Annotated in this window: 46 protein-coding genes and 2 tRNA genes (1 of these 48 running past the window's edge); 45 read left to right on the top strand and 3 right to left on the bottom strand. The window is 48.8% G+C overall.

The window, feature by feature from the left end:
• The 23 genes from ACY2VW_RS02420 to metE form a co-directional block, all read left to right on the top strand.
• Positions 1-538 carry the end of a glycosyltransferase family 2 protein gene (locus ACY2VW_RS02420; protein WP_461876876.1) on the top strand. It extends 1,298 nt beyond the left edge of the window, so 538 of the gene's 1,836 nt are visible here — the last part of the coding sequence; its start codon lies beyond the left edge, outside the window; it ends in the stop codon at positions 536-538.
• On the top strand, positions 526-1,500 hold the full coding sequence (locus ACY2VW_RS02415; RefSeq protein WP_461876859.1) for a glycosyltransferase family 2 protein: 975 nt from the start codon (positions 526-528) through the stop codon (positions 1,498-1,500). The genes ACY2VW_RS02420 and ACY2VW_RS02415 overlap by 13 nt, the downstream gene beginning before the upstream one ends.
• 150 nt (positions 1,501-1,650) lie before the next feature.
• On the top strand, positions 1,651-3,060 hold the full coding sequence (locus ACY2VW_RS02410; protein WP_461876857.1) for an undecaprenyl-phosphate glucose phosphotransferase: 1,410 nt from the start codon (positions 1,651-1,653) through the stop codon (positions 3,058-3,060).
• Between the two features lie 18 nt (positions 3,061-3,078).
• A complete protein-coding gene (locus ACY2VW_RS02405; protein WP_461876856.1) occupies positions 3,079-4,275 on the top strand; it encodes an LCP family protein in 1,197 nt (398 codons plus the stop codon).
• Between the two features lie 22 nt (positions 4,276-4,297).
• Complete coding sequence (locus ACY2VW_RS02400) at positions 4,298-5,251, top strand: glycosyltransferase family 2 protein (RefSeq protein WP_461876854.1); 954 nt, start codon at positions 4,298-4,300, stop codon at positions 5,249-5,251.
• Between the two features lie 173 nt (positions 5,252-5,424).
• Positions 5,425-7,251 (top strand): glutamine--fructose-6-phosphate transaminase (isomerizing), encoded by a 1,827-nt coding sequence (glmS, locus tag ACY2VW_RS02395; RefSeq protein ID WP_461876851.1) that lies wholly within the window; start codon positions 5,425-5,427, stop codon positions 7,249-7,251.
• Between the two features lie 146 nt (positions 7,252-7,397).
• On the top strand, positions 7,398-9,089 hold the full coding sequence (locus tag ACY2VW_RS02390) for a S1C family serine protease (RefSeq protein ID WP_461876849.1): 1,692 nt from the start codon (positions 7,398-7,400) through the stop codon (positions 9,087-9,089).
• Between the two features lie 225 nt (positions 9,090-9,314).
• On the top strand, positions 9,315-10,751 hold the full coding sequence (gene clpX / locus ACY2VW_RS02385) for an ATP-dependent Clp protease ATP-binding subunit ClpX (protein ID WP_461876847.1): 1,437 nt from the start codon (positions 9,315-9,317) through the stop codon (positions 10,749-10,751).
• Positions 10,752-10,831: 80 nt separating this feature from the next.
• Entirely contained in the window at positions 10,832-11,392 is a 561-nt protein-coding gene (locus tag ACY2VW_RS02380) for a zinc ribbon domain-containing protein (RefSeq protein WP_055227550.1), read from the top strand.
• Positions 11,389-11,847, top strand: coding sequence for a signal peptidase II (locus ACY2VW_RS02375; protein WP_461876845.1), 459 nt, complete (start codon positions 11,389-11,391; stop codon positions 11,845-11,847). Before ACY2VW_RS02380 ends, ACY2VW_RS02375 begins: the two co-directional genes overlap by 4 nt.
• Positions 11,848-12,009: 162 nt before the next feature.
• Positions 12,010-12,093: transfer RNA gene (locus ACY2VW_RS02370), tRNA-Leu, on the top strand.
• A 302-nt stretch (positions 12,094-12,395) separates the two neighbouring features.
• A tRNA-Leu gene (locus tag ACY2VW_RS02365) sits at positions 12,396-12,479 on the top strand.
• Between the two features lie 241 nt (positions 12,480-12,720).
• Positions 12,721-13,794, top strand: a complete 1,074-nt coding sequence (locus tag ACY2VW_RS02360; RefSeq protein ID WP_055227684.1) for a carbamoyl phosphate synthase small subunit — start codon at positions 12,721-12,723, stop codon at positions 13,792-13,794.
• On the top strand, positions 13,794-17,000 hold the full coding sequence (gene carB / locus ACY2VW_RS02355; protein ID WP_461876843.1) for a carbamoyl-phosphate synthase large subunit: 3,207 nt from the start codon (positions 13,794-13,796) through the stop codon (positions 16,998-17,000). The genes ACY2VW_RS02360 and carB overlap by 1 nt, the downstream gene beginning before the upstream one ends.
• A gap of 202 nt (positions 17,001-17,202) precedes the next feature.
• Positions 17,203-18,114: an undecaprenyl-diphosphate phosphatase gene (locus ACY2VW_RS02350; protein ID WP_461876842.1), complete on the top strand. Its 912-nt coding sequence runs from the start codon at positions 17,203-17,205 to the stop codon at positions 18,112-18,114.
• A 508-nt stretch (positions 18,115-18,622) separates the two neighbouring features.
• Positions 18,623-21,253, top strand: a complete 2,631-nt coding sequence (gene ppdK / locus ACY2VW_RS02345; RefSeq protein WP_461876841.1) for a pyruvate, phosphate dikinase — start codon at positions 18,623-18,625, stop codon at positions 21,251-21,253.
• 132 nt (positions 21,254-21,385) lie between these two features.
• Positions 21,386-21,595: a hypothetical protein gene (locus tag ACY2VW_RS02340; protein WP_055265367.1), complete on the top strand. Its 210-nt coding sequence runs from the start codon at positions 21,386-21,388 to the stop codon at positions 21,593-21,595.
• 348 nt (positions 21,596-21,943) lie between these two features.
• Complete coding sequence (abc-f, locus tag ACY2VW_RS02335) at positions 21,944-23,482, top strand: ribosomal protection-like ABC-F family protein (RefSeq protein ID WP_055265474.1); 1,539 nt, start codon at positions 21,944-21,946, stop codon at positions 23,480-23,482.
• Between the two features lie 251 nt (positions 23,483-23,733).
• A complete protein-coding gene (locus ACY2VW_RS02330; protein ID WP_461876840.1) occupies positions 23,734-25,482 on the top strand; it encodes an ABC transporter ATP-binding protein in 1,749 nt (582 codons plus the stop codon).
• Positions 25,463-27,307, top strand: a complete 1,845-nt coding sequence (locus ACY2VW_RS02325) for an ABC transporter ATP-binding protein (RefSeq protein WP_118741710.1) — start codon at positions 25,463-25,465, stop codon at positions 27,305-27,307. Before ACY2VW_RS02330 ends, ACY2VW_RS02325 begins: the two co-directional genes overlap by 20 nt.
• A 19-nt stretch (positions 27,308-27,326) precedes the next feature.
• Entirely contained in the window at positions 27,327-28,505 is a 1,179-nt protein-coding gene (locus ACY2VW_RS02320) for a phosphopentomutase (protein WP_461876839.1), read from the top strand.
• Between the two features lie 4 nt (positions 28,506-28,509).
• On the top strand, positions 28,510-29,409 hold the full coding sequence (locus ACY2VW_RS02315; protein ID WP_461876838.1) for a LysR family transcriptional regulator: 900 nt from the start codon (positions 28,510-28,512) through the stop codon (positions 29,407-29,409).
• Between the two features lie 146 nt (positions 29,410-29,555).
• Positions 29,556-31,829 (top strand): 5-methyltetrahydropteroyltriglutamate--homocysteine S-methyltransferase, encoded by a 2,274-nt coding sequence (metE, locus tag ACY2VW_RS02310; protein ID WP_461876837.1) that lies wholly within the window; start codon positions 29,556-29,558, stop codon positions 31,827-31,829.
• Between the two features lie 4 nt (positions 31,830-31,833).
• On the opposite strand, the gene ACY2VW_RS02305 is transcribed toward metE, so the two are convergent.
• Entirely contained in the window at positions 31,834-32,451 is a 618-nt protein-coding gene (locus tag ACY2VW_RS02305; RefSeq protein WP_461873279.1) for a hypothetical protein, read from the bottom strand.
• 192 nt (positions 32,452-32,643) lie between these two features.
• Here ACY2VW_RS02305 and ACY2VW_RS02300 point away from each other — a divergent pair, with 192 nt between their 5' ends.
• The 22 genes from ACY2VW_RS02300 to ACY2VW_RS02195 all read left to right on the top strand — a co-directional run bounded on the left by ACY2VW_RS02300 (position 32,644) and on the right by ACY2VW_RS02195 (position 55,680).
• A complete protein-coding gene (locus tag ACY2VW_RS02300; RefSeq protein ID WP_461876836.1) occupies positions 32,644-33,975 on the top strand; it encodes an MATE family efflux transporter in 1,332 nt (443 codons plus the stop codon).
• Between the two features lie 246 nt (positions 33,976-34,221).
• Positions 34,222-35,589 carry an MATE family efflux transporter gene (locus tag ACY2VW_RS02295; RefSeq protein WP_461876835.1) on the top strand — a complete coding sequence of 456 codons (1,368 nt, stop codon included), beginning with the start codon at positions 34,222-34,224 and terminating at the stop codon, positions 35,587-35,589.
• A 101-nt stretch (positions 35,590-35,690) separates the two neighbouring features.
• On the top strand, positions 35,691-37,241 hold the full coding sequence (locus tag ACY2VW_RS02290) for a Mur ligase family protein (protein ID WP_461876834.1): 1,551 nt from the start codon (positions 35,691-35,693) through the stop codon (positions 37,239-37,241).
• Positions 37,242-37,744: 503 nt separating this feature from the next.
• A complete protein-coding gene (locus ACY2VW_RS02285; RefSeq protein ID WP_461873283.1) occupies positions 37,745-38,692 on the top strand; it encodes an L-lactate dehydrogenase in 948 nt (315 codons plus the stop codon).
• A gap of 207 nt (positions 38,693-38,899) precedes the next feature.
• The gene (locus tag ACY2VW_RS02280) at positions 38,900-39,697 is read left to right on the top strand and encodes a CoB--CoM heterodisulfide reductase iron-sulfur subunit B family protein (protein ID WP_022461168.1); all 798 of its coding nucleotides are present in this window, start codon (positions 38,900-38,902) and stop codon (positions 39,695-39,697) included.
• A complete protein-coding gene (locus tag ACY2VW_RS02275) occupies positions 39,694-40,077 on the top strand; it encodes a 4Fe-4S dicluster domain-containing protein (RefSeq protein ID WP_022461169.1) in 384 nt (127 codons plus the stop codon). Before ACY2VW_RS02280 ends, ACY2VW_RS02275 begins: the two co-directional genes overlap by 4 nt.
• Before the next feature lie 33 nt (positions 40,078-40,110).
• Positions 40,111-42,099, top strand: a complete 1,989-nt coding sequence (locus ACY2VW_RS02270; protein WP_022461170.1) for a CoB--CoM heterodisulfide reductase iron-sulfur subunit A family protein — start codon at positions 40,111-40,113, stop codon at positions 42,097-42,099.
• A complete protein-coding gene (locus ACY2VW_RS02265; RefSeq protein WP_118741715.1) occupies positions 42,090-42,542 on the top strand; it encodes a hydrogenase iron-sulfur subunit in 453 nt (150 codons plus the stop codon). The genes ACY2VW_RS02270 and ACY2VW_RS02265 overlap by 10 nt, the downstream gene beginning before the upstream one ends.
• Complete coding sequence (locus ACY2VW_RS02260; RefSeq protein WP_022461172.1) at positions 42,527-43,495, top strand: 4Fe-4S dicluster domain-containing protein; 969 nt, start codon at positions 42,527-42,529, stop codon at positions 43,493-43,495. The genes ACY2VW_RS02265 and ACY2VW_RS02260 overlap by 16 nt, the downstream gene beginning before the upstream one ends.
• A 3-nt stretch (positions 43,496-43,498) precedes the next feature.
• A complete protein-coding gene (locus ACY2VW_RS02255; RefSeq protein WP_461873284.1) occupies positions 43,499-44,524 on the top strand; it encodes a 4Fe-4S dicluster domain-containing protein in 1,026 nt (341 codons plus the stop codon).
• Complete coding sequence (locus ACY2VW_RS02250; RefSeq protein WP_022461174.1) at positions 44,525-45,379, top strand: FAD/NAD(P)-binding protein; 855 nt, start codon at positions 44,525-44,527, stop codon at positions 45,377-45,379.
• Positions 45,380-45,395: 16 nt separating this feature from the next.
• The gene (locus ACY2VW_RS02245; RefSeq protein ID WP_461876833.1) at positions 45,396-46,070 is read left to right on the top strand and encodes a 4Fe-4S dicluster domain-containing protein; all 675 of its coding nucleotides are present in this window, start codon (positions 45,396-45,398) and stop codon (positions 46,068-46,070) included.
• 14 nt (positions 46,071-46,084) lie between these two features.
• A complete protein-coding gene (locus ACY2VW_RS02240; protein WP_461876832.1) occupies positions 46,085-47,695 on the top strand; it encodes an FAD-binding protein in 1,611 nt (536 codons plus the stop codon).
• Between the two features lie 125 nt (positions 47,696-47,820).
• A complete protein-coding gene (locus tag ACY2VW_RS02235; RefSeq protein ID WP_055265393.1) occupies positions 47,821-48,663 on the top strand; it encodes a fumarate hydratase in 843 nt (280 codons plus the stop codon).
• 2 nt (positions 48,664-48,665) lie between these two features.
• Positions 48,666-49,229 (top strand): Fe-S-containing hydro-lyase, encoded by a 564-nt coding sequence (locus ACY2VW_RS02230; protein WP_461873287.1) that lies wholly within the window; start codon positions 48,666-48,668, stop codon positions 49,227-49,229.
• A gap of 167 nt (positions 49,230-49,396) precedes the next feature.
• Positions 49,397-49,717 (top strand): hypothetical protein, encoded by a 321-nt coding sequence (locus tag ACY2VW_RS02225; protein WP_441141533.1) that lies wholly within the window; start codon positions 49,397-49,399, stop codon positions 49,715-49,717.
• Positions 49,718-49,900: 183 nt separating this feature from the next.
• Positions 49,901-50,809: a hypothetical protein gene (locus tag ACY2VW_RS02220; protein WP_461876830.1), complete on the top strand. Its 909-nt coding sequence runs from the start codon at positions 49,901-49,903 to the stop codon at positions 50,807-50,809.
• Positions 50,810-51,040: 231 nt separating this feature from the next.
• Positions 51,041-51,793, top strand: coding sequence for a nickel pincer cofactor biosynthesis protein LarB (gene larB / locus ACY2VW_RS02215; protein WP_461876829.1), 753 nt, complete (start codon positions 51,041-51,043; stop codon positions 51,791-51,793).
• Complete coding sequence (gene larC, locus ACY2VW_RS02210) at positions 51,786-53,153, top strand: nickel pincer cofactor biosynthesis protein LarC (protein ID WP_461876828.1); 1,368 nt, start codon at positions 51,786-51,788, stop codon at positions 53,151-53,153. Before larB ends, larC begins: the two co-directional genes overlap by 8 nt.
• Entirely contained in the window at positions 53,150-54,325 is a 1,176-nt protein-coding gene (gene fliB, locus ACY2VW_RS02205) for a flagellin lysine-N-methylase (RefSeq protein WP_461876827.1), read from the top strand. Before larC ends, fliB begins: the two co-directional genes overlap by 4 nt.
• Positions 54,326-54,409: 84 nt before the next feature.
• The gene (locus tag ACY2VW_RS02200; RefSeq protein WP_461876826.1) at positions 54,410-55,057 is read left to right on the top strand and encodes a YczE/YyaS/YitT family protein; all 648 of its coding nucleotides are present in this window, start codon (positions 54,410-54,412) and stop codon (positions 55,055-55,057) included.
• A gap of 137 nt (positions 55,058-55,194) precedes the next feature.
• A complete protein-coding gene (locus ACY2VW_RS02195) occupies positions 55,195-55,680 on the top strand; it encodes a cytidylate kinase-like family protein (RefSeq protein WP_022461910.1) in 486 nt (161 codons plus the stop codon).
• 74 nt (positions 55,681-55,754) lie between these two features.
• Here the strand turns inward: ACY2VW_RS02195 and ACY2VW_RS02190 are convergent, their stop codons facing one another.
• Both ACY2VW_RS02190 and iscB read right to left on the bottom strand, forming a co-directional pair.
• Entirely contained in the window at positions 55,755-56,546 is a 792-nt protein-coding gene (locus ACY2VW_RS02190) for a DUF975 family protein (RefSeq protein WP_461876825.1), read from the bottom strand.
• Between the two features lie 57 nt (positions 56,547-56,603).
• Positions 56,604-57,671, bottom strand: a 1,068-nt coding sequence (gene iscB / locus ACY2VW_RS02185) for an RNA-guided endonuclease IscB (RefSeq protein ID WP_461876824.1), incomplete at its 5' end; no start/stop codon positions are given.

Here is a 57,671-nt window from a genome sequence, read left to right as displayed (position 1 = left end):
CAATCTGCAGAGACCGCAGATCGGGGCGGTCGGCGCGAAACTGTATTATCCGGACAACACAGTGCAGCATGCCGGCATTATCATTGGGATCGGCGGTATTGCAGGCCATGCCTTTCTGGGGCTGGCGCGCGGCAGAAGCGGCTATCTGCATAAGGCATCGCTTCAGATGAATGTGAGCGCGGTGACGGCAGCGTGCATGATGATGAAAAAAGAAGTCTTTGAGGAGCTTGGTGGCTTTGAAGAAGAGCTGTCCGTTGCTTTTAATGATGTCGATCTGTGCCTGCGCATCGGAAAAGCAGGTTATAAAATCGTATACAATCCGCATGTGGAGCTGTACCATTACGAGTCGAAATCCAGGGGAGCAGAGGATGACGAGGAGAAGGTGCGCCGCTTCCAGTCGGAGATTGAATTTATGCGCAGCCGCTGGATTGGGCTGTTAAAGGCAGGAGATCCCTGCTACAATCCAAATTTAACGCTGGCATCGTGGAACTATGGACTGCGTGCCGACGGCAGGGGAGTAAAACCATGGACAAAGTAGCAGTTGTAATACCAAATTATAATGGATACCGGTATCTGGAGACGTGCTTTGCAGCGCTTGCAAAGCAGACCTTTACGGAATTTACCACATATTTCGTGGACAATGGCTCGCAGGATGAGAGCTGTGCGTTTCTCCGGGAACACTACCCGGAGACGAAAATCATCCAGCTCGATGATAACTATGGCTTCAGCCGTGCGGTCAACGAAGGCATCCGCCGGTCGAAGGAGCCGTATGTGATCCTTTTAAACAACGACACCGAAGTGTTCCCGGACTTTGTCGAGCGCCTTTATGAGGGAATCTGTAAAAGAAAGAATGCGTTTGCATGCAGCGCAAAGCTGATTTCCTATCAGGAGCGTGATAAAATCGATGACGCGGGAAATTACTATAATATGCTGGGATGGGCGTTCGCAAGAGGAAAAGGAAAACCGGTCAGTGAATTTGAAACGTCCGACCGGATTTTTGCAGCCTGCGCCGGAGCGGCGATCTACCGCCGGGAATTTCTGGAAAAGACCGGGCTTTTTGACGAAGAACATTTTGCTTACCTGGAGGATACCGACATCGGCTACCGTGCGCGGCTTTTAGGCTACGAGAACTGGTACGAGCCGTCGGCAAAAGTTTATCACGTCGGAAGCGGAACGAGCGGTTCCCGGTATAATCTCTTTAAGATCCGCTATTCATCCCGGAATAATATTTACCTGATCTATAAAAACATGCCGGTTCTGCAGATCCTGTTTAATCTGCCGGCCTTTATCCTTGGATTTTCGGCAAAACTGGTCTTCTTTGCATCGAAGGGATACGGAAAAGAATATCTGGCGGGAATCAAGAATGGCTTTTCCATCTGCAGAAAGCCGGAAAACAAGGCAAAAAAGATCCGCTTTCAGTGGAAACGCCTTTGGACATATCTGGTTATCGAATGGGAGCTTTTTATCAATGTATTCCGGAGATTTCTGGAGCGGGCATAAGGATCTTTTCAAAAGATTACGAAAAAGTTAATAATTTTACGGAAATAAGAAGAATGTTAGAAAAATATGATTGCTCTTTTTTGGAACTTATTGTATAGTTAAGGGTAGGGAATTTTTGAAACCCGAAAAAAACAGATAAGGTGAACGAATTTGATTAACGATAATCAGAAATATTTTGACCGGATGCACGTTCTGATCGATGCCCTGGTGCTTGCACTTTCCTACGTACTGTCCTGGTACTGCTATGTGCGGCTCGGCGTTATGAACAATCATCCTGAGAGGGGAATTCTGCCGCCGGCGACGTATATGATGGCATTGCTCTATATCGTACCCGGCTATCTGCTGCTCTACTATGCATTCAATCTCTATGCATCCAAGCGTTTTCAGGGAAGACGCCTGGAATTTGCCAATATTTTAAAAGCGAATACGGTCGGATTTCTGGTCTGGCTGGCAAGTCTTTACATGGTGCGCCAGGTCCATTTTTCCCGTGGTATGCTCTGCATCTTCTTTGTGCTGAACGTAATGCTGGAAACCATCGTAAGAAATCTGATCCATTATATCTTAAGCAATATGTGGAAGCATGGCCGCAATCAGAAACAGATTCTGATGGTCGGCTACAGCCGTGCGACAGAGGAATACATCGACCGGATCATTGCAAACCCGGAGTGGGGCTATCTCGTCCGCGGAATCCTCGATGACCATGTCAAAGCGGGAACGATGTACCGCGGCGTCAAGGTTCTTGGAAGAATCAACAATCTTTCGGTCATTCTGCCGGAAAACAAACTGGATGAAATTGCCATTACCCTTGGGCTGAACGAATACTTCCGCCTGGAAGAGATCGTTGCCATGTGTGAAAAATCCGGTGTACATACCCAGTTTGTACCGGATTACCACAACATCATTCCGACAAAGCCGTATACCGAAGACCTGCAGGGACTTCCGGTTGTTAATATCCGCTATGTTCCGCTTTCCAATACGTTCAACGCGATGCTGAAACGGATTGTGGATATTTTCGGCGCGCTCGTGGCGATTGTTCTGTTCTCGCCGGTGATGCTGTTTTCGTGCCTTATGATCAAACTGACCTCGCCGGGTCCGCTGATCTACCGGCAGACACGTGTCGGGCTGCACAACAAACCGTTTGAAATGTACAAGTTCCGTTCGATGGAAGTTCAGACGGAGGAGAAAGAAAAGAAGGCATGGACCGTGAAGAATGACCCGCGTGTGACGGGATTTGGAAAATTCATGCGCCATACCAGCATTGATGAGCTTCCACAGCTCTTTAACATCTTAAAAGGAGATATGAGCCTGGTCGGACCGCGGCCGGAGCGACCTTTCTTTGTAGAAAAATTCCGGGAGGAAATCCCGCGTTATATGGTAAAACATCAGGTGCGTCCCGGTCTTACAGGATGGGCGCAGGTGAATGGATACCGTGGGGACACTTCCATCCGCAAGCGTATTGACTGTGATCTGTATTATATTGAAAACTGGACACTGGGACTTGATTTTAAAATTCTGTTCCTGACCTTTTTCAAAGGATTTGTGAATAAAAACGCTTACTAAAAGATAAGGGGAAAAGAGATGTCGAAGAAAAATTATAAAAAGAGCAGAAGATATAAAAAGATGCGCCGGAGAAAAATTATTTTCGGAATTGAAATTGCAGTACTGCTGATCCTTTCCGGAATTCTGTTTGTCTATGCATGGATCAACCGTTCGATGGACAAGATGAATCAGGATACGCTGGACAGTTCTCAGATTCAGATCAACAGTGAAGTCAAAGCGAACACCGAACTTTCACAGATGTCCGGCACACAGGTGATCGCGCTGGTCGGCGTGGATGCCAGAGGTGTGGAGGGCTCTGATCTGGCAGACAGTATGAACAGTGATACGATTATCCTGTGCTGTATTGACCACGACAATCAGGAAATCCGTATGGTGTCGATTATGCGTGATACCTGGATGAACATGGCAAAATATACGGATGAATATTACGAGTTCGACAAGGCAAATTCCGCTTATAACCGCGGCGGCCCGGAGAGTATGCTTTCCATGCTGAATACGAACCTCGACCTTGCACTGACGGATTACGTTACGGTAAACTTTAAGGCACTTGCCGATGCAATTGATGTTTTGGGCGGACTTGATATTGAAATGTCAAATGCAGAATGTGTTCATGCAAACAATTACAACAGAGAAGTATCCGAGGCACAGGGTGTGGAATATGAGGCGATCCCGTACGATGAGGATCTTGGAGATGATTATACGGAAGTCCGCCATGTCAGCGGCGCACTTGCCACCTCATATGCACGAATCCGTTACGGCGGCGGTGATGATGCAAAACGTACGAGCCGTCAGCGTATCGTTATTAATCTAATGGTACAGAAGATCAAACAGAATCCGACGAAGATTCCGGAAATTCTGGATAAAGTTATGGGAAATGTCAGCACCAGTCTTACCAAAAGCGAAATTCTGGAGCTTGGCATGCATGCGGTAACGTATAAAATGGGAACATCGTACGCGTATCCGTTCCAGCTGTGTTATGGAGAAAATGTAGAAAGTGCACTTGGCGTTGATGTTGTAATTCCGGTTACGCTGGAGCACAATGTAAAGGAGCTGCATGCCTATCTGTATCCGTCTCTTGGCTATGATCCGTCGGCGGCTGTAACAGAATACAGCGATTACATTGCAAGAAAGAGCGGCTACGATGACAGCATGATTGAGTATGTACTGAATCAGGGACCGGGCGCTGCAACAGATTCTGTGGTAGCAGGAGATTAAAATACAGGGAGAATACGACAAGATGAGTCAATATACCGTTGATGTCATGATACCAACGTATAAACCAGGGCAGGAGTTCGCAGAACTTCTGCCCCGCCTTTTAAAACAGACTTACCCGATCCGTTCGATCCGAGTCGTGAATACGGGGAAAAAGTTCTGGAATCCGGCGTGGGAACAGCTTTCGGACAAGATTATGGTGGAGCACATCCAGCCAAGCGAGTTCGACCACGGCGGAACAAGAAGGGCGATGGCAGAGAGTTCCGATGCGGACTTCCTGCTTTTTATGACCCAGGATGCCATGCCGTACGACAATGCGTGCGTGGAACATCTGGTGGAAAAATTTTCGCTGCCGCATGTGAAAGTGGCGTATGCACGGCAGCTTCCGCGCGATGACTGCCGTACGCTTGAGCGGTTTACAAGAGGCTTTAATTATCCGGCCGAGAGCGATATCAAGGATGCGGGCGATCTGCCGAAGCTCGGTGTCAAGACGTTTTTCTGTTCTAACGTCTGTGCGATGTACGACCGCGAAACGTATGAGGAGCTGGGCGGCTTTGTTAAGAGCACGCTGTTCAATGAGGATATGATCTATGCGGGCCATCTCGTGCAGGCAGGCTATGCAATTGCCTATGCGGCGGATGCAAAAGTGGTGCATTCCCACAATTACGGCTGCATGGCGCAGCTTCACCGCAATTTCGATCTCGGCGTGTCCCAGGCACAGCACCCGGAGATTTTCGATGCGTATCCGTCGGAGGGAGAGGGCATCCGCATGGTGAAGAAATCGGCGGCTTATGTCTGCAGGATCCATAAACCATGGCTGCTTGTGACACTGTTTTTCCAGAGCGGGTTCAAGTATGTGGGATATTTCCTTGGAAAGCGTTATCAGAGTCTTCCGGACGGCGTGATCCGCTGGTGTACGTCCAACAAGATGTGGTGGGAGTATCACGGAAAGAGAAGAAAAAAGCACAAACAAAAATAAATGAAAGTAAAAAACAAAATTGGAAAGTTTTTGTAAGTAAATACGAAATGCTCCATAAGGTTGACAAGGAACGGGGCAGCGTGGTAAAAGTGTAAAGAACAAGAAGCGAAGAGGCGGCATAACTTGAAAATAGAACAAGGGTGCCGCCTTTTACTGTTAGGAGGACAAAATCTATGTGTGGAATTGTTGGATATATTGGAACTCACCAGGCTGCCCCGGTACTGCTGGACGGACTGGCAAAGCTGGAATACCGCGGATACGACTCGGCCGGAATTGCTGTCTATGACGGAGAAAAAATCCGGATGGAAAAAGCGGTAGGACGCCTGAAAGTACTTGAGGAGCTGACACAGGACGGCGCAACCCTTCCGGGAACCGTCGGTATCGGCCACACCAGATGGGCAACCCACGGTGTTCCGTCCGATCTGAACGCGCATCCGCACTTTAACCACGATCATTCGATCGTTGTTGTACACAACGGCATCATTGAGAACTATCTGAAACTGAAGAAAAAACTGGCCGGAAAGGGATACGAATTTTTGTCTGAGACCGACACCGAGGTCATTGCCCATATGCTGGATTACTATTATAAAGGCGATCCGCTCGATGCTATTTCAAAAGTCATGCACCGCATGGAGGGATCCTATGGCCTTGGCATCATGTTCCGCGATCACCCGGATGAGGTTTATGCGGTCCGCAAAGACAGCCCGCTGATTGTAGGAACGAGCCCGGAGGGCAATCTGATCGCATCGGATGTCCCGGCTGTCCTGAAATATACAAGAGACGTCTATTACCTGGAAAATGAGGAGATCGTGAAACTGACCCGCGATGGCCTTCATTTCTACAACATCGACGAGGAGGAGCTGGAGAAAGAGGCAACCCACATCGACTGGGATATGAATGCGGCAGAAAAAGGCGGCTATGAGCATTTCATGCTGAAAGAGATGCATGAGCAGCCAAAAGCTGTAAAAGATACGCTGACTCCGCGTATTAAAAACGGTGATGTTGTGATCGAAGAACTCGGCATGACAGATGAGGAAATCCGCGCGATCAGCAAAATCTTTATCGTTGCCTGCGGTTCCGCATACCACACCGGTGTGACAGCAAAATACGTCTTCGAAAAGCTGGCAAGAATCCCGGTTGAGGTAGATCTGGCAAGCGAGTTCCGCTACCGTGATCCGATTCTGCCGGAAAATACGCTTGTGGTCATCGTCAGCCAGTCTGGTGAGACGGCTGATACTCTTGCGGCTCTCCGCCTTGCAAAAGAAAAGGGCGTGCGTACCCTTGGTATTGTAAACGTAGTCGGAAGCTCGATTGCACGTGAGGCAGACAATGTCATGTACACCTGGGCCGGTCCGGAGATCGCTGTTGCGACAACGAAAGCGTACAGCACACAGCTTATCGCGCAGTATCTTCTGGCGATGAAGTTTGCCAAAGTACGCGGAACCGTTTCGCAGGAGGATTTCGATGCGATGATCCAAAGTCTTGAGCGCCTGCCGGAACAGATTTCGCTGCTGCTGTCCCACAAGGAGAACGTACAGCGTTTTGCCAACCGTTATCTTGCGGCAGAACACGTCTTTTTCATCGGACGCGGTATCGACTATGCGATCTCGATGGAGGGCTCCCTGAAGCTGAAAGAGATTTCCTATATCCATTCTGAGGCGTATGCAGCCGGTGAACTGAAACACGGAACCATTTCCCTGATTGAGGACGGACGCCTTGTCGCAGCCGTGCTGACCCAGCCGGAGCTCTACAAGAAAACGATCAGCAATATTCAGGAAGTGAAGACACGAGGCGCGTTTGTCATGGCGGTAACGACCGTCGGCAATACAGAAGTAGAAAAAGCAGCCGATTACGTAGTTTACCTGCCGGAGACAAATCCGATTTTTGCAAACTCCCTGGCGATCATTCCGCTGCAGCTCTTTGGCTACTACGTATCGATCGGCAGAGGCCTCGATGTGGATAAACCGAGAAACCTGGCGAAGTCGGTTACGGTAGAATAAAAAACCGCAGCATAAAATTCCTCTTTTTTCAAAATTATCACAGTTTCAACACAATTCTAACGTACAATAAGCAGTAGAAAATGAAGAAAGAAATAAAAGCACTGTGTATCGGTGCCTGAGATAGAAAAGAGAAAGAGGGATCAGCCATGGGTGAAGAGTTCAAAAAAGAAGAAATAAATGGTGAGGCAGCAGAGGAAACCAAAGCTGCAGAGCATACAGAAGAAGGAAAAGCAGAAACGACAGCAGAGCAGAGCGCGGCAGAGACGGAGGCGGAAGAAAAGAAAACGACAACCTACAGCTGGGTGAATCCGAAAATCAGCGGAAAGACCGGCGAGGAGAATAACAGCGCTTCCTACACCGGAAAACCGGACCAGTCGGAGGCAAAGGCAGAGCAGACATCTTCTGCAAAGACAGAACATTATCAGTACCAGTCACAGGCACAGAGTGCTCCGAAGCAGGAAAAACCGCAGTTTTCTGCTGTTTCGCAGCCGCAGGATCACAAAAAGAAAGCGAAAAAACCAATGTCAGCCGCAAAGAAATGGGGCATGACACTTGCCATGGCAGCGTGCTTCGGACTCGTGGCAGGCGGTGTTTTCATTGGGACTGCAGCAGTTGGTACGAAAGTGATCGGTACAACAACAGAGCAGAAGCAGGAAGTTACAATTCCGACGACCACCACAACAACGGCAGCGGACAGCAGTGATACGTCTGATACCGTAAAGGCAACTGGTGAGATGTCCGTGAAAGATGTTGCATCGAGTGCGATGCCGTCTCTGGTAGCAATCTCCACGACAACGGTGGAAGAAGTTGAGACTTTCTTCGGAACCACAAGCCAGGAAGTCCCTGCAAGCGGAACCGGCGTCATTGTCGGACAGAATGACGATGAGCTTCTGATTGCGACCAACAACCACGTAGTCAGCGGTGCAACCTCTCTTTCCGTCAGCTTCATCGACGATGAGACCGTAGAGGGCCAGATCAAAGGTACCGATGCGGACAATGACCTTGCTGTTGTCGCTGTCAAACTTTCCGACATCAAAGACGAGACAAAGAGCCAGATTAAAATTGCCGTGATGGGAAATTCCGATGATCTTGAGGTCGGCGATCAGGTTGTGGCAATCGGAAATGCGCTGGGAACCGGCCAGTCCCTGACGAGCGGCTATGTCAGCGCAAAAGACCGTATGATTTCCAGCCAGGATGAGAGCACCGGCGAGACGATTACCTCCGAAGGACTGATCCAGACCGATGCAGCCATCAACCCTGGAAACAGCGGCGGCGCCCTTCTGAATATGAACGGTGAGCTGATCGGTATCAACGAAGCAAAATACAGCTCCACACAGGTCGAGGGCATGGGCTTTGCGATCCCGATTTCGAAAGCAGAGCCGATTCTGCAGAACCTGATGAACCTGACAACAAGATACAAAGTCAGCGATGATGAGGCCGCTTATATCGGAATCAATATGGCAGATGTCAGCGCAGATGTTTCCCAGAACTACGGCATTCCGACCGGTGTCTGCATCATGAGCGTTGTAGACGGCAGTCCGGCAGCCGATGCGGGCTTCAAGAAAGGTGATGTTATCACCACATTTGATGGAAGAAGCATCTCGAACGCCAAAGGCTTAAAAGAGACACTGACCTATTATGCGGCCGGCGAGACTGTAGATGTCACCGTACAGCGTGCGGATAACGGCGAGTACAAAGAAGTGACACTGACGCTGACCCTTGGCTCTGCAGCAGATATGCCGCAGACGAGCGGAAGCAGCAACGGAACCACAAACGACGGAACAGGAAGCTCCGATCAGAATGACCAGGGTATTCAGAATCCGTTTGGCAACAGATAAAACCTCAAAATAACTATTTCCTAAGAGAAAAAAGACGGACAGCACAGGAACACGAACGCCTGGCTGTCCGCCTTTTTCTGCATTTTTTGATATAATTTTTTGAATTTGTAAAATTCTTAAAAAAGTTGGTAATTTTTAAGAAAGTTTTTACTTGTGACCCTATGGCTTTTGGGCTATAATCAAGCTAGACCAAGCGATCTATTACAGAAAGGAATTTGAAAAACCATGTCAGAAGAGAAAGACAGAGTGGACGGTACCGCGGACGAAACGAAGGCGGAAACAAAAAGCTCTGACCATCATACAGAAGATACCTATGAAAAAGTCTGCTTCATGTGCCGCAGACCGGAAAGCAAAGCCGGAAAGATGATTACCCTTCCGGGGAACATCAATATCTGCCCGGACTGCATGCAGAAGAGCTTTGATACCATGAACCAGAACCCGGGCCAGATCAATGAGATGATGAACAATATGAACAACATGCCGAACATCGGCATGTTCGATCTCTCCGGGCTTTCCAACCAGATCCCGAACCGGCAGCGGGTAAAGAAAAAAGAAGAAAAGAAGAAAACAAAAGAATTTTCCATCAAGGACATTCCGCCGCCGCACCGGATCAAGGCGATGCTTGACGAATACGTCATCGGCCAGGACCGTGCAAAGAAAGTCATGTCGGTTGCCGTTTACAACCATTACAAACGTGTCTTTGCACCGCAGGACGGAAATGTCGAGATCGAAAAATCCAACATGCTGATGATCGGACCGACCGGTTCCGGAAAAACGTATCTGGTGCAGACGCTGGCACGCCTCTTAGATGTGCCGCTTGCCATCACGGACGCCACATCCCTTACCGAAGCGGGTTATATCGGTGATGATATTGAAAGCGTGGTATCCAAGCTTTTAGCGGCCGCAGACAACGATGTGGAGCGCGCGGAGCACGGTATCATCTTCATCGACGAGATCGACAAGATTGCCAAGAAGAAAAATACAAACCAGAGAGACGTCAGCGGAGAAGCGGTACAGCAGGGAATGCTGAAGCTCCTCGAGGGCAGCGACATCGAAGTTCCGGTGGGAGCCAACAGCAAAAATGCGATGGTTCCGCTCGAGACCGTCAATACCAGAAACATTCTCTTTATCTGCGGCGGTGCCTTCCCGGATCTGACGGACATCATCAAGGAGCGTCTGAACAAGACAGCTTCCATTGGCTTCCAGGCGGATCTGAAGGACAAGTACGATGGGGATAAGAACCTGCTGTCACAGGTGACCTTAGAAGATCTTCGGACTTTCGGTATGGTGCCGGAGTTCCTTGGCCGTCTGCCGATCGTATTTACGCTGGAGAGTCTCAACGAGGATATGCTGGTCGAGATCTTAAAAGAACCGAAAAATGCGATCCTGAAGCAGTATAAGAGACTGCTCGAACTCGACGAGGTGAAACTGGAATTTGATGATGATGCACTTCGCTCTATTGCAAGAAAAGCGCTGGAAAAAGATACCGGTGCGAGAGCACTCCGTTCGATCATCGAGGATTTCATGCTGGATATCATGTATGAGATTCCAAAGGACAGCAGCATCGGAGAGGTTATCATCACAAAAGACTATATTGAAAAGACCGGCGGGCCGACGATTCTCCTGCGCGGTCAGGAAGTTCCAAGGTTAGAGCAGAAATAAGGTAACTGGAAAACACAGCGGAGCAGACGTGAAACTGGCGTTTTCTTGAAATAAGAGATAAGAAAGAGAGGGTTTTAACTATGGCAGAGGATTTTTTTGGAAATTTAAGTAAAACACTGAAAAAAACAGTGAATACTGTGGGAAAGAAAACAGATGAATTCGTAGAAATTCAGAAAATCCGCACCCGTCAGCATGCACTTGAGGATCAGATTGAGAAGAATTACCAGGATATCGGACAGATCATCTACAACCGCTATCTGAACGGCGAAGCATTCGACGAGAATCTTGCCGGCATCTGCAAAGATATCACCGATCTGGAAAAAGAGATTGCAGACTGCAAAGAGGATGTGGCAAACAAGAGAGGCCGCATCGTATGCCCGGCCTGCGGCGCAAGTGTTCCGAAAGACGCAGCATTCTGTATGCGCTGCGGTGCTGCTATGCCGGAAAAAGAAGAAGAGCCGGAGGATGCAGAGTTCGTACACGTAGAACCGGAAGAGGAAGGCCAGGAGGAAGTATCTGAGGAAGAAAAGACCGCAGAGGAAGTTCTCGACGAAGAGCCGGAAGAAAAAGCAGAAGAAACCGAAACAGCAGCACCGGAAGAAGCGCCGGAAAAAGAAGCAGAGGCACCGGAAGAGGAATGATCTGGACCCTGCTGCCGGGAGCGGTTTTCCTTGCAGACGGATGCCTGAAAAAGAAGGCAGAAGAGAAGTTAAAGGAAAATGAGCAGATCCCGGTCTGCAAAGGACATATTGTCCTGCGGAAATGCCATAACCGCGGTGTAGCGGGCGGCGGCTTCGCGGACAGCACGAAGAAGGTGGAAATTCTCACCTTCTTTTTGCTGTCCGGACTGTGGGCGCGTCTTGGAGCGCTGGCGGGCAGACGTAAGTGTAAGGCGAAGAAGTTAGGGCTTGCGCTTACGATTGGCGGCGGCATGTCGAACTGGTATGACCGGCATAAGAGAGGTTACGTGACCGACTATGTCAGTTTCCGGTTTGGACCGGAGAAGTTCCGCAGACTTGTGTTCAATGTTTCTGATTTCTGTATTTTCTTCGGACTTACGCTGCTGACGGCAATTTCCTGCCGGGAGTCCAGGTGATGCAGGATCTCCCGAAAAGCCCTGCAGAAGGCGGGCTTTTCGGGGCAAAAAAGAAAATTTGAAATTTTTTGAAAAAATTTGAAAAAAGCTGTTGACAGATTCGGAATCATCTGGTAATATATGTTTTGTTGAGCGGCACATGAGAGTCGCAAGACAAGAAATGCAGGAGTGGCGGAATTGGCAGACGCGCAGGCTTCAGGTGCCTGTGGTCGCAAGATCGTGTGGGTTCAAGTCCCATCTCCTGCATTATTTTTTTGCTTTGCGTATCAAGAGTTGGTCCGGTGGACCAATTCAGATTACCCTGCCGGGAATGATGCAAAAACTTCCCGGCAGGGTCTTTTTATTTCTGTGCGGAGAAGATGTGCAGACGGGGAAAGAAAACAGACGAATCTCAGACAGCGTAAAGTTGTTTAAAATTATCGCTATTATCCGTATTTTTCATAAAATCAAAAAAATTAAAATTTTTTCAAAAAAGGTGTTGACTTTTCTACGGAAAGCTGTTATTATCTATCTTGTCAAGCGGACAACCGCTAAGACAACTAAGAAATGCAGGAGTGGCGGAATTGGCAGACGCGCAGGCTTCAGGTGCCTGTGGTCGCAAGATCGTGTGGGTTCAAGTCCCATCTCCTGCATTATTTTTTTGCTTTGCGTATCAAGAATTGGTCCGGTGGACCAATTCGGATTGCCCTGATGGGAAGTGTGAAAACTTTCCGTCAGGGTATTTTTATTTTTCCAGAAAAGAATTTTCCGTAATTCGACAAAAATGGTTGAAATGTTTCCATGGTTGTGATAGAATCTGAAAGATTAAAGTATGAGACCACAATCTTATACAAACTTAAAACCGAACGAAAAAGAAAGGAAAACGGTGGAATGATGAAAGCTTTTCTAATCTTAGAAGACGGGCATGTCTTTACCGGAACCAGCATTGGTTCACAAAAAGAAGTGATCAGTGAAATCGTATTTAATACATCCATGACTGGATATCTCGAAGTGCTGACCGACCCATCCTATGCGGGACAGGCAGTATGTATGACGTATCCATTGATTGGCAACTATGGAATCTGTTACGAAGATCAGGAGTCCTTAAGACCCTGGCCGGATGGCTATATTGTAAGAGAATTATCCCGTCTCCCCAGCAACTTCCGTTGCCAGGACACCATTCAGAATTTCCTGAAAAAGTTCGATATTCCCGGAATCGCCGGAATCGATACACGTGCTCTCACCAAAATTCTTCGTGAAAAAGGTACCATGAATGGTATGATCACGACCAACGAAAACTATCATCTCGATGAAATTATTCCAAAATTAAAAGCGTATAATACCGGAAAAGTTGTAGAAAAGGTAACCTGCTCTGAAAAATCAGTTTTAAAAGGAGAAGGCTTTAAAGTTGCACTTCTGGATCTTGGAGCAAAGAACAACATCGCACGTTCCTTAAATGAGCGCGGATGTGAAGTGACCATTTATCCGGCACTTACCACAGCAGAAGAGATTCTCGCGGCAAATCCGGACGGAATCATGCTGTCCAACGGTCCTGGAGATCCGAAAGAGTGCGTATCCATTATCAAAGAGATTAAAAAACTGTACGATTCCAATGTACCGATTTTCGCAATCTGCCTTGGACATCAGCTGATGGCACTGGCTACCGGTGCAGATACTCATAAAATGAAATACGGCCACCGCGGCGGAAACCACCCGGTCAAAGACCTGGCAACCGGAAGAGTTTACATTTCTTCCCAGAACCACGGCTACGTCGTAGATACCGATACCCTGGATCCGAAGGTGGCAGTTCCTGCTTTCGTGAACGTCAATGACGGCACCAACGAGGGACTCAAATATGTCGGTAAAAACATCTTTACCGTACAGTTCCATCCGGAGGCATGCCCTGGCCCGCTGGATTCCGGATACCTGTTTGACCGATTCCTTGAGATGATGGGAGGTAATAAATAATGCCAAAGAATCCGAATATTAAAAAAGTTCTGGTTATCGGTTCCGGTCCGATCGTGATCGGACAGGCAGCAGAGTTCGACTACGCCGGTACACAGGCGTGCCGTTCCCTGAAAGAAGAGGGAATGGAGGTTGTACTTCTGAACTCCAACCCGGCAACCATCATGACTGACAAAGATATCGCAGACCGCGTTTACATCGAGCCGCTGACCGTAGAAGTCGTAGAGCAGCTCATCCAGAAAGAAAAACCGGACAGCGTTCTTCCGACCCTGGGAGGCCAGGCAGGACTGAACCTTGCGATGGAACTCGAAGAAAAAGGCTTCTTAAAAGAAAACAATGTACGCCTGATCGGTACCACGGCGCAGACCATCAAAAAAGCCGAGGACCGTCAGGAATTCAAAGATACCATGGAGAAAATCGGCGAGCCGGTAGCGGCTTCCCTGGTTGTCCATGATGTACAGACTGGTATCGATTTCACCAACAAGATCGGTTATCCGGTCGTTCTGCGTCCGGCTTACACCCTTGGCGGAAGCGGCGGCGGTATCGCTTACAATGAAGAAGAGCTGATTGAGATTCTTTCCAACGGACTCCGTCTTTCCCGCGTCGGCGAGGTACTTGTTGAAAGATGCATCGCCGGATGGAAAGAAATCGAGTACGAGGTTATGCGGGACAGTGCAGGAAACTGCATCACCGTCTGCAACATGGAGAACATCGATCCGGTCGGCGTTCATACCGGAGACAGTATCGTCGTAGCACCGTCCCAGACCCTGGGAGATAAAGAGTATCAGATGCTGCGTACTTCCGCACTCAACATCATCACCGAGCTCGGTATCACCGGCGGATGCAACGTACAGTATGCATTAAATCCGGACAGCTTCGAGTACTGTGTTATCGAGGTAAACCCGCGTGTCAGCCGTTCTTCTGCACTGGCTTCCAAAGCGACCGGTTATCCGATTGCAAAGGTTGCTGCAAAGATCGCACTTGGCTACACACTGGACGAGATCCCGAACGCCATCACCGGAAAAACCTACGCAAGCTTCGAGCCGATGCTGGACTACTGCGTTGTAAAAATCCCGCGTCTGCCGTTCGATAAATTTATTAGTGCAAAACGTACCCTGACCACACAGATGAAAGCAACCGGTGAGGTTATGAGTATCTGCAACAACTTCGAGGGCGCGCTGATGAAAGCCATCCGTTCCCTGGAGCAGCACGTAGATTCCCTGATGTCCTATGACTTCAGCCACCTGTCCAAAGACGAGCTGATCGAAGAGCTTCACATCGTAGACGATATGAGAATCTGGAGAATCGCAGAGGCGATCCGTCAGGGCATCTCCTACGACGAGATCCACGAGATCACCAAAATCGATGTATGGTTCATCGACAAGCTGGCCATCCTCGTTGAGATGGAGCAGGCATTACAGACAAAAGAGCTGGATGAAGATCTGCTGCGCGAAGCAAAACGCCTCGAGTTCCCGGATTACCTGGTAGCAAAACTGGCAGGAAAGACCGAGGAAGAAGTAAAAGCATTAAGAAAACAGTATGACATCACCGCAGCTTACAAGATGGTAGATACCTGTGCTGCTGAGTTCGCGGCAACCACACCGTACTACTATTCCGTATACGGCGGCGAGAATGAAGCTGTCGAGACAAACGACAGAAAGAAAGTCCTCGTTCTTGGTTCCGGCCCGATCCGTATCGGACAGGGTATCGAGTTTGACTTCTGCTCCGTACATTGTACCTGGGCATTCAAGAAAGAGGGCTATGAGACCATCATCATCAACAACAACCCGGAGACCGTCAGCACCGACTTCGATATCGCAGATAAACTGTATTTTGAGCCGCTGACACCGGAAGATGTAGAAAATATCGTCAACATCGAGCATCCGGACGGAGCCGTTGTACAGTTCGGCGGCCAGACCGCGATCAAGCTGACCGAAGCACTCCTGAAAATGGGTGTGCCGATCCTTGGAACATCTGCGGAGAACGTAGATGCCGCAGAGGACCGTGAGCTGTTTGATGAGATCCTGGAGCAGTGTGAAATCCCGCGTCCGAAGGGACACACCGTATTCACCGCAGAAGAGGCGAAAAAAGCAGCCAGCGAGCTCGGCTATCCGGTACTCGTCCGCCCGTCCTACGTCCTTGGAGGACAGGGTATGCAGATCGCCATCAGCGATGAGGACGTCGATGAATTTATCGGCATTATCAACCGGATCGCACAGGAGCATCCGATCCTGGTTGATAAATACCTGCAGGGCAAGGAGATCGAGGTTGATGCAGTCTGCGACGGCACCGATATCCTGATTCCTGGTATCATGGAGCACATCGAGCGCGCCGGCGTTCACTCCGGAGACAGTATCTCCGTTTATCCGGCACAGAGCATCAGCCAGCATGCAAAAGCCACCATCGTAGAGTATACGAAACGTCTGGCAAGATCCCTGCATGTCATCGGTATGATCAACATCCAGTTCATCGTATGCGGTGAGGATGTTTACGTCATCGAGGTCAACCCGCGTTCTTCCCGTACTGTGCCGTACATCAGCAAGGTAACCGGAATCCCGATCGTGCCGCTGGCAACGAAAGTCATCCTCGGCCACACGATCCGCGAGCTTGGCTACGAGCCGGGTCTGCAGAGAGAGGCAGATTACATCGCGATCAAGATGCCGGTATTCTCCTTCGAGAAGATCCGCGGCGCAGATATCGCCCTTGGACCGGAGATGAAATCCACCGGTGAGTGCCTTGGTATTGCAAAGACCTTCAACGAGGCTCTTTACAAAGCATTCCTTGGCGCCGGAATCAACCTGCCGAAATACAAAAACATGATCATCACCGTAAAGGATGAGGATAAAGAGGATATCGTTCCGATCGCACAGAGATTCCAGGCTCTCGGCTACAAGATCTATGCGACGAGAAATACCGCGAAAGCCCTGAACGAGAACGGCGTCAATGCGATCCGCACCAACAAGATCGAGCAGCCGTCCCCGAACCTGATGGACCTGATCCTCGGCCACAAGATCGACCTCGTCATCGATACTCCGTCCCAGGGTGTTGAGCATTCCAAAGACGGATTTGTTATCCGCCGGAACGCGATCGAGACAGGTGTCAACGTACTGACCTCTCTGGATACCGCAACTGCACTCGTAACCAGTCTGGAAAATACGGATGTGAAGAAGCTGACCCTGATCGATATTGCAACGATCGATAAGAGATAAGCATGATGGAAGCATAAAGCAAAGAAAAGCTCTCTGCTGCAGAAACAAAGCGGCAGAGAGCTTTTTTGGCCGAATGTGGGTTTGAATGGATTTTACAAAAAAGAAAACGTGACGCGCTTGTGTTTTTAGCATAAGTATGATAGATTTTTAATAGAATGCCAGAAAAGGGCATCCAATTCAAAAAGAGAAAGGTACATATCGTATGAACATTATTGAGTGGTTAAAGGTTATCCTGCTGGGTATCGTAGAGGGCATTACCGAGTGGCTTCCGATCAGCAGCACCGGCCACATGATTCTGGTAGATGAGTTTATTAAGCTGAATGTAACAGATGATTTCAAAAATGTTTTTGAAGTTGTCATCCAGCTCGGTGCAATCCTTGCGGTTGTCGTCATCTATTTCTGGGATCTCTGGCCGTTTCACGGCAAAAGCAAAGCAAAAAGCCGGAGCTATTTTGCCAATCCAAGCGACAACAAGGTCTTTGCAGGTATTCAGAACTTTGTAGACAATTACTGTTATCTGGACAAAATTATCATGTGGTTCAAGATCGTCGTATCGTGTCTGCCGGCAGCCGTGATCGGACTGGCATTCAACGACTGGATCGAGGCCCATCTGATGAACTACGTGATCGTAGCGCTGATGCTGATCATCTACGGTGTTCTCTTCATCATCATTGAGAATTACAACAAGACGAGAACACCGTCTGCAACAAAAATCAAAGAGATTACCTGGAAAAATGCGCTGTATATCGGTATTTTCCAGCTCCTCTCCATCGTACCGGGAACTTCCCGCTCGGGAGCAACCATCATCGGCGGTATCCTGCTGGGATGCTCGAGAGAGCTGGCATCGGAGTACACGTTCTTCCTTGCCGTTCCGGTTATGTTCGGCGCGAGCCTTTTAAAACTGGTAAAACATGGCTTTGCCTTTACCGGTGTTGAGGTGGCGATCATGATCGTCGGCATGCTGGTGGCATTTGTGGTATCCATTTTTGCCATCAAATTCCTGATGCAGTACATCAAGAAGCACGATTTCAAAGCCTTCGGCTGGTACCGCATCGTACTCGGTGTGATTGTGCTGCTGTATTTCGTAATCAAAACCGTAATTCTGAAAGCATAATACAAGACAATTCCGAAAATTCACCGGGAAAAATAGAAGAAGAAGTATCGCCAAATGAAAAAATTGTGCGATACTTCTTTTTTTACGTAAAAATTACAAAAAACCCTGTAAAAAGTAACCAAAAGCTGATATAATAAAACATAACAGGGGCACAGACGATACAGTTCACCCGCGCCATTCGCAAAACCGCGCTTTCAGCGCTTTCCGCTGCTGCGCAGCTCCTTTTGCTCATTTCTCGGCGCTCCCTTCGTGTGTTCTTGCAAACAAAATTTCATGCAGGCATGAAATTTGCCCGCCAGAATACACAAGTGAACTGTAAATTAAAAAAATACCGAAAATTTGCCATATTTTTATTGACTAAAGATATTCTTATGGTAAAATAAATGTGTGCGCCCCGAGGATATCTTTATTTTCGGTGCAATCAGTATAGGGTGAACGTATCATCCAGGGCAATCTGGAAATACTTTACTATAACCTATCAAAATTACAAGTAGGAGGAAAAGTAACAATGGCAAAATGGGTTTACATGTTCACTGAAGGTAATGCAGACATGCGTAACCTTCTCGGTGGAAAAGGCGCAAACCTGGCTGAGATGACAAACCTGGGACTTCCTGTACCACAGGGATTCACGGTAACAACCGAGGCTTGTACACAGTACTATGAGGATGGCAGACAGATCAACGACGAGATCATGGGCCAGATCATGGAAGCAATCGATAAAATGGAAGGAATCACAGGAAAGAAATTCGGAGACGCTAAGAATCCGCTGCTCGTTTCTGTACGTTCCGGAGCAAGAGCTTCCATGCCAGGTATGATGGATACCATCCTGAACCTTGGTCTGAACGAAGAGGTTGTTGAGACTCTGTCACAGGCTTCCGGCAACCCACGTTGGGCTTGGGACTGCTACAGAAGATTCATTCAGATGTTCTCTGACGTAGTTATGGAAGTTGGTAAAAAATACTTCGAAGAGCTGATCGACAAGATGAAAGAGGAGAAAGGCGTAAAACAGGACGTAGATCTTGACGCAGATGACCTCAAAAAACTGGCTGAGCAGTTCAAAGCTGAGTACAAAGCTAAAATCGGTGAGGATTTCCCGACCGATCCTAAGGTACAGCTGATGGAGGCTGTTAAAGCCGTATTCCGTTCCTGGGACAACCCGAGAGCAAACGTTTATCGTCGTGACAACGACATCCCGTATTCCTGGGGTACCGCTGTTAACGTACAGATGATGGCATTCGGAAACATGGGAGATGACTGTGGTACAGGTGTTGCCTTCACTCGTGACCCTGCTACAGGAGAGAACGGACTGTTCGGTGAGTTCCTTACCAACGCACAGGGCGAGGACGTAGTTGCCGGTGTTCGTACACCTATGCACATTTCCGAGATGGAAGAGAAATTCCCGGAAGCTTTCAAACAGTTCAAAGATGTTTGCAAAACTCTGGAGACACATTACAGAGATATGCAGGACATGGAGTTCACTGTTGAGCACGGTAAACTGTACATGCTGCAGACACGTAACGGTAAGAGAACAGCAAAAGCTGCTCTGAAAATCGCCTGCGACCTTGTAGATGAGGGAATGAGAACAGAGGAAGAGGCAGTTGCAATGATCGATCCTCGTAACCTTGACTCTCTGCTTCATCCGCAGTTCGATGCAAAAGCACTGAAAGAGGCTACTCCAATGGCAAAAGCACTGGGAGCATCTCCGGGAGCTGCCTGCGGTAAAATCGTCTTCACAGCTGATGACGCTGTTGCATGGGCTGAAAGAGGAGAAAAAGTTGTTCTGGTTCGTCTTGAGACATCCCCGGAAGATATCACAGGTATGAAATCTGCACAGGGTATCCTGACTGTTCGTGGTGGTATGACTTCCCACGCAGCCGTAGTTGCCCGTGGTATGGGAACCTGCTGTGTATCCGGTTGCGGTGATATCGTAATGGACGAGGCAAACAAGAAATTTACACTGGCTGGCAAAGAGTTCCACGAGGGAGACTGCATCTCTCTGGATGGTTCTACAGGATGCATCTATGACGGACTGATCCCGACCGTAGACGCTACCATCGCTGGCGAGTTCGGAAGAATCATGGGCTGGGCAGATAAATACAGAACCATGAAAGTTCGTACAAACGCTGATACTCCGGCAGACGCTAAAAAAGCTCGTGAGCTTGGCGCAGAAGGTATTGGTCTTTGCCGTACAGAGCATATGTTCTTCGAAGGCAACAGAATCGATGCATTCCGTGAGATGATCTGCTCTGAGACTGTAGAAGAGAGAGAAGCAGCACTTGCTAAGATCCTTCCGGAGCAGCAGGGAGACTTCGAGAAGCTGTATGAAGCTCTGGAAGGCAACCCGGTTACCATCCGTTTCCTGGATCCGCCGCTTCATGAGTTCGTTCCGACTGAGGAAGAGGACATCAAGAAACTGGCTGACGCTCAGGGCAAAACTGTTGAGCAGATCAAAGCAATCATTTCCAGCCTGCATGAGTTCAACCCGATGATGGGTCATCGTGGATGCCGTCTTGCTGTAACTTATCCGGAAATCGCTAAGATGCAGACAAGCGCAGTAATCCGCGCAGCCATCAACGTGAAGAAAGCTCATCCGGATTGGAATGTAAAACCGGAAATCATGATCCCACTTGTTGGCGATATCAAAGAGCTGAAATACGTTAAGAAATTCGTAGTAGAGACCGCTGACGCTGAAATCGCAGCTGCAGGCAGCGACCTTGAATACGAAGTTGGTACCATGATCGAGATCCCGAGAGCAGCTCTGACTGCAGATGAGATCGCAAAAGAGGCAGACTTCTTCTGCTTCGGAACCAACGACCTTACTCAGATGACTTACGGATTCTCCCGTGACGATGCTGGTAAATTCCTGAACGCTTACTATGACGCTAAGATCTTCGAGAACGATCCATTCGCAAAACTCGATCAGGACGGCGTTGGCAAGCTGATGAAGATGGCTATCGATCTTGGAAGACCGGTTAACTCTTCTCTGCACGTAGGTATCTGCGGTGAGCACGGTGGAGATCCGAGCTCCGTAGAGTTCTGCAACAAACTGGGTCTGGACTATGTTTCCTGCTCACCGTTCCGTGTACCGATCGCTCGTCTGGCAGCAGCTCAGGCAGCTATCGCTCAGAAGAACGCTTAATTTAAGCAGAATTTGTCCGAATCAGGATATTCATGCAGTAGCATGATTTGTGTTCAAACGTAACAAGGCCCCGGCGGTCTGTAGTGATACAGGGCGTCGGGGCCTTGTTTTTGCAGTCACGAAGGAGATGGCATGAGAAGAGAGAAGATGAAAAAGAAAAAAAGTATATGGAAACGCATTGTGCTGGGCGTGCTTCTGGTTATCAAAATGAAATTCAAACAGGGCAAGCGGAAAACGTTTAACCGAATCAGGCAAGTAGCGAAGTGGATTGCAAATATCCGCTTTGACAGTTATCCGCGCGTAATCTGTAAAAAAAGGCTTGCGGAAAAACAAGAAGTATGATAGGGTAAGAACAGAATTGACAGAGAGAGGTGAAAGGATGAGAAATAACTAACTTTTGAAGACATGAAAACAGACATTTGAAAGAAAAACGATGTTCTGAAAACAGCAGATTGCGTCTGCAGATCTGTGCTGTTATATTTTCTGTCGCCAAAAGTGGGTTATGTTCTCATCGGCCCCTCTCTTTTTTGATGCCTGCATTTCAAAAAGAATCCCGGTAAAAGGGGGCTTTTTAGGGTGCCTGGGCGAAAAAAAGAGAACAGTGTCTTTTTACTTATCGCGCTGCGCGGACAGAACATCCTCTTTTTGCATCGACAGAACAGGAACATCAATGCAAAGGGGGAATTTTTTATGGCAGAAATCCAGGTAACGAATCTTACATTTGAATATGAGGGCAGTTTTGAGCCGGTTTTTGAAGAGATATCTTTCTCCGTTGATACCAACTGGAAACTCGGTTTTATTGGGCGGAATGGAAAGGGAAAGACGACATTTTTAAATCTTCTGATGGGAAAATACCCGTATCAAGGAAAGATTTCCACATCGACGGTGTTTGACTATTTCCCATATCATGTGACGGAAACACAGAAGAAGCAGACAGCGGCAGAATTTTTTGATGAGCTGAAGCCATCGTGCGAACTGTGGCGGGTGCTGATCGAAATGGAAGATCTGCAGGCAGATGCCGCATTGCTGTACCGCCCGTTTGGAACTTTAAGCTTTGGAGAACAGACAAAAGTGTTGCTCGCTGTTCTGTTTTCTGGAGAAAATGATTTTCTTCTGATCGATGAGCCGACGAACCACCTCGACCAGGATGCCAGAGCGTGTGTGCGGGAATACTTAAAGAAAAAGAAAGGCTTTATTCTGGTCTCACATGACCGCGATCTTCTGGACGCGTGCATTGACCATGTTCTTGTTTTAAACCGCGGCTCGATCGAAGTACAGAGCGGCAATTTCACTTCGTGGTGGGAAAATAAACGGCGGAAAGATCAGTTTGCGCTGGCGGAGAACGAAAAACATCTGCAGGAGATCGCATCTCTGCGGCACGCGGCAGACCGAAGCAGCCGTTGGGCGGAGAAAAATGAAAACACGAAAATCGGTTTTGACCCGATCAAAGAACATGACCGCTGCATAAGCACAAGAGCCTTTATCGGTGCCAAGACGAAGAAAATGCAGAGCCGCATCGCACAGTATGAAAAGCGGATGGAACGGGAGATCGAAGAAAAAGAGGGCTTGCTGCAGGACATTGAGCAGACAGAAAAACTTCATGTGCAGCCGCTCATCTATCCGAAAGAACGTCTTATCTTTGCCAGAAATTTGTGTGCCGGTTATCCGGGTGGCGGCAATGTGATCCGGAATCTGAACTTTGAACTGCTCCGCGGCGAGCGCGTGTTTCTGCACGGAAAGAATGGATGCGGAAAATCAACGCTTCTGCATCTGATCCGAAACCTGGCGGAGGAGACGGGAAACAGAATGCAAGATCACAGGGAAATAGAAACCCGAAGCGGCCTTTTGACTGTGGGAGCTGGCCTTACTATTTCGTATATCAGCCAGGACACCGGATTTTTATCCGGCACACTTTCCGAATACTGCAGAACGGAAAAGCTGGACTACAGCCTCCTTCTGACACTGCTTCGAAAGCTTGATTTCGAGAGAACACAGTTTGAAAAACCGATGGAAAGCTTTTCTGAGGGGCAGAAAAAGAAGGTACTGATCGCCGCAAGTTTTATCACGCCGGCGCACCTTTATATCTGGGATGAGCCGCTCAACTACATCGACGTGTTCTCACGCATGCAGATTGAACAGCTTCTCCTGAGCGCCAGCCCGACGATGCTGGTCGTTGACCACGATGTGCGGTTTCAGAAAAAATTGGCGACGCGGACAGTGAAACTGTAAAGTTACTGTTCACACAGCAGTGAAACACTTGGTGTTTCGCTGCGTAAGAAAGTGATTCAGGCGTGAGCAGCCCTCCTTTTGCGAAGCAAAACTTTAAATGCGGGATGCGAGTGTTACAGTTCGCTGGGAACCAGTGAACTGTAATATTATAAAAAAAGAACAGCAAACAGGATACCCCGGCGCGTTGAAAACTGCGTCGGGGTATGGTAAAATGAACTCCGAAAAACAGCTGAAGGAGGATATGACAGAAGATGAATGATATGAAGCGTCTGCTCTCGTATGCAGGCCCTTACAAACGGGACATGATTTTCGGAGCGGTGCTGGTATTGGTAGAAACGTGTTTTGAACTTTTTATTCCGATCCTGATTTCCAATCTGATCGACATTGGTATTGCGAACGGCGATCTCTCTTATATTTATCGCAAGGGAATTCAGATGGGAATCTGTGCGCTTTTTGCGCTTGTGACCGGAATTTTATACGCGCACTTTGCGGCGCGCGCAACGTACGGCTGGGGAGCCGAGATCCGGAAGGCGGAGTATGAGAAAATGCAGCGGTATGCATTCTCAAACCTCGACCACTTTGCGGTGTCGTCTCTGATCACCCGCATGACAACAGATGTCACAGTTATCCAGAACATGGTGAGCGCCGGGTTCCGCCCGATCACCAGGGGACCTTCTCTTCTGATTATGGGAATCGGTCTCTCATTTTATATGAATCCGCGGCTGGCGTTCGTTTTTCTTGTGTGTACACCGCTTCTCGGCTTTATTCTTTCCCTGATCGTACGAAAAGTCGCTCCGATGTATACCAGACTGCAGTCGGTGGTAGACCGCCTGAACAATGTCATTCAGGAAGGATTGACTACGATCCGTGCTGTGAAAGCGTTTGTACGGGATGAGTATGAGGAGAATAAATTCAACGAGGTTAACACAGATCTGACTGCGGAAAGTGAACAGACATTTCACTACGCTGTGCTGAATCTGCCTGCCTTTCAGAGTGTTATGTATACGGCAATCGTGCTGATCCTGTGGTTCGGTGGAAATATGATCCTGAAAAAACAGCTTGCCGTCGGAAATCTAACCGGTTTCCTGAGCTATGTCATGCAGGTCATGAACTCCATGATGATGATCGCGAATGTATTTCTGCTTCTGACACGCTCCATGGCAAGTGCGCACCGGATTGTTGAGGTACTCGATGAAAAGGTCGTTCTCACCTCACCGGAAAACGGTGCAACAGAAGTTCCGGAGGGCAGCGTGGAGTTTGACAACGTATCGTTTAAGTACAAAGAAGAAGCAAAAGAGTACGCACTTCTGGATGTTACGCTGAAGATAAAAGCCGGCCAGACGGTTGGAATCCTCGGCGGAACAGGCTCTTCGAAAACGACGCTGGTGCAGCTCATTCCGCGTCTGTACGACACCAGTTGCGGCACCGTCCGTGTCGGCGGAAGGGATGTGCGGGAGTATGATCTTGCTGCTCTCCGCAATGCGGTCAATATTATCCTGCAGAAAAATGTGCTGTTCTCCGGAACTGTACGTGACAATCTGAAATGGGGCAATGCGGATGCATCCGATGAGGAGATCTGGGAAGCATGCCAGGCGGCGTGTGCAGATGAATTCTTAAACCGCATGCCGGATGGACTTGATACCGTACTTGAACAGGGCGCAAGTAACCTTTCCGGCGGCCAGAAGCAGCGCCTCTGCATCGCACGTGCACTGATCGGAAAGGCGAAAATTCTGATTTTTGATGATTCCACGAGTGCTGTCGATACAGCGACGGAGAAAAAGATTCGGGAAGCGCTGGCGGCGCGGAAGGATGTTACAAAGATTATCATCGCACAGAGAGTAACATCCGTTATGAATACGGATCAGATCATCATTCTCGATGATGGAAAGATTCACCGGATCGGTACACACGCGGAACTGCTGGCGGACGATCCGATTTACCAGGAAATTTACGCATCGCAGATGAAGGGAGGAGACGAAAATGGCAGCGAGAGCTTATAGCGGAAAGAAACCAAAGAACTTAAAACATACGTTGCGCGTATTTCTGTCTTATCTGGGACGGCACAAAAAAATGCTGGCGGTTGTAGCGGTACTCGTTACCATCAGCGCGGGAGCTAATCTCCTGGGAACGTATATGATCCGCCCGGTCGTCAACGGACTGGCAGACGGAGATGTGCATACACTGCTGCGCGGCGTGCTGATTACGGCACTCATTTTCGGGTGCGGCGCACTCGCAGCATACGGCTACACGCAGACCATGGTAAAAGCAGCACAGCAGGTTGTCTTTGATATCCGCCGCGATCTGTTCGAACACGTCCAGACACTGCCGCTGCAGTTTTTCGACAGCAGACGCCACGGCGATATCATGAGTCTTTTCACGAACGATATCGACACGATGGCAGATGCCCTGAACAACAGTTTTGCGATGGTTATCCAGAGCTTCATCCAGATTGTGGGAACACTGACCTTGCTGTATGTCCTGAACTGGCGGCTCTCGCTGATTGTAACGGTGTGCTACGGTATCATGTTCTGGTATATCAAGTTCAGCGGAAAGCGCAGCAAGGGTTATTATACGAAGCAGCAGAACAGCCTCGGAGAACTGAATGGCTATATTGAGGAGCTGATCACCGGACAGAAAGTCGTCAAGGTGTTCCACCACGAAGAAGAGAGCTTTACGGAATTCTGCAAAAAGAATGAGGAGCTCCGGAAAGCGGGAACCGGCGCGCAGGGGTATGCGGCGACGATGGTTCCTGTCGTTGTCAGCATTTCGTATGTCAATTATGCGATTGTGGCAGTGCTCGGCGGCCTTCTCGCCCTGCACGGAAAAGCCGATATCGGAAGCCTGGCAAGCTACCTTGTCTTTGTCCGCCAGGCGGCGCTTCCGATCAACCAGTTCACCCAGCAGAGCAACTTCCTTCTCTCAGCGCTCGCCGGTGCGGAGCGTGTCTTCGACGTGATGAGCCTGGAGCCGGAAATCGATGAGGGAAAAGTGGAACTGGTCAACGTAAAAGAAGAGAACGGCGCACTTGCCGTCTGCGAAGAGACAACAGGCCGCTGGGCATGGAAGCGCCCGGACGGAACGATGACGGAATTAAAGGGCGATGTGCGTTTTGAAAACGTGGATTTCGGCTACACGGCAGACCGTCTGATCTTAAAGAACATCAGCCTGTATGCCAAACCAGGCCAGAAAATTGCTTTTGTCGGTTCCACAGGAGCCGGAAAAACGACGATCACGAATCTGATCAACCGTTTCTACGACGTCCAGGGCGGTGCGGTTGTCTACGACGGCATTGACGTAAAAGATATCGAAAAAGACGCTTTGCGCCACTCCCTTGGTATCGTTCTGCAGGATACCCATCTGTTCACGGGAACCGTAGCAGAAAATATCCGTTTTGGAAAACTCGATGCCACGCAGGAAGAAATTGAACGTGCGGCCAAAATTGCGAATGCGGATTCCTTCATCCGCCGTCTGCCGAACGGCTACGACACGATGCTGACCTCCGACGGAGCCAACCTCTCCCAGGGCCAGCGCCAGCTTCTCGCGATTGCCCGTGCCGCCGTTGCCGATCCGCCGGTGCTGATTCTTGACGAGGCAACATCCTCCGTTGACACCAGAACCGAGGCGCTGATCGAAAAAGGAATGGACCAGCTCATGGAGGGCAGAACCGTATTTGTCATCGCCCACCGCTTAAGCACCGTGCGAAACGCCAATGCGATCATGGTGCTGGAGCAGGGAAATATCGTAGAGCGCGGCGACCACGACGCACTTCTGGCACAGAAAGGAAAATATTATCAGCTCTATCATGGAATGTTTGAGCTGAGTTAAAAAGAAAGGAGTAAAGAGTATGAGAAAATATAACCGTATTTTTCTGATCGTCCTGGATTCTCTCGGAATCGGGGCGATGGCGGATTCGGAGAAGTTTGGGGATGTCGGTGTCAATACCTTCGGCCACATCTGGGAGAGTCAGGGAGGCCTTGAAATCCCGAACCTGCGCCGCCTCGGCATGGGAAATCTCTGCGGTGTGACAGAGGATGAGGCAAAGGGTTACGCCAGAAGACTGAACGAGGCGAGCAACGGAAAAGACACCATGACCGGCCACTGGGAGATGATGGGAATTTACACGACAAAGCCGTTCGTTACGTTCACCGACCACGGATTTCCGAAAGAACTGATCGACGAGCTGGAAAAACGAACCGGCAGAAAGATCATCGGCAATAAGGCGGCGAGCGGAACGGAGATCCTCGATGAGCTGGCCGAGCGCGAGATCGAAAATGGAGAACTGATCGTCTATACCTCGGCGGATTCTGTACTGCAGATCTGCGGCAATGAGGAGACGATGGGACTGGAGACGCTGTATCATTACTGCGGGATTGCCCGTGAGCTGACGATGAAAGACGAGTGGAAAGTCGGCCGTGTCATTGCAAGACCGTACGTCGGAAAGAAAAAAGGAGAGTTTGTCCGCACATCAAACCGTCACGACTACGCTGTCAAACCGACGGGAAAAACCGTGCTGAATGCGATGCAGGAGGCAGGATACGATGTTATCAGCATCGGAAAAATCAACGATATTTTCTGCGGAGAGGGCATCACGGAGAGCCTGAAATCCAAGAGCAGCGTCCACGGCATGGAGCAGACGATCGAGACGGCAGGAAAAGATTTTACCGGACTGTGCTTCGTCAACCTCGTCGATTTCGATGCACTCTGGGGCCACAGAAGAAACCCGGAAGGCTACGGAAAAGAGATTGAAAAATTCGATGTGAACCTTGGAAAGCTACTGGAGCAGTTAAAAGACGACGATCTGCTCCTGATCACGGCAGACCACGGCAACGACCCGACTTATACCGGAACGGACCACACCAGAGAACAGGTGCCGCTCCTTGCGTACTCACCGTCCATGAAGGAAAGCGGCCTTCAGGAGACGAAGGACACCTTCGCCGTGATCGGCGCATCCGTTGCAGAAAACTTCGGCGTGGAAATGCCGGAGGGCACGATCGGAACATCGATTCTCCCGGAATGGAAGTAACTGCTTGACACTGCAGCAGTTACGATATGTGGTGACCGTAGCGGAGATGGGAACCATCACAGAGGCGGCAAACCGGCTGTACATTTCCCAGCCGAGCCTTACAAATGCGATTCATGAACTTGAAAAAGAGATGAACCTTGTGATTTTCAACCGGACAAACAAGGGAATCACCCTCTCGAAGGAGGGAGATGATTTTCTTGGCTACGCGCGTCAGGTGCTTGAGCAGGCGGCGATCCTGGAGGATAAGTACAAGGGAAAAGACGGCGGAAAGAAACAGTTCTGCGTGTCGACGCAGCATTACTCCTTTGCCGTCAATGCGTTTGTGGATCTGATCCAGAAATATGGACAGAAGGAGTACGATTTCAGCCTCCGGGAGACACAGACGTACGAGATCATCGAGGATGTGGCGCGGATGCGCAGCGAGATTGGGATTCTGTTTTTAAACGATTTTAACGAAAAGGTGCTGACGAAGCTTTTAAAAGCGCAGGAACTGGAATTTCATCTTCTGTTTGTCGCAAGGCCGCACGTTTTCATCAGCAGAAATCATCCGCTGGCACAGCAGACGGTGATCACCAACGAAGAACTCGAAGAATATCCGTACCTCTCGTTTGAGCAGGGTGAGCACAATTCGTTCTACTTTTCTGAGGAAATCTTTTCGGCATCGGAGCGGAAGAAAAACATCCGCGTGCGCGACCGTGCCACGCTGTTCAACCTTCTGATCGGCCTGAACGGATATACCGTGTGCAGCGGCGTGATCGACGAAAATCTGAATGGAAAGGACATTATCGCCGTTCTGCTCGCCGATGAGAGCGAAATGCGGATCGGCTACATCACACATAAAAAAGGAAGACGCAGCAGCATTGGCGTTGCGTACCTGGAATGTTTAAAAAAATATCTGGAGTAAACAAAGAACAGGCTGTCCATAGCTTGAAACTATGGGCAACCTGTTTTTTTCAGTATTTTTCAAATCGGAAACTGTCGCGTATAATACAGTTTGTCGAAAGGACAACAAACACTTTGGATGAAAACGAACAGGAAGAGGAGAAGGCTATGCAGACATCAGTGATTGGGTTTCCGAGAATCGGTACCCTGCGGGAATTAAAATTTGCTTCTGAAAAATATTTTCGGAACGAGATCAAAGCGGAGGAGCTGCTGCAGACAGCAAAAGATCTGCGGAAAGCACATTGGATGACACAGAAAGAGGCCGGAATTACGTTTATTTCCAGCAACGATTTTTCACATTACGATCTGGTACTCGATACGGCCGTACTGCTTGGAATCGTTCCAAAACGGTATCAGGAGCTGCAGTTATCCGCACTGGATACCTACTTTGCCATGGCAAGAGGATATCAGGGTACATCCGGTGATGTAAAAGCACTGGCAATGAAAAAATGGTTCAACACCAACTATCATTATATTGTACCGGAAGCAGAAGATGACACCGTCATCCATCTTTCCGCGTCCAAGCTTTTTGATGAGTATGCGGAGGCAAAAGAGCTTGGCATTGCGACAAAACCGGTTGTGATTGGAGCCTACACGATGCTGAAGCTTTGCAGATTCACCGGAGAAAAGAAAGCGGAGGATTTCATCGGGGATCTCACAGCAGCCTATCAGGAACTGCTGAAGGAGTGTCAGAAACAGCAGATTGCGTGGGTACAGTTTGATGAGCCGGCCCTTGTCCGCGATATGGATGCGCAGGATGTGGAGTTGTTCCACCGCCTTTATGACGCGGTTCTGCAGGAAAAAGGAAACTGCCGTGTTCTGGTGCAGACATATTTCGGTGATGTAAGGGATGTTTACCAGGATCTCACCGCAATGGATTTCGACGGAATCGGCCTTGATTTTCTGGAGGGAAAAGAGACGGTGCGCCTGATCGAAGCGTACGGCTTTCCGGCTGACAAAATCCTGTTTGCGGGACTCGTCAATGGAAAGAATATTTGGAAGAATCATTACGAGAAAACACTGCAGACGGTGAAAGGCCTGCAGGAAAAGAACATTTCTGTCGTACTTTCCACTTCCTGTTCTCTGCTTCATGTGCCTTACACGCTGAAGCATGAAACAAAGCTTCCAAAGGAATGCAGCGCTTATTTTGCTTTTGCGGAGGAAAAGCTGACGGAGCTGCAGGAACTTGGAGTTTTAGCAGACCTTGCGGACTATACAAAAGCGGAGAGTTATCAGAACAATCACAGACTTTTTGCGGAGAAGAGAGACTGTGAAAATGACGGGGTGCGTGAGCGCCTGTCCCGCATCACCGAACAGGATGCCGTACGTCTGCCGAAGCGGAGCGAGCGGCAGAAACTGCAGAAAGCGGAATTTGGCCTGCCGGAGTTTCCGACCACAACGATCGGTTCCTTCCCGCAGACCAGGGATGTCAAAGCAAATCGTTCGGCTTACCGGAAAGGGGAAAAGACGAAGGAAGAGTACGAAGCCTTTAATCGTGCAAAAATTGCGGAGTGTGTTGCATGGCAGGAGGAGATCGGACTCGACGTGCTGGTACACGGCGAATATGAGAGAAATGATATGGTAGAGTACTTTGGTGAGGCGCTTGGCGGTTTCCTGTTCACAGAGAAGGGCTGGGTACAGTCGTATGGAACCCGCTGCGTAAAACCGCCGGTTATCTGGGGTGATGTATACCGTAAGAGTCCGATTACCGTTGCCTGGTCTGTTTATGCGCAGTCCCTGACGAAAAAAATCATGAAGGGAATGCTGAGCGGCCCGGTTACGATCCTCAACTGGTCGTTCCCGAGAGAAGATATCTCCATCAGGGAATCGATTTCTCAGATTGCCCTGGCGATCCGCGACGAGGTGCTCGATCTTGAGGCGAATGGAATCCGCATGATTCAGATCGACGAGGCTGCCCTTCGCGAGAAGCTGCCGCTGCGGAAATCAGACTGGTACAGCGAGTATCTTGATTTTGCCATCCCGGCATTCCGCCTGACACACAGCGGAGTCGAAGCGGAAACGCAGATTCACACCCATATGTGCTACAGTGAATTCACCGACATCATCCCGGCCATCGATGATATGGATGCGGATGTCATCACCTTTGAAGCATCGCGTTCGGATCTGCAGATTCTGGATTCCTTAAGAAAAAATCATTTTGAGACAGAGGTTGGACCTGGCGTTTATGACATTCATTCTCCGCGTGTTCCGTCTGTGGAGGAGATGGTGCAGAGCCTTACGGTGATGCTCACAAAAATTCCGAAAGAGAAACTGTGGGTCAACCCGGACTGCGGACTGAAGACAAGAGGTGTGCCGGAGGCAGATGCGAGCCTTCGGAATATGGTAAAAGCGGCAGAGGAAATCCGGAAAAAATTCAGTTAAATATTCAGCGAAGGCGGTAGGAGCCTTTGGATAACTTCGTGAGCCGTCCCTCTTCCAGCAGTTTTTTTAAAACGCGCTGGAGCTGGCGGCGGCTGCAGTGGAGCTGCATGGCCATTTTTTCTACACCGGAAAAGGTCTGATCCGGGCAGCGCTTTGACAGATAGGAGAGGAATGCTTCCTCAAGCGTGGAAAAATTGGACTGAGAGCTGGAATAAAGCATCAGTTTTTCTGTGACGGAGGTTAAAAGATAACGTAAAAAGCGGTTGTCGTCAAGCAGAAACTCTTTGGCGGTGCCAAGCGGCAGGACAATGCAAAGCGCGGTGGTGCGTGCCTCAATCTGGTGCGTATCATCGCGCTTTCCGCAGAATTCCATATCGCCGATGCAGGTAAAGCTGTCGAGATAGCCGATCGGATAGCTGGTGCCGTCGGCGCGGTTGGCACTGATCTCAATGGAGCCGTTCACAAGAAATGAGAGATATTCCTCAGGGTTCAGCATGTCGAGGCGTTCTCCCTTTTCAAACTGGTACAGGGAAAAGGCGAGATCCGGGGTGTTAAAAAGCGACGGAATCTCATATTTCTGAAGATAAAAGTCCAGCAGAGCCGGATCAAAGATTCGTTTCATAGAAAAAATCCCCTCTTAAAGAATCTGTTTTTTCTTCCTTATTGTGACATATGACACAATAAAAAGCAAGAAAGTCTGCTAAGATACACGAGGACAAAAGGAAAGTTACAGTTCACTCAGCAGTGAAACACTTGCTGTTTCGCCGCGTGAGAAAGTGATTCAGGAAAAAGTGAGAAAAGGGGAGTTTTCAAAATGGAAAATGAATTGTTTGAGAAAACCAAAGTGTCAAAAGCATATATGACGCTCGCGCTCCCGGTCGTGCTCGGCATGGTGGTATCGCTGATCTATAATATGGTAGATACCTTCTTCATCGCGCGGACCGGAAACACCGCACTGATCGCCGGCGTATCGCTCGGCACGCCGATTTTCACGCTGATGATCGCACTCGGAGACATCTTCGGCGTCGGCGGAAGTTCTGTGATTTCGCGTCTCTTCGGCAAAAAAGAGTACGAGGACGGAAGACGGATCAGCGTATTCTGCTTTTATGCAGCGATTGCTGTCGGCATTGTGGTCAGCATCATTCTGCTTGTCGCAAAACAGCCGATTCTTGGCCTGCTCGGCTGCGATGAGACGACGTGGCAGTATGCGGGGGACTATTACCAGTGGATTGCACTCGGCGCACCGTTTATCATTGTCCAGCTGACACCGAACAACCTGGTGCGCACCGAAGGTTTTGCCAAAGCATCCATGATCGGAACGATGATCGGAGCCGTGGTCAACATCATTCTCGACCCGGTTTTTATCTACACCCTTGGCCTGGGAGCGGCAGGTGCTGCGATTGCTACGGTGCTTGGCAATATCTGCGGCGATATTTTCTATGTGATTTTTATAATAAAGAAATGCCGTTATCTCTCCGTCGATTTCCGGAAACTGAAAGTGACCGGCGCGGAAGTTCTGGCTGTCCTTGCAATCGGCATTCCGGCCTCTGTCACCAACTTCATGCAGAGCATCGGCGTGACGCTGACGAACCGCTTTTTACAGCCGTATGGAACCGACAAAGTCGCAGCGATGGGAATTGCCCTCAAAATTATTATGATTTCCGTTCTTGTCATGGTTGGTTTTGCCTTCGGCGGACAGCCGCTGGTCGGATACAACTATGGTGCAAAGAACAAAAAACGTTTCAACGAGACAATCCGTTTCGCCTTCCTTCTGGAAGTACTGACCGGTGCCGGAATGGCGATTGTGCTCGGTGCGGCGGCTCCGCTTCTGGTGGGACTGTTCTTAAAAGATGCCAGTGTAATCGCAGTCGCCCAGCAGATCCTACGCGTCCAGCTCATCGGTATGCCGTTTGCAGGTATCGTACTCGCATCGACCTGTATTTTCCAGGCAATCGGAAATGGGGCAGGCGCACTGATTCTCTCAGCAGGACGTCAGGGTGTGATTTTTGCCATTGTCATTATCTGTGCATCAAAGATCGCCGGATTTTCCGGTGTTATTGCCTCCCAGCCGGTTTCGGATTTCCTGACGGCGCTTGTGGCAGTGATGATTCTGCTGCAGTGGAAGAAAAAAGCACTTGCAGATTAAAAATTTTGAAAAAAGCAGTAAAGCGGCTGCGGCCAGAGTTCCCAGGGTGGGAGCCGGCTGCAGCTGTTTTTGCGCATGCAGAAAATAAAACGATGTGCCCACGTCAAAAACACGTAAAAGTGACGAAAAACCGTCATGCAATTCGTCAGTATTACGGGATTGCATTCCGGGAAAACAAGATATAAAATGGCATGAGATTCGACAAAAAGGGGAAGCAAAAACACACAAAAACAGGGAGGACATCACATGGCAATAAAGAAAAGTGCAGTAAAAGATCTGACAAACGGCAGCCCGGTAAAACTGATTCTGGGGTTTGCGCTGCCGCTGCTGCTCGGCATGCTGTTCCAGCAGTTTTACAGCATGGTCGATACCATTATTGTAGGAAAATTCTTAGGCGCGAAAGCACTCGCAGCCGTTGGAAGCACAGGCTCGATCAACTTCATGATCGTGGGATTCTGTATGGGAATCTGCAATGGATTTGCAATTCCGGTTGCACAGATGTTCGGTGCAGGCGATAAAAAAGCGCTGTGCCGGTATGTAGGAAACGGAGCCGTCCTGGCCGGACTCTTTTCCATAACGATGACGGTTCTGGTCTGTATCTGGTGCCGTGACATTCTGATTCTGATGAAAACCCCGTCCGATATTCTGGACGGTGCATACGCCTATATCTTTGTCATTTTCCTCGGCATTCCGCTGATGGTGCTCTATAACCAGACATCAGCGATCATGCGGAGCCTCGGCGACAGCCGTTCCCCGCTGATTTTCCTTGGCATCTCGTCGGTGCTGAATATCGTGCTCGACCTTGTGCTGGTCCGCCCGATGGGTGTGGCAGGAACTGCGTGGGCAACAATTATCGCGCAGGGAATCTCCGGATTCTTATGTCTCTTTTATATGAAGAAAAAATTTACCATCCTCACCTTTACGAGGGAGGACTGGAAGCTGCACAAGCACTATGTGATTAACCTTTGCAACATGGGAATCCCGATGGGACTGCAGTATTCGATCACCGCGATCGGAAGCGTTATTTTACAGACCGCCGTCAACGGACTTGGTTCCACCGCGGTTGCCTCTGTCACCGCTGCCGGTAAAATTTCCATGTTCTGCTGCTGCCCGTTCGATGCACTTGGCTCTACCATGGCAACGTACGCCGGACAGAACGTCGGAGCGAAAAAGATGGATCGTGTCCACACTGGAATCCTGGCAAGCTCGATCATTGGAAGCGTGTATTCCGTGGTCATCTTAGGCGTCATGTTCCTGTGGTCCCGCCAGATCTCGCTTCTTTTTGTGGATGCATCCGAGACGGTCATCCTCGATCAGGCGCGTCAGATGCTGCTGATCAACATGGTATTTTACATTCCGCTGACCCTTGTCAATGTCGTACGCTTTACCGTGCAGGGCATGGGCTTCAGCAAATTTGCAATCCTTGCCGGCGTCTGCGAGATGATCGGCCGTTCGGTGGTAGCCTTTTTCCTGGTTCCGTATTTTGGTTACACCGCAGTCTGCTTCGCAAGCCCGGTGGCATGGATTCTCGCCGATCTGTTTCTAGTTCCGGCGTACCTGTACTGCGCAAAAACGCTTCGTTCTCTTTTTGAGAAAAATGCGCAGATGATGTAAGCTGTGCCGCAAGATGGACAAGCTGTTTCAATTCTGGTATAATGGAGCCTGGATTTTAGGAAAGCTGAAAAAGAATCCCATAGAAGAGAGGAAGATATCCTATGAAACAGTCGGTATTAGAATATAAGAAACTTCTGGAGCAGGAAGGCCTTCTGGTGGAATTTGCAGAGCCGGAAGGAAAAGAAGGAGAGGACAGACCCGTTACCCTCGTAACGTATTTTTCGGGCGGAGCGGATCAGGGAACGCTGTTTCTCTGCAAAGGAGCTGCATTCAAAGAGGCATACTTAAAAGACGCCGTAAACCGCGGTGCTGTTGCCTATGTAAGTGAAAAAAAATACGAAGCGGGAAAAGAAATTCCGGCGCTCATCGTCAACGATGCCAGAAAAGCACAGTTTGTGCTGGGTGAGGCGTTTTACGATTATCCGGCAAAGTCGCTGCATGTCACGGCGCTGACCGGAACAAAAGGAAAGACAACGACAGCCTACTACCTGCAGTCGATGCTCGATGCCTGCCTGAAAAAACAGGGCGGAAACGGATGTGCACTGTTAAGTTCGATTGAATATTACGACGGAAAGACGAGAGAAGCATCAACGCTCACCACGCCGGAATCCCTGGAGCTGTGCCGCCATATGCGCAATGCCGTAGATGCAGGCCTTTCCCATATGGTGATGGAAGCATCCTCCCAGGCGCTCAAATACGAGAGAGTCGGAAACACGCATTTTGATACCGCCATTTTCCTGAACATCTCCGAGGACCACATCAGCCCGACGGAGCACAAGGATTTTGATGATTATTTCCAGTCGAAATTAAAGATCTTCGACCGCTGCACCTGCGCCTGCGTGAACCTGGACAGCGATCATATCGAGGAAATCCTGAAAGCTGCGGCAAAATGTGAGCGCGTCGTTACGTTTGGATCGAAAGAAAATGCTGTAATCCGCGTGAGTGATATCAAGCCGGGCAGAGGAAAATTTTATTTCCATGTGGCAGGACCGGATTTCTCGGAAGATTTTACCCTGCCGGTGCACGGAGCCTTCAATGTGGAGAATGCCGTAGCTGCCATTGCGGCTGCCTGGTCGATGGGAATCCCGGTTTCGCTGATCAAGGAAAGCCTCCTTGGCGTCACCGTTCCGGGAAGGATGGAGACGTATGAGAGCAGCGCGGGCGAGGTCACAGCGATCGTGGATTTCGCACACAATGGCCTGAGTTTTGAAAAAATGTTTGATACCGTAGCACTCGAATACCCGGGAAGCCGCGTAAGCGTTGTGTTTGGAGCCCCGGGCGGAAAAGCATTCAACCGCAGAAAAGATATGGGTGAGATTTCCGGAAAACGGGCGGACCGGATTTTCCTCGTACCGGATGATCCGGGAAACGAAGATCCGCAGGCGATCTGTGAGGAGATCGGCGGATACATAGCAAAGGAAGGTGCATCCTTCCAGATCCGCATGGACCGCGGAGCAGCAATCCGGGAGGCGATTCTTGGCGCCGTACCGGGAGAGGTTGTTCTGATCCTTGGAAAAGGCGCGGACGTGACGATACACGTCGGAAACGGAAATGTGCCGTACCGGTCAGATGCCGTCTATGCAAAAGAGGCGCTTGCCGAATATGGAAATGCATTTGCCGAAGCGGCAACGGCCCGTGAAACAGAAGAATAGAAGCAAAAACAGAAAAAACAGAGCAAAAAAGACACGGAACAGAAAAATCCGTGTCTTTTTTGCGTCTGGCGGCAGCAGAAACGAAAATCAGACAGGAAATTTGGCGGATACATCCTACAAAATGTAGAAAAGAAGGACAAAAACTAACACGTATGACGAAAAGTTGTTAAAAATATAACGAACGAAAGTTAGACATGTGAAACTGAGCGCAGAAAGCAAAAACCCGGGAACCATGCGGAAAAAGACGAATTCTGCGGGATGAAGGACAAAGCTGTAAGTTTTTGGAAAGAATTCTTGTGAAAAAGAACAAAAAATGGTATAGTTGTATTGAAATATGTCCAGAACACCCCTTCTGGAAGCGTACGGGCTCGGTGAGAAAAAAGATTTCACGAAAATGCTCGAAAAAAACACTTGTTAAATTCTTGTCATAGTGCTATGATAAGGAAAGTGAAAAATTTATCAATCACAAAAACCAACTAGGGGTATTTTAGAAAGGAGTATTTATGAGCAGCAAGATTACCATCATTGGAGCTGGAAGCGTTGGATCTACGATCGCCTATACACTGTCGAACGAAGATATCGCATCTGAGATCGTCCTCATCGATATTAACAAGAAAAAAGTAGAGGGAGAGGTTATGGACATCGCGCAGGGTACCTGCTTCCGCGATCCGGTCTCCATCATTGCCGGTGAGTATGAGGATGCCAAGGACTCTGATATCGTAATTATTACTTCCGGTATTGCAAGAAAGCCTGGCCAGACCCGTATTGAGCTGACCCAGACCAACGTAAACATCTTAAAATCCATCACACCGGAAATCGTAAAAGCGGCTCCGAATGCCATCTACATCATTGTAAGCAACCCGGTTGATATCATGACCTACGTGTTTACAAAGATCTCCGGACTTCCGGAAAACCAGATCCTTGGTTCCGGTACCATGCTGGATTCCGCAAGACTTCGCTGCGGACTGTCTGAACACCTCAACATTGCCCAGAAAAACATCCACGCTTACGTATTCGGTGAGCACGGCGATACTTCCTTCATTCCGTGGAGCGGCGCTTACGTTTCCGGTGTCAGCCTGGACGAGTACTACGAGAGCGTAGAAAAAATGGGCAGAGACGTTACCAAGATCGACAAAGATGCTATGCTTGAGTATGTCAGAACCTCCGGTGGACAGGTTATTGCAAACAAAGGAGCTACGTTCTATGCAGTATCTGTTGCAGTATGTAAGCTGGTAGCAACCATTCTTTCTTCTTCCGATTCTGTAGCAACCGTATCTTCCATGATGCACGGTGAGTACGGCATCGAGGATGTATGCTTAAGCACACTGACCCTCGTTGGACCGAAAGGCGTACAGGGCAAGATCCCAATGCGCATGACAAAAGAGGAAGTAGAAAAACTCAAAGCAAGTGCCGATGCATTAAAAGCAGTTATCGCACAGATCGAGCACTAAGAGCGTTTTTTAGCTCAAAACATAAAACCTTATGGCAGTGGCAGAAAGTGCGAAAGAGCGGTATCTCCCACTGCCTTAACGTGCGCCTGAAGGGGTTTTCCGGAGGGTGCACGAAAAGAAGAGTACCGGAAGCTTTTCCGGTGCCGGACAGAAGATACCGCGGGAAAAATGGAAACCAACAGGAGCAAGTAAGAAAGGAGCAATTCCATGACCTACAGTTATTTTCCGGGCTGTACGCTGAAGAACAAAGCAAAAGATCTGGATCACTATGCCAGAGAGTGCGCAAAAGTTCTGGGATTTGAACTGGAAGAAATTGAAAACTGGCAGTGCTGCGGAGCCGTGTATCCACAGGCATCCGATGAAATCGCCACAAAACTTTCTTCGGTTCGCGCCTTAGCAGACGCCAAAGAAAAAGGACAGGATCTGATCACAGTCTGTTCCGCCTGTCATCACGTGATCAAACGCGTAAACGATGACATGGCGAATGTAGAGGACATTCAGACCAAAGTAAACAACTACATGGCTCTTTCCGAGCCGTATCTTGGCGAAACAAAAGTGCTTCATTATCTGGAAGTACTGCGTGACGTCGTTGGATTTGACAAGATCAAAGAGAAAGTGGTAAATCCATTAAAAGGAAGAAAAATCGGCGCATATTACGGCTGCATGCTGCTTCGTCCGAGTACCACAATGCAGTTTGACGATCCGGAAAATCCGACTATCATTGAAGACTTTATCAAGGCCCTTGGCGCAACACCGGTCGTATATCCGATGAGAAATGAGTGCTGCGGTGGCTACATATCCCTGAAAGAAAAGAAAATGGCATCCAACATGGTAGACCAGATCATGGCGTCCGCATCCTACAAAGGAGCAGAAGAACTGATCACCGCATGTCCGCTTTGCATGTACAACCTGCGCAATAACGGAACAAAAGAAGGTCTTCCGGTTACCTACTTTACCGAGCTTCTTGCAGAAGCACTCGGCATCAAAGAGGAGGTGCAGGCATGAAAATTGTAACATCCGATGAAATCCGTGCCATCGCCGGCGTGGATACCAGAAAATGTATGAGATGCGGTAAATGCTCTGCATCCTGCCCTGCTTACAATGAGATGGACATCCGTCCGCATCAGTTCGTATCCTATGTACAGAACGGCGATGTGGAAGCGCTGATGAACTCCAAGTCCATCTGGAAATGCCTCTCCTGCTTCGCATGCGTAGAGCGCTGTCCAAGAGACGTAAAACCTGCCAAACTGATCGAGGCAGTCCGTCTTTCTGTCATCCGCCAGAAAGGTGAGAATTATCTCTCCCCGGATGAAATTCCGGCACTTCTGGACGATGAGACTCCGCAGCAGCTACTGATGAGTGCATTCCGTAAATATAGAAAGTAAAAAACAACCCATCCACAGAAAGGTGAGAGAAAAGTGCAAAGAATAGGAGTATTTGTCTGCCACTGCGGTACAAATATTGCGGCTACCGTTGATGTTAAAAAAGTTGTTGATGTCATCAGCAAAGAGCCGGGTGTTGTACATGCAGAGGATTATCAGTATATGTGTTCCGAAACAGGTCAGCAGAAAGTGATCGATGCCATTCAGAACGAGCATCTGACCGGCGTTGTGATCTGTTCCTGCTCTCCGCGTATGCATGAAGGAACGTTCCGCAAAGCAGCAGAAAAAGCGGGTCTGAACCCGTATCAGCTGGAGATTGCAAACATTCGTGAGCAGTGTTCCTGGATTCATAAAGATATGGAAGAGGCTACCGAGAAGGCCGTGATCCTGGCCCGTGCAGCCGTTGCAAAAGTTATGCTGGACACCCCGCTTACCCCGGGCGAGAGCCGCGTTGTAAAACGTGCTCTGGTGATCGGAGGCGGTATCGCAGGTATTCAGACAGCACTGGATATCGCAGATGCAGGCTATGAAGTAGATATCGTAGAGAAGACCCCGAGTATCGGCGGAAGAATGTCCCAGCTTGATAAAACATTCCCAACCCTCGACTGTTCTTCCTGTATCCTGACTCCTCGTATGGGAGAGGTAAATGCCCATGAGAAGATCAACATCTATACCTACAGTGAAGTAGAGAGCGTTGGCGGATTTGTCGGTGATTTCAAAGTAGACATCCGCAAAAAAGCAAGATACGTAGATATGGACAAATGTACCGGATGTGGCCTCTGCCAGGAGAAATGTCCATCCAAGAAAAACTTAAGCGAGTTCAACCGTGGACTGTCCACACGTACTGCAATTTACACACCGTTCGCACAGGCAGTTCCGAATGTGCCGGTCATTGATACTGCAAACTGTATCCATTTCAAAACCGGAAAATGCGGTATCTGTTCCAAAGTCTGTGCAGCAGGTGCAGTAAATTACGATCAGAAAGATGAAGTAATTACCAGAGAGTACGGTGCCATCGTTGTTGCAACCGGTTTTGATACCATCAATCTGGATAAGTTTGATGAATATTATTACAACCAGAGCAAGGATGTTATTACCTCTCTTGAGATGGAGCGTCTGATGAACGCTGCCGGCCCGACAGGCGGTAAAGTAGTACGTCTTTCCAATGGCGAGCATCCGAAGGATATCGTATTTATCCAGTGCGTTGGTTCCCGTGACGTAACCTGCAGAGGAAAGAGCTATTGCTCCAAGATCTGCTGTATGTACACCGCAAAACAGGCTATGCTGGTGCGTGACCACTATCCGGATGTCAATGTACATGTCTTCTACATTGATGTTCGTACCCCGGGTAAGAACTTCGATGAGTTCTACCGCCGTGCAGTAGAAGAGTTTAGTGTAGACTATATCAAAGGTCAGGTAGGAAAAGTATCTGAGGCTCCGAACGGACGTCTTCTGGTACAGGGATCCGATCTTCTGGACAACCGCCAGATTAAGATGGAAGCAGATCTTGTTGTCCTTGCAACGGCAATCGAACCGAGTAAAGATGCAAGAAAACTGGCTACCATGCTGACTGCAAGTATGGATACCAACGACTTCTTTACCGAGGCACACGCAAAACTGCGTCCGGTCGAGTCTCCGACCGCAGGAGTTTTCCTCTCCGGTGTATGCCAGGGACCAAAAGATATTCCGGAAACCGTTGCACAGGCCGGAGCAGCTGCTGTTAAAGTAGTCGGACTGCTTGCAAAAGACAAACTGACCACCAACCCGTGTACAGCAGAATCCAATCCGCTGTTCTGTAACGGATGTGCATCCTGTGAAAAAGTCTGCCCATACGGCGCGATTTCTTACGAAGATCGTCAGGTCAACGACCATGGAATCCGTGAAACCAGACATGTGGCAGTCGTTAACGGCGCACTTTGCCATGGATGTGGTGCATGTACCGTTGCATGTCCGTCCGGTGCTATGGACCTGAAAGGATTCTCCAATAGACAAATTCTCGCGGAGGTAGATGCAATATGCCGATAGATAACAACGAAAACAAAGAATTTAAGCCAGTCATCGTGGCATTCTGCTGCAACTGGTGCTCCTACGCAGGAGCAGACCTGGCAGGTTCCAGCCGCCTTTCCTATCCGGCAGATGTAAAGATCATCCGTGTTCCATGTTCCTGCCGTGTCAATCCGCTCTTTATCTTAAGAGCATTCCAGAAGGGTGCTGACGGAGTTATTCTCTGCGGATGTCATCCGGGAGACTGCCATTACAGTACAGGAAACTATTATGCAAGAAGACGTATGACCCTGCTGTTCTCCATGCTCGATTACATTGGTGTTGAGAACGGACGTACCCGTGTGGAATGGGTATCCGCCGCAGAAGGTGTGAAATTCTCCCAGACCATGAACGAGTTCATTGAGCAGGTGAGAAGTCTTGGTAAGAATGTCAGATTGGAGGATTTACGATGCAAGAAAAATTAGTATCACGCGCAAAAGAGCTTCTGTCTGACGGTACCGTAGTCCGCGTTCTTGGCTGGAGAAAAGGCGATACAGATTTCAGCGCAGAGCCTGCATTTTTTGAAAGTGCCGAGAGTCTTGACGAATTTACCTATGACGGATTCTGTGGTGCCAACTTAAGCAAATACATGATTAAAGCATCAAAAGAAGAAGGAAAAACACTCGTTTTCTTAAAACCGTGCGATACCTACAGCTTTAATCAGTTAATCAAAGAGCATCGTGTGGACCGTGAGAAAACCTATATCGTTGGTGTAGGATGCGACGGAAAACTCGATATTGAGAAAATCCGTGAAGCAGGCTGCAAGGGTATTACCGCTGTAACAGAGGACGGTGATACCATCAAAGTTGCAACGGTTTACGGTGACAAAGAGCTGAAAAGAGAGGATGTCATCCTCGAGAGATGTAAGGCCTGCAAAGGCGGAAAACATGTAGCATACGACGAGCTCGCAGAAGGCTGTGACGAGGAGAAACCGGCAAAAGAAGGCCGTTTCGAACTGGTTGAAAAGCTCGAGGCAATGGCTCCGGAAGAACGGTTCGCATTCTGGCAGAATGAGCTTTCCCGCTGCATCCGCTGTAATGCATGCCGTAATGTATGTCCGGCCTGCAGCTGTATCAAGTGCGTATTTGACAATGACCGTTACGATACTGCACAGAAAGCAAATACTACGACATTTGAGGAGCAGATGTTCCACATCATCCGTGCATTTCACGTTGCCGGACGCTGTACGGACTGCGGTGAGTGTTCCCGCGTATGTCCGCAGCATATTCCGCTGCACCTTCTGAATCGTAAATTCATCAAAGATATCGATGAGTTCTACGGAGAGTATCAGGCAGGAGAAGACACTGACAGCCGTGCACCGCTCACCAACTTCACACAGGAAGATGTAGAGCCAAGTATCGTCAAGGAAAGGGGTTAAGGGATGTATCAGATTAGCAGAGAAAAAATGCCGGAGCTCCTTGCCGCTGTTGCAAAGGAGATGGATCTTTTCCTTCCGGTACAAAACAATGGAATTACCAATTTCGGTTTTTGGACTGAGGACGCGAAGGTGGATCTCGATACCTTAAAAACCGTAAAATCCCCAAAAGACGCCTTTTTCCCGCAGAGTGAAGTTCTTTACTCCTGCTATCAGAAGGCAAACAAGACAAGCATCGAACCGGCAGCATTAAAAGACGCACCGTTCGCTATTTTCGGCGTTCGTCCATGTGATGTCCGTGCTTTCGATGTTCTGGACCGCGTATTCTTAAGCGAGCCGGCTGACGTTTATTACGCAGCAAGAAGAGAGCATGGCATCGTGGTTTCTCTTGCATGCCATGAGCCGGAAGACAGCTGCTTCTGCAAGACCTTCGGCATCGATGCGGCAGAACCGCAGGCAGATGTTGCGATGTGGCAGGTAGCTGACGGTTATGCATGGGAAGCAAAAACCGAAAAGGGTGAGAAACTGACAGAGCTTGTAAAAGAGTACCTCACCGAGCAGGATCTTACAAAAGAGGTTGAGGCTGAAAAAGAAGCGATCCGTACCCTGATCGACAAGATGCCAAACAGCAATCTCTCCCTCGAGGGATGGGGTGTAGGCAAGACAAAAGAGCGTTTCGATGATCCGAAATGGAAAGAGCTTTCCGACGCCTGCTTAGGCTGCGGAACCTGTACGTTCTCCTGTCCGACCTGCCAGTGCTATGATATCAAGGATTTCAATACCGGAAACGGCGTACAGCGTTATCGCTGCTGGGATTCCTGTATGTACTCTGACTTCACGATGATGGCAGCAGGAAACAACCGTACCACACAGATGCAGCGTTTCCGTCAGCGTTTCATGCACAAGCTGGTTTACTTCCCGGACAACAACGATGGAATGTATTCCTGTGTCGGATGCGGACGCTGCGTAGAGAAATGCCCGCAGTCGCTGAATATCGTAAAAGTCATCAAACGCATGGGAGGTACCAAGTAAATGTGCAATTGTAGTTGTGGAAGCGAAGAAAAGAAAAATGCTTTGCTGCCGCAGGTAGGTATCATCACAGATATCCGCCGCGAAACACCGGACGTAAAGACATTCCGTATCGTTCGTCCGGACGGCACCAAGCTGTTTGAACATATGCCTGGCCAGTGCGCAATGCTCTGCGTACCGGGCGTTGGAGAGGCACTGTTTTCCATTACATCCTCACCGACAAACAAAGAGTACCAGGAGTTCTCAATTAAAGAGTGCGGTACTTTGACAAATTATCTTCATAATATGTCCGTAGGAGATGAAATCCTGGTTCGTGGACCGTACGGAAATCATTTCCCGGTAGAAACTGTATTAAAAGGACAGGACCTGCTGTTCATCGCCGGTGGTATCGGACTCGCTCCGCTGCGTTCCGTGATCAATTACGTACTGGACAACCGTGATAATTACGGTACCGTAGATATCGTTTACGGTTCCCGTTCCAAGGATGATCTGGTACAGTTAAAAGAAATCCAGGAAGTATGGGCGAAAGCAAAAGATGTTAACGTACATCTGACGATTGACCGCGAGCAGGAAGGCTGGGACGGCCATGTAGGATTCGTTCCGAATTATGTGAAAGAACTGAACATGTCCGTTGACAAAACAGCTCTGATCTGCGGACCGCCGATCATGATCAAATTTGTTCTTCAGGGACTTCAGGAACTGGGCTATGAGAAAACACAGGTTTACACCACTTTGGAGCTTCGTATGAAATGCGGTATCGGAAAATGCGGCCGCTGCAACATCGGAGATAAATACGTCTGCAAAGACGGCCCGGTTTTCCGCTGCGACGAGATTGACGAATTACCGAACGAATATTAAACGGAGGTTGAAGAAAATGCAGGAAATGGTAAATATTTACGTTTACGGCAAGAAGTATTCCGTACCTGGCGATCTGACCATCATGACCGCTATGGAGTATGCCGGATATCAGTTAAAACGCGGATGCGGATGCCGTCACGGATTCTGCGGTGCATGTGCGACCATCTACAGAATCAAAGGAAAGAATGAGCTGAAAACCTGTCTGGCATGTCAGACACAGGTAGAAGACGGTATGTATATCGCAAGCCTTCCGTTCTATCCGATCGACAAGAGAACCTACGATATCGAAGAGATCAGCGCAGAGCAGAGAGTCATGATGGATCTGTATCCGGAAATCTACAGCTGCGTTGGATGTAATGCATGTACCAAAGGATGTCCTCAGGATCTGAACGTTATGCAGTATATCGCATACGCACAGAGAGGCGACTTCAAAAAATGTGCAGAAGAGTCCTTCGACTGCATCGGCTGCGGAATCTGTGCATCCCGCTGTCCGGCCGGAATCTCCCATCCGATGGTAGGAGAGCTGGCAAGACGTCTGAATGGAAAATATATTGCTCCGAAGTCTGAACACGTAAAGAACCGTGTAGCAGAGATCAACGAAGGAAAATTCGATGATCTGATCGAGAAGGTTATGAACAAACCGATCGAGGAAATGCAGGAACTTTACAACAACCGTGAGATTGAGAAATAAGGAGGGAAATTCGAATGTATACACTGGCTAATATGCAGGAATCCATCAAAAAGGTGGAAGCTACCAGAGCCCAGAGAATGGCAAATGAGCCAAGAAGAATGACAGCGGATGAGAAAGATGCCCTTCTTGCAGCATATCATCCGGACTATAAAGAGGAAGGCTTCATTACCCTGAAAGTCGGCCCGAACAAAGGCGAGAAAGTTCCGACAGAGCTCGGCTACCTGCTGGAGTCCAACAGCCGTATTTTAGGTGTTGATATTGACCTTGACAAAGTAGATTACGACGTAGACGTACTCGTGATCGGTGCCGGCGGAGCAGGTTCTTCTGCAGCGATCGAAGCACACGAGGCAGGCGCAAACGTTATGATTACCACCAAGCTCCGTATCGGTGATGCAAACACCATGATGGCAGAGGGTGGTATCCAGGCAGCTGACAAAGAGAACGACTCCCCGGCACAGCATTATCTTGATGCATTCGGCGGCGGACACTTTGCTGCAAGACCGGAACTGCTCCGCAAGCTCGTAATGGAAGCTCCGGATGCAATCTCCTGGCTGGAGAATCTCGGCGTTATGTTCGACAAAGATGAGAACGGCCGTATGGTAACAACACACGGCGGCGGAACCTCCAGAAAACGTATGCACGCTTGCCGTGACTACTCCGGAGCAGAGATCATGAGAACTCTGCGTGATGAAGTCATCAACCGCGGAATCCCGGTAATCGAGTTCTCCTCCGCAGTAGAGCTGATCAAAGACGACAAGGGACAGGTTGCAGGTGCTGTTCTCCAGAACATGGAGACCGGAGAGTACCAGGTAGCAAAAGCAAAAACGGTCATCATCGCAACAGGTGGTGCAGGACGCCTTCACTACAATAACTTCCCAACCTCTAACCACTACGGTGCAACCGCTGACGGTCTGATCCTCGGATACCGTGCAGGTGCTCCGCTTCTGTATCAGGATACCATTCAGTACCATCCGACCGGAGCTGCTTACCCGGCTCAGATCTTCGGTGCTCTGGTAACCGAGAAAGTACGTTCTCTTGGCGCAATGCTTGTAAACGTAGACGGCGAAGCTTTCATGCATCCGCTGGAAACCCGTGACGTATCCGCAGCAAGCATCATCCGCGAGTGCTCCGACGACCGCAACGAGGGCGTTGAGACTCCGCAGGGCAAGGCTGTATGGCTGGATACCCCGATGATCGAGCTGCTTCACGGAGAAGGAACCATCGAGAAGAGAATCCCGGCTATGTTCCGTATGTTCATGCAGTATGGTATCGATATGAGAAAAGAGCCGATTCTGGTTTATCCGACCCTGCATTATCAGAACGGCGGTCTGGAAATCAACGGCGAAGGCTTCACCAATACGGTAAACAACCTGCTTGTAGCAGGCGAGGCTGTCGGAGGAATCCACGGAAGAAACCGTCTGATGGGTAACTCTCTGCTTGACGTTATTGTATTTGGCCGCGATGCAGGAAAAGCTGCTGCAGCAAAAGCCAAAGACGTAACGCTTGGCAAGATGAATCTGGATCACGTTGAGAAATACGCTGAGACCTTAAAAGAGGCAGGTATTGATACCGGTATGGTATCTCCGCAGCTTCTGCCGGATTATGCAGGTAAAAGACACCTGTAAAATGCAGTAACCGCGAAAAAGCGTGGCCCGGGGCAGAAGTACTGTCCCTGGACACGCTTTCCGTGCTGAAAATCCATTGGATGATCGGTATGATAAAATAGAAGGAAAGAAAGGTGGAGAATCCCATGCGTGAAATTCAGGCTAGTACCATTACGGATGTGGTAGAAAAACTTTGTATCGAAGCAAACTATCATCTTCCGGAAGACGTAAAATGTGCCATTACAGGCTGCCGTGCCTGCGAGGATGGCGAAATTGCAAAAGGCGTTCTGGATAAAATCGTAGAGAACTACGAAATTGCAGATGCACAGAACGTGCCGATCTGCCAGGATACCGGAATGGCATGTGTTTTCCTGGAAATCGGACAGGATGTACACATTGCCGGAGGAGATCTTGCAGAGGCAGTCAATGAAGGCGTCAGAAGAGGCTATGATAAAGGATATTTAAGAAAATCTGTTGTCAAAGATCCGGTCAGAAGAGGAAACACCGGAGACAATACCCCGGCTATGCTCTACACCGAGATCGTTCCTGGCGATCAGATCAAAGTAACCGTAGGCCCGAAAGGCTTCGGAAGCGAAAATATGAGTATGATCCGCATGTTTAAACCGTCTGCAGGTCTTCAGGGAATCAAAGATTTCATTCTGGAAGTTGTTGAGACAGCAGGCCCGAACCCATGCCCGCCTATGGTAGTCGGCGTTGGTATCGGCGGAACCTTCGATAAATGTGCACTGCTTGCGAAAAAAGCGCTGATGCGCCCGATCGATTCCGAGAATCCGGATCCGTTCTATGCAGATCTGGAGAAAGAAATGCTGGAGAAAGTGAACAAGCTCGGCATCGGACCGCAGGGCTTTGGCGGAAAGACCACAGCTATCGGCCTCAACATCGAGACAATGCCGACTCATATCGCGGGAATGCCGTGTGCAGTCAACATCAACTGCCATGTTACCCGTCATAAAACGGAGGTGATCTGATCATGGAAAAACATATTCAGCTGCCTTTAACAGAGGAACTGGCAAAAACACTGCATGCCGGAGATACCGTATATCTGACCGGAACTATCTATACTTCCCGTGACGCCGGACATAAGAGAATGTGTGAAGCGCTCGCAAGAGGAGAAAAAATCCCGTTTGATCCTACCGATGCTACGATTTATTACGTAGGACCGACTCCTGCAAAACCAGGTCAGGTTATCGGAAGTGCCGGCCCTACCACCAGCGGTCGTATGGATGCTTATGCTCCGACGATGATGTCTGTAGGCGCAAGAGGAATGATCGGTAAAGGCGCACGTCTTCCGGAAGTGGTAGAAGCCATGAAGAAATATCATGGTGTATATTTCGGAGCCATTGGCGGAGCCGGTGCACTGCTTGCAAAATGCATCAAAAAAGCAGAGCTGATCGCATACGAAGATCTCGGTGCAGAGGCACTTCGCCGTCTGGAAGTAGAAGATATGCCGCTTTTTGTTATTATCGACAGCTACGGAAACAATCTGTATGAGATGGGAAGAAAAGAGTACTTAGAAGCGCATAAAGAAGACTAAAGGTTACGCTTCAACGGGAATCTTTGAATGATAACAACGACGGAATACAAGAGAGACCATAGAGCTGTCTGAAGAAAATCAGACAGCTCTCAAGCTGAAAAGACATCAGAGCATTGACATTTGCAAGCGACTTTCGGCAGAAAAAGAAATGAAAGAGGAAGAAAAACATGACTGTAGAAATGATAAGCCACTTACTGGAAGCACTGATGATCCTGTGCTTTGGCCTGTCCTGGCCGCTGTCCATTTATAAATCCTGGACTTCAAGAACAGCAAAAGGAAAGAGCCTTTACTTTGAGGTGTTCATCTGGATCGGATATATTTTCGGTATTGCCAACAAATTTATCAGCTATATGAACAACCCGGACAAAGACTGGATCTTTTTCCTTGCATGGGCTTTCTATTTCCTGAACATTGCAGAGATCACTGTAGATATGGTACTGTACTTCCGCAATGTGAAGCTGGATAAGAACAGAGAAGCAGAGAAATAAAGCAGCGGAATACAGTTAAACTTACAGAATCCCCGGCGGTGCGGCATTTGATGCGGCATCGGCGGGGATTCTTACGTTTTGCTTAAAATATCTTACGATTTCTGAGATCGCTTGCAGGGGGGGAAGGATTCTGTATAATGGAGTTATCAAGAGACGATCGGTGTAAGAGAAAGGAGGAATTTTATGAAACAATATGCATGGATCATGGCAGCATGCCTGACGGCAGCGATGGTAAGCGGATGCGGAGTAGCTCAGGAAGGTGAGACGGGAAATCGATCAGAAAGTACAGCTGCGAGTTCAGAAAGATCGGGGGATGCTGTGCCGGAGGGTGCGGAAGCAGAGAACGAAAAAGGTGCCACGGCAGTGAAGCTCTCAGAAGGAGAAATTTACCGGGATGATTTCGACGGGGATGGGAAGGAAGAAGAATTTTCCTTTACCTTTGAGGGGGATGGAAAGGACAATCATAATCTGGAACTTTATGCTTATACGATGCAGATGAACTGTGACGGTCTGGTATATCAGAAAGAACTGTATGGCGGATATGAAGAGACATGGATGATTCGAAGTGCAGATGGTGATCATTATCTGTATCAGGAATCTTATGGCGAAGATCTCATGCATTCTGTGACGGTTTTTCGGGTAACATCTGATGAAATTGCAGAAGCGGGAAAAGCAGAGGGAAGAATCGGAGACGAAGGAATTCAGGATGTGAATGCATTCCAGTGGGCTGACAGGATCTATATGCTTGGGACATATGCAGGATATCGAACGGTTGGTGTTGGGGCAGATGGACTTCCAGAGGCAAAAGAAGATGCTTATACGATCGAATGGCTGACAGGACCGCTGGTTGTCAAGGAGGGAACGACCCTGACGGCAGAAATTTTTAACAGCAATGGAAACCCGGAAAACATCGTGCTTACGACCGGAACAGAGCTGACTCCGAAAAAGACAGATGGAACAACGTATGTGGATGCAGAACTTTCCGATGGAACGATGTGCCGAATCCATATAGAAACTGCGGAAGGTTTTCCACATACGATTGACGGTGTCGATGAACATGAATATTTTGAGTCAATTCCATACGCGGGATGACCCATACCGCCAAAAGAAGGGATTGCGCGAACGCAAAAAGCAGGGTATACTTGTGTATAGAATCTGCTTGACTTAAAGTGCACTTCATAGTTTAAAATAAAGAAAGCTGGAGATTTGCGGTGTCAGAAAAGAGAAGGTTCTGACAGGGCAGAGGTTTCGGCTTTCTTTTTATGTCGTACCGTATGTGGGTGTGAAAAAAAAGGGGAAAAAACGAAAACGAGGTGAAATGGCTTGGAGGCAAGAGAAGTATTAGAAAAAGTAAAAAGCAACGAAATTTCGATCGAAGAGGCAGAAAAATATTTCAAAAAAGAGCCATTCGAGGAGATGGGATATGCGAAACTCGATACGCACCGGGAAATTCGAAGCGGGTTCCCGGAGGTTATTTTCTGTGCGCGGAAGGCGGATGAACATCTGCTTGAAATTTTCACGCGTCTGTACGAGCAGGATGGGGAGGTCTTCGGAACGAGAGCCAGTGAGCATCAGTACGAGCTGATCCGGGAGAAGTTCCCGGAAGTAGTGTATGATCCGTTTTCCCATATTCTGAAAATAGAAAAAAAAGACAAAAAGAGGATCGGCAAAATCGCTGTCTGTACGGCGGGAACTGCGGATATTTCGGTTGCTGAGGAAGCGGCACAGACCGCAGAATACTTCGGTGCAAACGTTGAACGAATCTATGATGTCGGCGTGAGCGGCATCCACCGTCTGTTTTCGCGCCTCGATACGATTCAGAGCGCTAACTGCGTTGTAGCCGTTGCCGGAATGGAGGGCGCGCTTGCGAGCGTGCTCGGTGGTCTGGTAGATAAGCCGGTGATTGCTGTTCCGACATCCGTTGGCTACGGAGCCAGTATGAACGGTCTTTCGGCACTGCTCACGATGATTAATTCCTGTGCGAACGGAATTGCCGTCGTGAATATCGACAACGGCTATGGAGCCGGATATATTGCAACACAGATTAACAGAATGGGAGTACATCAAGATGAGTAAAAGTTTATATCTGGAGTGCGGGAGCGGAATCAGCGGGGATATGACCGTTGCAGCGCTGCTCGACCTGGGAGCAGACCGGGAAGTGCTGGAGAAATCACTGGAAAGCCTGAAACTGCCGGGATACGAAATTGCGATTACAAGAGTGAAAAAGTCGGGGTTGGATGCCTGCGATTTCAATGTGATTCTGGATGCAGAGCATGAGAACCATGATCACGATATGGCGTATCTGCACGGGGATGGGGCGGAAGTGCATGACCATCCACATGATCACGACCATGAACATGTACACGATCAGGAGCATACGCATGATCACGAGCATCATCATGACCACGAGCATGCGCACAGCCATGACTACGATCACACAGGGGAGCATCATCACCATCATGAGCACCGCGGGCTGCCGGAGATTCTTGCGATTATCCGCCGCGGCGATCTGACACCGGGAGCAAGAGCGCTGGCGGAGCGCATTTTCCAGATCCTCGCGGAAGCAGAGGCAAAAGCCCACGGCGTGCCGCTCAATCAGGTGCATTTCCATGAGGTCGGAGCCATCGATTCCATCGTGGATATCGTCGCTGCTGCTGTCTGTATTGACAATCTGGCGCCGGATGAAGTCATCGTGACGGGCCTCAGCGAGGGAAGCGGCTTTGTCAGATGCCAGCACGGCATGGTTCCGGTTCCGGTACCGGCTGTTTTAAATATCGTACAGGCACATGGCCTGACCCTCGTTCCGACCGGAATCCAGGGCGAACTGGTCACACCGACCGGAGCAGCTATTGTAGCGGCAATCCGTACCAAAGAGACACTGCCGGCATCCTTCAAATGTATCAGAACAGGACTTGGCGCCGGAAAACGGACGTATGAGCGCCCGTCACTGCTGCGTGCGATGATGCTCGAAACAGAAGAAAACGACGAGAAAGATACGATCTGGAAGCTGGAGTGCAACATTGATGACTGCACCGGCGAGGCGCTCGGCTACTGCATGGGAAAACTGCTGCGATCAGGCGCAAGAGATGTCCATTACATTCCGGTCTATATGAAGAAAAACCGCCCGGCTTACCAGCTGGATGTAATCTGTGATGATACAACGCGGGAGACTCTGGAAAATATTATTTTCTCCGAGACTACCACAATCGGCATCCGCCGCTGCCGGATGGAGCGCACCGTGATGAAACGCGAGTTTGCGACTATCGCAACTGAGTACGGCGATGCGACAGTCAAGATCTGCCGCCACGGTGAGATTGAAAAAGTTTACCCGGAGTACGAGAGCGCCGCAGCAATTGCAGAAAAAAGCGGCATGCCGGTCGGCGAGGCTGGCGCGTGGATCGTACAGAAATATAAAGAAGGAAACAAAAAAGCATGAGATATTTAAAACCATATTTTTACGACCAGTTTGTATGCACCGCCGGAGACTGCCCGGATACGTGCTGTGCCGGCTGGCAGATCGTGATCGACGAGGATTCCCTGGAGCGGTATGGAAACGAGAAGAGCGAGTTTGGAAAGCGTCTGCGCAATTCGATCGACTGGGAGGAAGAGTGTTTTTACCAGAACAATCGCCGCTGTGCATTCCTGAATGATGAAAATCTCTGCGATCTTTACAAGGCACTGGGGCCGGATTCCTTATGTGACACCTGCCGCCTTTACCCGCGCCATACGGAGGAGTACGAGGGTCTGCGTGAATTATCCCTGTCCCTCTCCTGCCCGGAAGCTGCACGGATTATCCTGTCCTGCAAAGAGCCGGTGCGTTTTCTGGAGGAGGAGACCGACGAGGAGGATGATTTTGAAGAGTTTGACTTCATGATGTTCTCCCAGCTGGAAGACACGAGAGATGTTTTGTTCCGGATTCTGCAGAACCGCGAACTGCAGCTGCAGGAGCGCATGACGGCGGCAGAGCAGCTCGCAGAACAGTATCAGATCTGTATGGAGGAGCAGCGGGAGTATGATATCGATGACCTGCTTCGGAAGTATGAAAAGCATCTGGAAGAGGGAACCTTAAGCGAGTGCGTGGCGGAGAGCCTTGCGGAAAAAGGTGTGGATGCTGCATCCTTTCATGCATATGACCGCCAGGTGAAGGAACTTGCCGTTCTCCGCGGTCTCGAGCGTCTTCGTCCGGAATGGGATACTGTGCTTGACGGCACAGAAAAAGCGCTGTATCAGAACGGAGAAACCGCTTATCAGGCCATCTGTGAAGAATTCCACCGCACCTGGGGTGCTGCAGGTGAACGCCGTGCAGAGTGGGAAAACATCGGTGAGCAGCTTCTGATGTTCTTTGTCTACACCTATTTCTGCGGCGCCGTCTACGACGATATGGTCTGTTCCAAAATGGAACTCGCGCTGTTCTCTGTCCGGTGGATTCAGGAAATCCTGATTGCACGGTGGCTGGAAAACGGAAAAACGCTTTCCATGCACGACATCGAGGAGCTTTCCTGGCGCTATGCGCGCGAGGTCGAGCATTCCGACGATAATCTGAATGCTCTTGAGGACTGGCTTTTCGAGACCTATGCGCCGGAGGGATGCGTACTGGAAGAGGAATAGCCCGGATATCCGAGGAGTTTCCTGTACATTTTCACCGATCTGTGCTAGGATAAAGATGTTGTACAGAAAGAAAGAGGGAAAATTATGCAGGAAAAACAAAAGAAATGGATTCTGCGCATTGCGCTTTATCTGATTGGAATTATGGTGCTGGCACTCGGCATCACACTGAATACGAAGACGAACCTCGGCGTATCGCCTATCATCTCCATGCCGTACGCCGTGGCACAGATCTTCGGTTATGAAACAGGAACAGCGGTTTTCGTGGCGTATTTGATCTTCATCATATTACAGATCGTACTTCTGAAAGGAAAATTCCCGCCGTTCCAGCTCTTACAGGTCGCCGCAAGTTATCTGACGAGCGCCTTTATCACCATCTTCGACCGGATTCTCCCGGCACCTGATCAGATGGGAATGCGGCTTCTCGTTCTTGTCCTTGCCATCATTCTTACGGGAATCGGCGCCGCTGTGACCGTAGACGTCAACATCGTCCCAAACCCGGCCGACGGCCTGGCAAGAGTTCTTGGCGAGCGCTGCGGAAAGAACATGGGCTTCGGAAAAAATCTTTTTGATTTCTCCGCCATCGTCATTTCCCTTGCGATCGGCCTTGTCGGTGCCGGCCGCCCGGTAGGAATCGGAATCGGCACTGTTATAGCTATGGTCTGCACAGGAAGAGTCATCGCGGCATTCAATCATTTCGCAAAAAAGAAAATAGAAGAAATCACCATCGCCTGAGTGATCCATGCCCCTGTCGAAAAACCTTGAGTTTTCGGTGGGGGTTTGTTATAATGAAAGACAGCGAAAGAAAAATTTTTTGATTTGTCATAAGGCGTTTGTTTGCGTTATGAGAAGTGCGAAGGAGGAAGTGGCAGATGAACTTAGTTATTACGATGAGCCGCCGGTTTGGTACTGGGGCGAGTATTATTGCGAAAGAACTTTCCGAGAGACTGCATATCCCGGTATATGATAAGGACGATGTAGAGCACGGCATGCGTGAAAATGCCTTTGAATCTGAGGCGGATGCGATCCGTGAGCTGGCGAAACAGCCGTGTATTATCATTGGACGGTGTGCTTCGGAATTTCTGAAAGATAAAAGCAACGTCATCAATATTTATGTCTGCGCGGACAAAGAGGACCGGATCAAACGTATCATGAAGCTGTTTTCCCTGACAAGAGAGGCTGCTGAGGTGATGCTGGAAGAGACAGACAAGCAGCGTGCCGAGTATTATTACAAAAATACCGGAAAGACATGGGGCGATGTCAATAACTACCATATGATCCTGAATACCTCGGATCTTGGCATCGAGAACTGTGCCGATATTCTGATGCGGTATTTTGAAATGAAAGATTATATCTAAGATATATTTAAAAAGAAATACATAAAAAATCAGGTGCTTCCCGAAAAAGAGAAGCACCTGATTTTTTGTGCGGTTTAGTAAGCCTGATACGTATTGCCGTAGCTGCGGCTGGAGAAGTAATTCTGTTTCAGAACCAGGAACAGTTCGGCATCGGTTGCATATTTGTACGGATACAGATAGAAAATACCGACAAGATTGCAGGTGATTCCGGAAAGAATATACCATCCGATAAAGGAGAGATCAAGAATAAATGTATTCATCTTTTCACCGTTCATCATTTCACGGCTGATGCGGAATGCTTCTTCGGTCGAAAGTTCCGGGCAGTCGGCCAGAAGATAAGGAACCATGCGGTATTCATAAGCTTTCACGATTCCAGGAATCAGAAGAAGCAGCGACCAGAGGAATATATAAAGATTTTTTAAAAACAGAGTCCACACAGTTTTTCCATAGTAGCCGTTCTGGAATCCGAACAGTATGTTGCCAAGTCCCGCTTTTTCCATCGAGTTTTCAATGAAAAACCTCGAGCCTCCTACCTCAAATGGTGCAAGAACAAAAATACGGATCAGAATAAAGGCAAGACCAATGACAAGAAGTACAAAGCCGCTGAAGACAGTAAAAACAAATTTAACCGGTCCAAGCGGAGTGAATCTTTCTGCAAAGGATTCCACATTGAAGTTATCGGAAGAAATCGTAAATCCAGATATACCGACCGAGTTAGTCTGATTGCTGTCATTGTTGGAATTTCCAGAATTAGAAGTACCGCTTCCGACCAGCAGAGTCAGAATCAGGGCGGCTACCACACTGATCCAGTAATTGCGTAAAAATGCGGCTTTTCCGCGGGTTTTCAGTTCCTCTCGAGTCCACATAAAAAAGACCTCCTTAAAATAATATAGTTAATTACATCTAAGCATAGACAAACGTATTTAGCTCGCATTCTCAAACCAATAGATTTTTGAATAGTTCCATAGTAATTTACACTTCCTCGCATTAACTTTTTTACAATGCTTTGTTGGGCTTTGAAAATTAATCGCTTTTTGTTCCGGGTATAGTGCTGTTACATATCCTCTGTGAGTTTCACCATTTTTGAATGTATACTCAACCAAATCTCTATGTCTAATCCCTGAAACATTGTCTGTTTTAGCTTTGCTTTGTCTGCGCATGGGTTTTATTGCCCATTCTTTCATATCATAGGTATCAGGCTGCAAATCCGTAATACAGATCGCATCATTGGCGTGTGATTTCTCAACATTCCAGTCAATACGTTTGTTGGCTGTATCTCCACCATTCGTCAGATATAATACTCCCAAATTTGACAATTGTTTTCTAAGCCACTTCTTACCAATCATTACATGTTGTGCATAATTCAGGTTTTTATGATCAGAAGATTTTAACAGAGAAAAATATCGATCCATATATAGTTCTTCCTGGCCTTCCGTTTTCTGATGGCAGCTTTCACATAATGTAATCAGATTATCTAACGTGTTTGAACCATTTCGTCTTCTTGGTTTAATATGATGAACTTCTAATCTGCAATTTGCTCTTCCACATTCCATACACTTGCTGCCATCTCTTAGAATAGCTGCTTTACGGATATTTTCATCCAGTCTGTTGGATTTTTGGTATTGCCAACGATAAGGTTTATACCCATTTGTCAATGCCCGGATATCCACAGAAACATCTTCCAGCCAATAATTTGTTATATTTATCCACTTATTCAGCCGATTGATAACTCTCATTGTAGCCTGTCGTTTCTGCAAGATACTTGGAGCAATTCGTCCTTCTCTTTTAGAAGATTTACGATTGTCGAATCTTGCCTGCCGGTATCTTTTGTGATAACGATGGTAACGTCTATAACCCCGCCTGTCTTCCATAAGATGCTTTACATCATTGCGCTGCTCCATGGTTCCTTTGAAAACAACTTTATTTTTCGTTTTACATTTCTGAACCAGCGCAATCCCTACATGGAGTCCGCCATCATCAATTCCACAGCG

The sequence above is a fragment of the Fusicatenibacter sp. genome, assembly GCF_977045365.1.
Note: the sequence above shows the minus strand (reverse complement) of the source record. Positions and strands in the feature narration are given on the sequence as shown.

Excerpts from the sequence above, each read along its gene's own strand:
- ACY2VW_RS02235 (WP_055265393.1), top strand. The coding sequence starts at position 47,821 with ATGCGTGAAATTCAGGCTAGTACCATTACGGATGTGGTAGAAAAACTT.
- ACY2VW_RS02340 (WP_055265367.1), top strand. The coding sequence starts at position 21,386 with ATGAGAAGAGAGAAGATGAAAAAGAAAAAAAGTATATGGAAACGCATT.
- ACY2VW_RS02295 (WP_461876835.1), top strand. The coding sequence starts at position 34,222 with ATGGCAATAAAGAAAAGTGCAGTAAAAGATCTGACAAACGGCAGCCCG.
- ACY2VW_RS02195 (WP_022461910.1), top strand. The coding sequence starts at position 55,195 with ATGAACTTAGTTATTACGATGAGCCGCCGGTTTGGTACTGGGGCGAGT.
- ACY2VW_RS02190 (WP_461876825.1), bottom strand. The coding sequence starts at position 56,546 with ATGTGGACTCGAGAGGAACTGAAAACCCGCGGAAAAGCCGCATTTTTA.
- ACY2VW_RS02390 (WP_461876849.1), top strand. The coding sequence starts at position 7,398 with ATGGGTGAAGAGTTCAAAAAAGAAGAAATAAATGGTGAGGCAGCAGAG.
- ppdK (WP_461876841.1), top strand. The coding sequence starts at position 18,623 with ATGGCAAAATGGGTTTACATGTTCACTGAAGGTAATGCAGACATGCGT.
- glmS (WP_461876851.1), top strand. The coding sequence starts at position 5,425 with ATGTGTGGAATTGTTGGATATATTGGAACTCACCAGGCTGCCCCGGTA.
- ACY2VW_RS02290 (WP_461876834.1), top strand. The coding sequence starts at position 35,691 with ATGAAACAGTCGGTATTAGAATATAAGAAACTTCTGGAGCAGGAAGGC.
- ACY2VW_RS02325 (WP_118741710.1), top strand. The coding sequence starts at position 25,463 with ATGGCAGCGAGAGCTTATAGCGGAAAGAAACCAAAGAACTTAAAACAT.
- ACY2VW_RS02260 (WP_022461172.1), top strand. The coding sequence starts at position 42,527 with ATGCAAGAAAAATTAGTATCACGCGCAAAAGAGCTTCTGTCTGACGGT.
- ACY2VW_RS02230 (WP_461873287.1), top strand. The coding sequence starts at position 48,666 with ATGGAAAAACATATTCAGCTGCCTTTAACAGAGGAACTGGCAAAAACA.
- metE (WP_461876837.1), top strand. The coding sequence starts at position 29,556 with ATGCAGACATCAGTGATTGGGTTTCCGAGAATCGGTACCCTGCGGGAA.
- ACY2VW_RS02330 (WP_461876840.1), top strand. The coding sequence starts at position 23,734 with ATGAATGATATGAAGCGTCTGCTCTCGTATGCAGGCCCTTACAAACGG.
- ACY2VW_RS02285 (WP_461873283.1), top strand. The coding sequence starts at position 37,745 with ATGAGCAGCAAGATTACCATCATTGGAGCTGGAAGCGTTGGATCTACG.
- carB (WP_461876843.1), top strand. The coding sequence starts at position 13,794 with ATGCCAAAGAATCCGAATATTAAAAAAGTTCTGGTTATCGGTTCCGGT.
- fliB (WP_461876827.1), top strand. The coding sequence starts at position 53,150 with ATGAGATATTTAAAACCATATTTTTACGACCAGTTTGTATGCACCGCC.
- ACY2VW_RS02415 (WP_461876859.1), top strand. The coding sequence starts at position 526 with ATGGACAAAGTAGCAGTTGTAATACCAAATTATAATGGATACCGGTAT.
- ACY2VW_RS02240 (WP_461876832.1), top strand. The coding sequence starts at position 46,085 with ATGTATACACTGGCTAATATGCAGGAATCCATCAAAAAGGTGGAAGCT.
- ACY2VW_RS02360 (WP_055227684.1), top strand. The coding sequence starts at position 12,721 with ATGAAAGCTTTTCTAATCTTAGAAGACGGGCATGTCTTTACCGGAACC.
- ACY2VW_RS02380 (WP_055227550.1), top strand. The coding sequence starts at position 10,832 with ATGGCAGAGGATTTTTTTGGAAATTTAAGTAAAACACTGAAAAAAACA.
- ACY2VW_RS02305 (WP_461873279.1), bottom strand. The coding sequence starts at position 32,451 with ATGAAACGAATCTTTGATCCGGCTCTGCTGGACTTTTATCTTCAGAAA.
- ACY2VW_RS02275 (WP_022461169.1), top strand. The coding sequence starts at position 39,694 with ATGAAAATTGTAACATCCGATGAAATCCGTGCCATCGCCGGCGTGGAT.
- ACY2VW_RS02255 (WP_461873284.1), top strand. The coding sequence starts at position 43,499 with ATGTATCAGATTAGCAGAGAAAAAATGCCGGAGCTCCTTGCCGCTGTT.
- ACY2VW_RS02300 (WP_461876836.1), top strand. The coding sequence starts at position 32,644 with ATGGAAAATGAATTGTTTGAGAAAACCAAAGTGTCAAAAGCATATATG.
- ACY2VW_RS02250 (WP_022461174.1), top strand. The coding sequence starts at position 44,525 with ATGTGCAATTGTAGTTGTGGAAGCGAAGAAAAGAAAAATGCTTTGCTG.
- larC (WP_461876828.1), top strand. The coding sequence starts at position 51,786 with ATGAGTAAAAGTTTATATCTGGAGTGCGGGAGCGGAATCAGCGGGGAT.
- ACY2VW_RS02405 (WP_461876856.1), top strand. The coding sequence starts at position 3,079 with ATGTCGAAGAAAAATTATAAAAAGAGCAGAAGATATAAAAAGATGCGC.
- ACY2VW_RS02400 (WP_461876854.1), top strand. The coding sequence starts at position 4,298 with ATGAGTCAATATACCGTTGATGTCATGATACCAACGTATAAACCAGGG.
- abc-f (WP_055265474.1), top strand. The coding sequence starts at position 21,944 with ATGGCAGAAATCCAGGTAACGAATCTTACATTTGAATATGAGGGCAGT.
- ACY2VW_RS02245 (WP_461876833.1), top strand. The coding sequence starts at position 45,396 with ATGCAGGAAATGGTAAATATTTACGTTTACGGCAAGAAGTATTCCGTA.
- ACY2VW_RS02280 (WP_022461168.1), top strand. The coding sequence starts at position 38,900 with ATGACCTACAGTTATTTTCCGGGCTGTACGCTGAAGAACAAAGCAAAA.
- clpX (WP_461876847.1), top strand. The coding sequence starts at position 9,315 with ATGTCAGAAGAGAAAGACAGAGTGGACGGTACCGCGGACGAAACGAAG.
- ACY2VW_RS02225 (WP_441141533.1), top strand. The coding sequence starts at position 49,397 with ATGACTGTAGAAATGATAAGCCACTTACTGGAAGCACTGATGATCCTG.
- ACY2VW_RS02350 (WP_461876842.1), top strand. The coding sequence starts at position 17,203 with ATGAACATTATTGAGTGGTTAAAGGTTATCCTGCTGGGTATCGTAGAG.
- ACY2VW_RS02320 (WP_461876839.1), top strand. The coding sequence starts at position 27,327 with ATGAGAAAATATAACCGTATTTTTCTGATCGTCCTGGATTCTCTCGGA.
- ACY2VW_RS02265 (WP_118741715.1), top strand. The coding sequence starts at position 42,090 with ATGCCGATAGATAACAACGAAAACAAAGAATTTAAGCCAGTCATCGTG.
- ACY2VW_RS02220 (WP_461876830.1), top strand. The coding sequence starts at position 49,901 with ATGAAACAATATGCATGGATCATGGCAGCATGCCTGACGGCAGCGATG.
- ACY2VW_RS02375 (WP_461876845.1), top strand. The coding sequence starts at position 11,389 with ATGATCTGGACCCTGCTGCCGGGAGCGGTTTTCCTTGCAGACGGATGC.
- ACY2VW_RS02200 (WP_461876826.1), top strand. The coding sequence starts at position 54,410 with ATGCAGGAAAAACAAAAGAAATGGATTCTGCGCATTGCGCTTTATCTG.